We start from the raw sequence: 57,671 nt of genomic DNA, 5'->3' as shown, positions 1-57,671 counted from the left end.
TCGTATACATATTTCACAAGATTTCTAATAGCACCAATATCTTGGTTACCAGAGCTAAACTCGTTATAAATCTCATCCAATCCAACCACTTTTACATGTAATCCATATTGATCGGTATTGATTTGAGCTAAGCGTTGTGCTTGGAATAGCATATTGTTTGGTGCTACAATAAGGTAATCTATATCTTGAAATTGACCTTGATTATTGTTAAATATAGTTCCTTTTATATTTTGATTGTTTACCACCGTTTTTGAGTCTGCTTTTGGCTCAAAATAATCTTGAGGTGTTAGTGCTACATAGGTTTTTAAACTACCTAAGGTTGAAGTAAAACTTAAATTGGCATTTTGTGATTCATTAACAAAATTGGTAACGTTATAAATATCCGTAACATCCCATATTTCTGATATTCTTGTGGCATTAGAAATATTATATTGTCCAATACCAGAGACAGATTGAACTTGACTGTTTTTAAATTGAAATTGCTTATTGTTAAAATTTAAGGCTCGCTTTGCTTTTATGGATATATAATCTAAGTAACCTAGTGTGCTTGGATTTCCTAAATTATCGAAATTTAGCCCAACGGTTATTTTCGATGAATTGACATTTACACTACTATTAAAGGAAGCTCCACCAGCAAAAGTTGGCCTAGTTACACCAAAAATGGTTAATGTGGCAGTTGGCTCTTCATTTACCGTGATTCCAAATGCACTGTTGTTGGATGAGACTGCTGCTACAACAACGTTTAAATTAATTGGTTCCGATGTAATCAAATCTGGAAAATCAAATTCAAAGGTTTTTTTATTTTCAACATCAAATCTTTCACCAAACCATCGTCTTCCTAGGGACAATAAATTATACCGATCAATCTCATGGAATTTATAATCTTCAAAGGTATCGATAACCAAATCAACATTTCCTGTAGGCTGAACAAATGGTTGAATTCGTTTCCCATTACCGGAGCTAACATTAATATAATAGTAGGTTTTATCAGTATAACAATTGATATGTGTTAAACTTTCGGTACTAAAAACTTTGGGCCCTTGCGCATAAAATAAGATGTAATCTTCATTATTAAAAACTCCATCTTCTTCTCCTACAAATTTTATTGCATTTTCTGGCACATCATAAGGATATGCTACAGCATTTGAGAACGGAATCATTTCTCCTCCATGACCATACAACTTAATGGTTCTCGGATCTACATTATTAACATTAATACCTAAACGTTGCAAAAAACCTTTGGTTAATTTAAAAACACCTGTTGTATCGACGTAAAACCTATACCAATCGCCAGATCTTAAAACCGAGTTAGAGAACAACTTACTACCAAAATTTTTTCTGCTAACAGATGTTCTATTTGTATTGATTCCGTTTTTATAATTAATTTGAAAAGATGTTACCTTTTTAAAGGTACCATTAGCCTCCTTTATAATTGGTGATAGTTGAAAATTGGTGTATTGTTTATTTCTGGAAACCGAATTTTTTAAACTAAATACTAACTTGTTAGGCAAGCTATTTATATCCAAATCCTTTAAATCGGCTTTGTTAATAGTACTGTAAGAAACATTGCTTACGGTAATTGAAGATTCATCAATAAAACTTTTGGTTTCCCATTGATCCACAAATAATAATCCATCATTAAAATCATAGATGAAATATTCTTTGTTAAATGATGGTATCTCTATTGAGAAACTATCACCAGAAAGCACTTTTGAATCATTCCAAACAATAGTATATTTTTTTTGTTGGCCATATATTACTATTGAAAACAGAAACAGTAATAATAAAATTTTCTTTTTCATCACTAGATAAACGTCATTAACAACATGTTATTATCAAAAAAATAACAATTTTAAAAACTGGTACAAAAATACAATAATAAATTAGTAAAACATACGTTAATACAAGACAAAACAATGGTGTAAAACAGCAAAAACATCGTTGTATGGTTCAAAAAATAGGGTGAAATACACTTTTTTTTGGTTAAAATGCAAAAAATAGCTTGCTTTGTAATGTTTAATTCTTATATTGCAGCACCAAAAATATTATTAGCTTACTTAAAAGTATGGATATGAAAAAAGTAGTAGCAATCAAGATTTTCCTAGTTTTGGCTATAATGGTTAGTTCAACTAGTTGTAAAAAATCTTCGAGTTCAAAAAATAGCTCTAGAGCTACAGGATGGGACATCAACTCTAGAGAAGGTGGTTTTCAGTACAACACTGACTTCAAAGAACAAGAAACTTCCCCTGGTTTAGTGTTCATAGAAGGTGGTACGTTCACCAAAGGCCGTGTACAGGATGATGTGATGCATGATTGGAACAATAGTCCAAATCAACAACACGTGCAATCCTTCTATATGGATGAAACTGAAGTGACCAATGCCATGTATATGGAGTATTTAGATTGGATAAAACGTGTTTACCCACCATCTGATGAAAATTTTAGGGCCATTTATCATGGAGCTTTACCAGACACTTTAGTTTGGAGAAATCGCTTAGGTTTCAATGAAGTAATGACGGAAAACTATTTGCGTCACCCTGGTTATGGTGAGTACCCCGTTGTTGGTGTAAGTTGGATTCAAGCAGTTGAGTTTGCCAACTGGCGCTCAGACCGTGTTAATGAATACAATTTAGAAAAAGCTGGTTACTTAAAGCGCGATGCCAAAGTTATCGACGTTAATGCTGAGCAAACTTTTAGCACAGATACTTACATTAACGCTCCAACCTTAACTTATGGAGGCAATGAAGAAGTTATTAATCCCGAAAAAGGCGGGAATAAAAGATTTGTTAGAACGGATGCCGATGGTAATGAAACCAATATTTATGCAACCCGTGAAACTGGTATAATTTCCCCAAAATATAGACTCCCAACCGAAACTGAATGGGAATATGCTGCTTTAGGCTTGAGTGAAATTAGAAGTTATAACCTATACCGTGGACGTAAAAAATATCCATGGGATGGACAGTATACACGTTCAGGGAAACGTAAAACCAGAGGTGACCAAAAAGCCAACTTTAAACAAGGAAAAGGTGATTATGGTGGAATCGCTGGATGGTCTGACGATGGTGCTGATATTACAAACGCCGTAAAATCCTATGAGCCTAACGATTATGGATTATATGATATGGCTGGTAATGTGGCTGAATGGGTAGCAGATGTTTATAGACCCATTGTAGATGATGAGTTTAACGACTTTAACTATTACCGAGGCAACGTTTACACAAAAAATGCACTAAATGAAGATGGCACTGTAAAAGTTGTTACACCTGATGATATAGTTTACGACACCTTGTCTAACGGAAAAGTAATAGCTAGAAACTTACCTGGTGAAATATTACAAGTTCCTGTTGATGAGAATGAAACTTATTTAAGAACAAACTTTGATAAGAGTAATGAGATAAACTTTAGAGATGGTGACAGACGTTCTTCTAGATACTTTGAAAGCTTTGGTGATGAGGAAACTGATGGCAAAAAGGAAAGTGAAACTAGAAAGATGTATAACTCTCCTAAACACACTATAACTAGAGATTCTTTAGGAAACATTATAAGAGAATACGATAAAGGCAATAACAGAACATCCTTAATAAACGATGAAGTTAGAGTATATAAAGGTGGTTCTTGGAAAGACAGAGAGTATTGGTTAGATCCAGCTCAAAGACGTTACTTCCCACAAGACATGGCTACAGATTATATTGGATTTAGATGCGCTATGTCCCGTGTAGGTTCAAAAAGTAAAGTTAAAAACAAAACAAAAAATTAACTAGTTTTATAATAATAATTAAAAAGTCCTAGCTTTAGTTAGGACTTTTTTTATACATTTAATTTTACTTAAAGTCATATATCCTGTGAAAATAGAAGATATCCATCAACTCTTTTTAGAATGTCGTTCGGTTTGCACCGATACTAGAAAAATACAGAAAAACGATTTGTTTTTTGCGCTTAAAGGCGATCATTTTAACGGTAATTCCTATGCTGAAAAAGCTATTGAGTTAGGGGCAAAATATGCCATTGTTGATGAAGAAGAATTTGACATATCTTCCAAAACCATTCTGGTTAGTAATGCTTTGGAGACCCTTCAAAGGCTGGCTACATTCCATAGAAATTATTTAAAAACACCTATAATAGCACTTACAGGAAGTAACGGAAAAACCACTACAAAAGAATTAATCAATGCTGTGTTATTACAAAAATTTATGACTACTGCAACCATTGGCAATTTAAACAACCACATTGGCGTACCTTTAACATTGCTTTCCATGAACAAAAATACTGAAATTGGCATTGTTGAAATGGGGGCAAACCATCAAAAAGAAATTGAATTTTTATGTTCCATTGCGCAACCAGATTTTGGATTGATAACTAACTATGGAAAAGCACACCTGGAGGGTTTTGGTGGCGTTGAAGGTGTTATAAAAGGAAAAAGCGAGATGTATAATTTTCTAATCAATAATAATAAAAATATTTTCATAAACGGTAACGATGCCATACAAGTTGATAAAACTAAAAACGGAAATACTTTTAGTTTCGGAAATTCAAAAGAAGATATCGTCATTAACTTTATAGAAGCTAATCCATTTGTAAAATGTAATTATGAAGGTGAGACAATACAGAGTCAACTTATTGGAGATTACAATTTCACAAATATTGCTTATGCTATCGCTGTAGGTAGTTATTTCAAAGTTGAAACAAAAGCCATAAAAAATGCAATTGAAAATTATATACCCAATAATAACCGTTCACAAATAATTAGTAAAAATTCCAACAAAATAATACTTGACGCCTATAATGCTAACCCTTCAAGTATGCAAGCCGCTTTGTTAAACTTTGAAAAACAAACGGGATATAAAGTAGCCATTTTAGGCGATATGTTTGAATTGGGAGATGATGCCGTCGTAGAACACCAAAATATTGTTGATTTAGGAATTTCATTGAACATAGAAAAGCTTATTTTTATTGGTGAAAATTTCCATGGCTCAAAAATACATTCTAACAAAACTAGCAAATATCCTTCGTTTGAAAGCTTTAAAAAAAGTTCTGAAATTTTAGAGTTAAAAAATTCTAACATTCTGATAAAAGGATCTAGAGGTATGGCTTTGGAAAGGGTTCTAGATTTATTCGAGTGAAAAATATTTTTTTTAATTAATGAAATTTTTAAAATGCCTCAAAAGAGTATTGTGACAAATCGCAAAAAAATCAATGTTTTTAAATTATTCGTAAAAAAAAGTGCCTAAAAAGAATTCTTTCTAATTAGGCACAATTTTAATTCTCCCTAAGAACTAATTAATAGCAAATCAAAATTGGCAATAATTATAATACTTTACAATACTCAAATTGAGTATTTTTTGGTTTATTATGAAATTATTTATTACAGTATAAAATAATCATGAGTCTTCATCATACCAATAAGCTCCCCTGTTGACTTGATATTCAGTTTCTTTAAGATATTCCGCCTATGGGTATCTACCGTATTGACGCTAATATTCAACTTTTCCGCTATCTCTTTACTAGATTTATTCAAAACCAATAGTCTAACAATATCACGCTCTCTATTAGTAATGCCATCAGACAATAACTTTTGAGAAAAATTGTTGAAGTATTTAGTTTCATACTCGTTATTATCATTTAATAATTTGGCGGTTGCGGAAACTGGTAACTTAATTTTGGAATGTAAAACCGTATAGTGTGCCAATCCAATTATGGGCTTATCATTATTATCAAACTCTAGAGGTGTTGTATTCTGAATAACATTTAAATAAACTCCTTGTGCATTTTTAATCCTGTAATTCCAAGTATAACTCATTTTAGATCTTTCCTCTACCAATATATTAGACAAGGTAAATTTCATAAGTTCGTTAAGTGCCTGAAGCCATGGCTCAATATCATCAGGATGCATCCTGCTCCAAAAATAATTCATGCCTTTACTTTTCATAACGTCATAATCTAAACCTAAACATGAGGACATGTTTTTACTAATGTATTCAAAGGATAAGCTTTGAGTATTCGTGATGCAGAAAAAAGTAGAGCTATAAGGTAAATAAGCATCTAACTCAACAATTTTTTTAATATGGTCTTCTAAAGAGGAATTATAATAAGATTCGAATATTTCCTTGTAGGAAGATTTTATATTTTCTAAAATCATAACTTTTTTTAAGTATAAATATAAAGAAAATAGAACTCTGAAGAAATTTTTAATTTGTGGGTCATACTGGATTCGAACCAGTGACTTCTACCCTGTCAAGGTAACACTCTGAACCAACTGAGTTAATGACCCTTTTTTTATTAAATTTACTGCTAAACAAAGATAATAAAATGAAAAATCCTAAAGTAAAAAACCTTAGGATTTTGTGGGCGCAGAGGGATTCGAACCCCCGACCCCTTGGGTGTAAACCAAGTGCTCTGAACCAACTGAGCTATGCGCCCTCTAAATTGGATTGCAAATATAACCTAGTTTTTAATATTGCAAAAACTTTTTCAATAAAAAATTAAATTATTTCAGCCACAACAAAAGTACTACCTCCAACAAAAACAAAATCATTTGTTTTTGAATTTTCTACTGCTGTTTTATAAGCTTCATTAACTGAATTGTAAGCCTCTCCTTTTAGACCATATTCATTAAAAACACGTTTTAGCTCATTGGCATTTAAACCACGTGGAATACCTGGTTTACAAAAATAGTAAGTCGCCCTTTTTGGCAATAAATCGATTATGGTGTCTAAATCCTTATCATTTACAACACCAAAAACCATATGAAGTTTGTCGAAAACTTGCTCAGATAGCTGTTTCATTACATAAACCAATCCCTCTCTATTGTGACCCGTATCGCAAACTACCTGAGGGTTTTCCTGTAAAACTTGCCAGCGACCCAATAAACCAGTATTTTTTTTAACCTTTAACAACCCTTTTTCAAGGTGTTTTTGTGAAATTCTATATCCTCTTTTTCGAAGAATTTTTATGGCTTGTATAACAGTTCTAATATTTTTTTCTTGGTAAGTTCCTTTTAAATCTGACTTGTAAACTTCGGAAATATTTTTGTCAGCAAATACAATTTCAGAATTGTTTTTTTTAGCCAAATCATTAAAAACTGAAGAAGTTTCCTTTTGAGTTTCTCCAATGATAACGGGAATATTTGGTTTTATAATCCCACCCTTTTCGAAAGCTATGGCCTCTAAGGTATTCCCTAAAAATTGGGTGTGATCTAAACCAATATTAGTTATAACAGAAACTTCTGGGGTAATAATATTGGTGGAATCCAAACGCCCTCCCATACCAACTTCAATAACGGCAATATCCACGTTCTGTTTTGAAAAATATTCGAAAGCCATACCAACCGTCATTTCAAAAAAGGACAATTGATTGGCTTCAAAAAAAGCTTTATTACGTTTTATAAAACCCATTACAAATTGCTTACTGACTTCTTTTCCGTTAAGCTTTATTCGTTCCCTGAAATCTTTTAAATGTGGTGAGGTATATAATCCAACTTTATAACCGGATTCTTGAAGAATGGATGCCAACATGTGGCTAGTGGAGCCTTTACCATTGGTTCCTGTAACATGTATGGATTTAAAATGATTCTCTGGATAATTAAGATGTTTAGCTAACTTAATTGTATTGGTAAGGTCTTTTCTGAAAGCGGTTTTACCTTGATTTTGATACATTGGTAATTGCGAAAACATCCAATTAAAAGTATCCTGATACGTCATTTTTTACTGACCCAATTTGAAGTTAACTTTAACAAAACCTATTTGTTTTGAAGGTGCATTGAAATCTGCTGGCCATTTGTGGGATAAAGCTATTTTTTTTGCTGGCTCCAATAAACATGATGCCGTATTGGTAGTTCCTTTTACACCCGGGACTGCTTCAATAACGTTTCCATTTTGGTTTACAACGATTCTAACAATCACCATCCCAGATTCGTTACAATCCTGTTTTAAAGTTTGATAAGTAGCGCGTCCTCTGCCGTTTAAACCATAACCAACCCCTCCACTACCTGAGCCTTGACCACCAAAGTAACTTGGGGCATAGGGGTTGCCATCTAGCTGCCCTTTATCTCCTACTTTATCATCATTACCTTCGCTACCGCTAGAAGTGCCATCGGATTTGCTTACACCCCCTATTAGAGCATCCAATTTTTTCTTTTTTTCTTCTTGCTCCCTCTTTTCTTTAGCAATTCTATCAGCCTCTGCTTTGGCTTTCGCATCAGCAATAGCCTTGGCTTTTGCTTCAGCTTCTTTTTGTTTTTTGATAGCTATTTCCTCTGCATTTTCAGCGGTTAACACTTCTTCTTTAACTTCCGAGGATGTTGTGGGTTCTGCTTTTGCAGCTTCAGGCTGTGGGATTTCATTCACTTCTTGCGGAGTAGACTTTACAGGTTCTTTAGGCTGTACATTGCCTTTCCCAAAATCGGTATTTCCAAAATTTACGGCCACCCCAAATTCCTCAGGTGGATCCATATAAGTGGTACCAACTACAAACAGTAGAAGCAACAATATTACAGTAATCAAAGCTGTTAATTTTGCTGAATTTCTTTCATGTTTGGTTTGTAAGTATTTCATTAATTGGGCTTTACCGCTAAAATCACCTTAAACTTGTTTCGGTTGGCTATGTCCATAACCTTCACTACATTTTCTACCGGCACTGATTTTTCTGCTCTTAAAATGATGGTTGGTTTTTCTTGTGAAGATAATGCTGCCAATAGTTCATTTTCAAGAACACTTTCACCAACGCGTCTTTGATCAATATAATAAGTCAAATCTTTTTTGATACTTACAGCGACAGACTTTTTATTCTCGGTTTTTCCACTTGCTTTTGGCAATAATATATCAATAGCATTAGTAGTTACAAGAGTAGAAGCAATCATAAAAAATATAAGAAGTAAAAATACAATATCCGTCATAGACGACATATTGAATTCTGGCGTTACTTTATTTCTTCCTCTAAAATTCATATTATGTTGGTTCGTTTAAGTGATCTAGAAACTCCAATGAATTTGCTTCCATTTGGTAAATCACCTTATCTGTTTTTACTACTAAATGGTTATAAGCCATGTATGCTACTATACCAACTATTAAACCTGCAACTGTAGTGGTCATAGCAGTATATAAACCTCCAGCCAAAACATCCATTTGTATAGAACCACCAGCATTTGCTAGTTCAAAAATGGCTAATATCATTCCAATTACTGTACCAAGAAATCCTATCATGGGTGCTGCACCAGAAATGGTTGCCAAAATACTAACATTTTTTTCTAATCCGTAAATCTCCAAACGTCCTGCATTTTCAATAGCTGTATTAATATCGGCAAGGGGTTTCCCAATTCGTGAAATGCCTTTTCCTATCAATCTTGATACTGGAGAATTTACTTGAGCACAAAGCATTTGTGCAGAATCAATTTTACCATTACTGACATGGTCTTTAATTTGATTCATGAAATTAGCGTCTACATTGGAGGCTGCTTTTATAGCAAAAATACGCTCAAAATAAATATAAATCGCAGCAACCAACAACAAAAACAGAACCGCTATGATGACTTGTCCTGCGGCACCGCCACTACTTATTAATTCTATTATAGAGATTGTTTTTTCAACAGATTCTCCATCCGTTAAAACTTCTGCACCTTCTTGGGTGTTCTGTAATAATGTATTTAGCATATAATATTAATTTATTGCAACTGTATAACGTATCTTTTGTTTATAAAGTATATTAAAATAATGTTCTTGTTACCATAAATGCTGCGGCACCCACTAAAAAACCGATTAAAGCCAACCATGAAATCTTTTTTAAGTACCAGAAAAAGTCTATTTTTTCCATACCCATAGCCACAACTCCAGCCGCAGAACCAATGATTAACATACTACCGCCAGTACCTGCAGAATAAGCTATAAAGTGCCATAATTCGTTATCCATAGGTTCATGAAACATCCCCAAACTTGCTGCCACTAGGGGCACATTATCAATAACTGCCGAACCAACACCAAGTAACAAAATAACCAAATCTGAAACACCACCATTGGGTTCATAAGAATAATGCATTTCAGTTCCTAACATGGGCATAATTTCCTGCAAAGATTCAGCAAATCCAAATAGAATACCCAAAGATTCCAAAGCTGCAACTGCCATTAATATCCCTAAGAAAAATAAGATACTTGGCAGTTCAATTTTTGAAAGGGAATGATGCACAGGGCTATGTTGAGCATGGGCATCACTTTCTTCTGCATCATGAACCGACATACTAAATTTTGAACTACTGTAAATTTCAGCAAAAATAGCAACAACTCCTAATGATAACATCATACCAACATAAGGTGGTAAATGTGTAATCATTTTAAATATTGGCACAAAAACAATCGCTCCCAAACCAAGATACAACATGGTACCACTAAACTTGGATTTCTTTTCCTCTTTTTCTTCGTCAACATCTAATTCTCCTTTAAATATTGGCAAAAATGACGCTATAAAGGATGGTACAGCCATACACAATAAGGATGGGATAAATAAATAGCCTATCAAATGACCCGTTGAAACCTTTTTGCCAATCCATAACATGGTAGTTGTTACATCTCCAATAGGAGACCAAGCACCTCCGGCATTTGCTGCGATAATAATTAAACCTGCGTACCAAAGACGAACATCTCTGTCTTTTACTATTTTTTGGAGGATGGAAATAAGCACTATAGTTGCTGTTAGGTTGTCAATAATAGCCGATAAAATAAATGCCAATATTGAAAAAATCCATAGTATCTTGGTTTTCTTTTTGGTTTTAACAAAATCTTTTATTGTTGAAAAGCCATCGAAATAGTCAATAATCTCAACGATGGTCATAGCTCCTAAGAGAAATACTAAAATTTCAGCCGTTTTACCTAAATGATGCAACAACGTTTCCTCCATAAGATGCATTTTCTCCTCTGCTCCCATGGAACCAAAGCCTTCTAAAAGGGCGTGATTAGCTGAATCAAACCATTGAGGGAAACTTTCTAAACCTAAAGCTATTAAGGCCCAACAAATAGCCATCATAACCAATGCTGGAATAAGTTTATCTATTTTTATACTATGTTCTATGGTAATGGCTAGATAACCCATTACAAATACCAAAATAATTGCTGCTTCCATAAATTTATTTTTAAATAAGTTGGTTTAGTGCTATTTCGAATGCAGTGGCACTAATTTCAGTTTTCGATTTATTTTTATTGTAAATTTTTTCAATTGCTTTTCTAATAGTTTTTGACGTATCATTAAAAATGGCTTCATCGGTCATTTGCACTCTTCGTTCCATAAAATAAGCAAAAACACGAGCCATTCCACAATTTGATATAAAATCTGGAATTAAGCTTACTTTATAATCGGTATGCTCCATGATGGGACCAAAGAAAATTTCCTTATCTGCGAAAGGCACATTGGCCCCACAAGATATTACTTCTAAACCACTATCTATCATTTCATCTATTTGATGAATAGTAATTAAACGTGACGCAGCACAAGGTGCAAAAATTTCTGTTTGAATAGACCAAATTTTTTCATTTATCTCATCAAATGGAATTAAATTATTGGCAACTAAATTATTACCCTTTTTGGCTAAAAAGAGATTGGTTATTTCATCAAAAGTAAAACCCTCCTCATTAATCAACCCTCCGACCACATCAATAATACCAACTACTTTTGCTCCCATTTGTGACAAATAAAACGCTGCTGCTGCCCCCACATTACCAAAACCTTGTATAACAGCTCGTTTTCCTTTAACATCACCACCATAAACATTATAATATTGTTTTACAGCTTCGGCAACACCAAAACCGGTAATCATATCGGCAACGGTGTATTTTCTTTGAACATTTGGCGAATAAATGGGGTTTTCAATAACCTTAATAACACCTTGACGCAATTGCCCTATTCTGTTAATTTTATCGGCTTCTGTTGGTTTAAAATGCCCATTAAAGACACCTTCTTGTGGATGCCAAACACCACTTTCTTCAGTAATAGGAATAACTTCATGAATTTCATCAACATTTAAATCACCACCCGTACCATAGTAACTTTTTAGCAACGGTGAAACAACTTTATACCAGCGCTCAAGAACATCTTTTTTTCTTGGGTCATGCGGATCGAAATTAATACCCGATTTGGCGCCTCCTATAGCAGGACCAGAGACCGTAAATTTAATTTCCATAGTTTTTGCAAGTGATAACACTTCATTCATATCCAATCCTTTACGCATTCTCGTTCCTCCACCAGCAGCTCCCCCTCTTAGAGAATTTATAACTACCCAACCTTCGGCTTCTGTTTTGGTATCTTTCCAATTAAAAACAATTTCAGGCTCTTTATTTTCGTACTTTTTTAATAATTCCTTCATTTCTACATTGATGATTAGTTTAGCTTTAATAAATTTTTTGGGGAAGTCACTTAAGGGTAGCTAAAGCTGTGTCATAAGGAAAGTATTAAATTAGTTATGTAACAAATATAAAAAACTAAAATCCTTTAAGATTAATTTTTTGTTATTTTTAAGGTAGATAAATTTTGCCTGAGCTGTGGTTTTTAGTTGCCCCCGTAACACTTTTTAGGCAATTAACTTGTTCTCTGAGTTTTAGCACACCCAATAGTCCAAAAATTAGAGCTTCCTTATACTCTACGACTTCTTTACTTGGAATGATGATGGTTGGTTTTGAGAGAATTTTTAATCTTTGAATCAAAAACGTGTTGTAGGCCCCTCCACCTGTAATTAAAACAGAAGCGCCATTTTTTTTGTTGATTTCTGAAGCTATTTGAATGGAAATATGTTCTATAAAAGTTCTTAAAGCATCCTTAATTTCTAGTTTAAACCCATCCACTAAAGGAAAAATATTTGAGTTAACCCATTCCAAACCCAAAGACTTAGGATAGGCCTCCTTATAAAATGGTAATGTATTTAATTGATTCAATAATTTCTCATTTACAACGCCAGTAGAAGCTATCTTACCCTTATCATCAAAATCAAAACCAAGTTTATTAACATAATGGTTTAACACAATATTTACGGGACAAATATCAAAAGCTATTCTATTTCCTTCTATCTCCGTTGAAAGGTTTGCAAATCCCCCCAAATTTAAACAGTAATGATATTCAGAAAACAACAGTTCATCCCCTATCGGGACTAAGGGCGCACCTTGTCCACCCAACTCCACATCCTGAACCCTGAAATCACAAACCACTTTTTCGTTAAGCAGTTTAGCCAATATAGGCTGATTACCTATTTGATAGGTTAGTTTTTTTTCTGGTTGGTGTAACGCTGTATGTCCATGTGAACAAACCGCGTCTATATTTTTTATGTTATTACGCTTGATGAAATTTTTTATGACCCCAGCTAAATAAATCGTATAGTCTTCATCAATTTGCTTTAGTTTTTCAATAGGATAACTTACCAAATTCTTTAGGGTGTTAAACCAATCATGAGTATAGTTGACAGTTTCAGAATTTATTATCTCAAAATGCCAGACATCATTATATTGAAAATTCAAATAAACCAAATCAATACCGTCCAATGAGGTACCAGACATCACGCCTACAATATAATATTCATTTTTTTTCATTGAGAGGTAAAAATAATAATCGTAATTGAAAAATTCACATCAAAAGGCTATATTTGTAAACATTTTTTATCAAAATATCATTTTAATTACGAATTATGAATTTTAGCCTTTCTGAAGAACATATGATGATACGCGATGCCGCTCGCGATTTTGCACAAACAGAACTCCTACCGGGTGTTATTGAACGTGATGAAAAACAACATTTTCCCAAAGAACTTGTTAAAAAAATGGGAGATTTAGGGTTTATGGGTATTATGGTAGACCCAAAATATGGTGGAAGCGGCATGGATGCTATTTCCTATGTCCTTATTATGGAAGAATTATCAAAAGTTGATGCTTCGGCCTCAGTCATAGTCTCCGTCAATAATTCGCTGGTTTGTTATGGTATCGAAGCTTACGGAACTGAAGAACAAAAACAAAAATATTTGACCAAATTAGCAACTGGAGAGTATGTTGGCGCTTTCTGTTTAAGTGAACCTGAAGCAGGTAGTGATGCCACTTCCCAAAAAACAACCGCCATAGATAAAGGCGACCATTATCTTATTAATGGCACAAAAAACTGGATTACCAATGGTGGTCGTGCCGATGTATATTTAGTGATTGCTCAAACCGATAGAGACAAAGGTTCTCACGGTATTAATGCTTTTATTGTTGAAAAAGGCATGGAAGGATTTCATGTAGGACCTAAAGAAAACAAACTTGGAATCCGTGGAAGCGATACGCACACATTACAATTTAATGATGTTAGAGTTCCCAAAGAAAATAGAATTGGTACGAATGGTTCTGGTTTTAGATTTGCTATGAAAACGCTTTCTGGTGGCCGTATAGGCATAGCAGCTCAAGCTTTAGGAATAGCCTCTGGCGCCTATGAATTGGCTTTAAAATATTCTAAAGAGCGTAAAGCTTTTGGAACTGAAATTTGTAACCATCAAGCCATTGCGTTTAAACTAGCTGATATGTATACAGATATTGAAGCTGCTAGAATGCTGGTTATAAAAGCTGCTTGGGATAAAGACCAAGGCAATAATTACGACAAATCTAGTGCTATGGCAAAATTGTACGCCTCAAAAGTGGCTATGGAACACACGGTTGAAGCCGTTCAAATTCATGGTGGTAATGGTTTTGTAAAAGACTATCATGTGGAACGATTGATGCGTGATGCGAAAATTACACAAATCTATGAAGGCACTTCAGAAATACAGAAAATTGTGATTTCCAGGAGTTTGATAAAGGAATAACTTTAGCTATTTCTCTATACGTTTTACTAAATTCCCTATGGTAAGACCTTGAACTAATATAGAAAACACAACAACTATATATGTTATAACTAAAAATAGATCTCTTTGCATAGCCTCGGTTAAACCCAAGGCTAATGCAATGGAAATACCTCCGCGCAAACCACCCCAAGTCATTATCAAATTGGTTTTCGGAACAAAATCTAATTTCTTTTTAAAAAGATTTATTGGTAGTAACAAAGACAAATAGCGACATAACAACACAATTGGGATTGTTATAATACCAGCTAAAATATATTCCGTTTCAAAGGTAAGAACTAAAATTTCCATACCAATTAAGACAAATAGAATAGTATTTAAAAGGATATCTATGAGTTCCCAGAATTTATCAACATAAGCCTCCGTAATTTCACTCATTGAAACTTCTCTGACCGTATCGTTACCTACAATCAACCCTGCAGTAACCATAGCCAAAGGCGCAGATAAATGAAGCTTGTGTGCTATCACCGTTCCACCCATTACTGTGGCTAATGTTATAATCACTTCAATATCATAATCGTTTATAGACTTCATTAATCGATAGGTAATCCATCCCAAGAATCCCCCCAATAAAATACCTCCCAAAACTTCTTTTCCAAATAACTGAAATACATCAAAAGCTGTTAATTCATCCGCGCCTAATGATGCTATTTGAAAAATAGTTAAAAACACAACAACTCCAACCCCATCGTTAAACAAAGATTCTCCTACAATTTTTGTTTCTAATTTTTTTGGTACACCAGATTTCTTCAATATCCCTAAAACTGCAATAGGATCGGTTGGAGATATTAATGCTCCAAACAATAGACAATAAATAAAGCTTATCTCTAAACCAATTAATTTAAGAAGTAAAAAAACAGCTGAACCAACTAAAAAAGTTGACACCAAAACACCAAAGGTAGAAAATACTAAAACTGGCCATCGTTGTATCTTTAGCTGTTGAAAATTTGTATGTAAAGCCCCTGCAAAAAGCAAAAAACTCAACATAACATCTAGTAAAACCGTTCTAAAATTTATTTGCTTAATTATAAATTTTTCAGCATCCAACAAGGTAGAATCAAAATAACTTAATGCAAAAACAACTAATGTAAAGACAATAGTTATAAACATTAAACCTATGGTATTAGGTAATTTTAAAAAGCGCACATTTATATAGCCAAAAAGGGCTGACAGGACAACCAAAATGGTAGTAATTGTAAAATAAACGTCCATAATCTAAATATTTGAATCGCTAAAATAAGCCATCTAAAAGAAAAAAAAGGGAGATAATTAAATTTTAATTTAAAATTAAAAACAATATTTAAATAGTTTTGTTAAGAAATACTAATCTTTCCGACTTTATTCAAATAGATTTATATTTACTGAAAAATATTTCTTATGCAAAAAACATATTACGACCCTGCCGATTTAAAAAAGTTTGGAAAAATAAGTGAGTGGAACCAAGAATTAGGTGATAAATTTTTTGAGTATTACGGAAAAGTTTTTGAGGAAGGCTCACTCTCAGCCAGAGAAAAATCACTAATTGCATTAGCTGTTGCTCACACCATTCAATGCCCATATTGCATTGATGCTTACACAGGTGATGGGTTACAACGGGGTATTACCAAAGAAGAAATGATGGAAGCGCTTCATGTTGCGGCTGCTATTCGTGGTGGTGCATCTTTAGTACATGGTGTGCAAATGATGAATAAAGTGAACAAATTAGAAATGTAAAACGATTTACGATATTGTATTTACGATTTTAAACTTCACTACTCGTAATTCATTATTCGTAATTTTTAAACTGAAATATGTCAAAAAAATCTCTACACAAACGCGAAAGTGATTTGGCAAATAGCAAAAGACAATTAGAAATTTTATCAAATGGTATTTTTCAAAATGGTGATTTACCAACCTTCAAAAATAAAATTGCTGAAACAGGTCAATTTCCACTTAAAGCGAGAAAACTGGAAATTTTACAAATAAATGTTGGCTATATGTGCAATCAGGTGTGTTCGCATTGCCATGTAGATGCTGGCCCAGACAGAAAAGAGATTATGAAGCTGGAGACTATGAAACAATGTTTGGAGGTCATAAAAAAAACAGGTGCCCATACTTTGGATTTAACAGGTGGTGCTCCAGAAATGAACCCAAACTTTAGATGGTTTGTTGAAGAAGCTTCAAAAGCTGGGGTTAAAGATTTTATAGTTCGATCTAACTTAACCATCATAACAGCCAATAAAAAATATCACGATTTGCCAGAATTTTTCAAAAAACACAATGTACATGTAGTAAGTTCTATGCCACATTGGACACGTGGAAAAACGGACAAACAACGTGGTGACGGTGTTTTTGATGCTTCTATCAAAGCTTTAAAAATGTTAAATGAAGTTGGTTATGGCATGCCAGATAACCATTTACGGCTCGACTTGGTTTACAATCCTTCGGGAGCATTTCTACCAAGTAATCAAGCCTCCATGGAAAAGGATTTTAAAAAGGCCTTAAAAGAAGATTTTGATATTTATTTTAACAACCTTTTTGCTATAACAAACTTACCTATTTCTAGGTTTTTGGACTACTTGATTGCATCTGAAAACTATGAAGATTACATGTATTCTTTAGTTGAAGCTTATAATCCGGCAGCAGTACAAAATGTGATGTGTACTAATACGCTCTCCATTGGTTGGGATGGTTTTTTGTATGATTGTGATTTTAACCAAATGTTGGAATTACCCGTAAATAGTAAAGCAAAACACATCTCTGATTACAACGAAAATTTACTGGAAGGCAGAGATATTGTTATTTCACAACACTGTTATGGTTGTACTGCAGGTGCAGGCAGCAGTTGCCAAGGAAGTGTTGCTTAAATATCGACAAAACTAGCAGTATCAAATTATGAAAACATCTTTTTTTTTCTGTTTCATTATATTTTCAATGATAGGATTTTCTCAAAATGATATTTCAAAACTTTTACAAAAGTATAATTCAGAGAGCATCCCTTATATTTCAGTTGAAACATTACAAGAAGACAAATCAAATATTATTTTTTTGGATGCCAGAGAGAAAAAGGAGTTTCAAGTAAGCCATTTAAAAAATGCTATTTATGTAGGTTATGATTCTTTTAATTTGGATTCGGTTGCTAAAAAACTCACTAATAAAAATTCAAAAATTGTGGTTTATTGTTCTCTAGGAATCCGATCTGAAGACATTGGTGAAAAGCTTAAAAAAGCTGGATATAAAAATGTTTTTAATTTATATGGTGGTATTTTTGAATACAAAAACCAAAACCTATCAATTTATAATTCCAAAGGAAAAACCACCGATAGCATTCATGCCTATTCCAAAACATGGGGAAAATGGTTGAAAAATGGCATTAAAATATATGACTAAAGACCTCCTTATTGTTTTTGTAAAGAACATAAAACTTGGCAAAGTAAAAACCAGGTTAGCAAAAACCATCGGTAATGAAGCCGCTTTTGAAGTTTATAAAGAATTGGTAAAAGTGACTGAAAATGCTACCAAAAACTTAAAAATTGATATTCATATATATTTTTCTGATGCTGTAATTGAAACCAAATGGAAAGACTTTCACAAAGCCATCCAAGTGGGTGAAGATTTGGGCGAACGCATGCAAAATGCTTTTAAAAATGGCTTTACAAGTGGTTATGAGCGTATTTCTTTAATAGGGTCTGATTTACCAGATATTAATGAATCGCATATTAATGAAGGATTTAAAAAATTAAACAACTTTGAAGTGGTTATAGGACCTGCGGAAGACGGAGGCTATTATTTTTTGGGAATGACTAAAATGCATCCCTTCATTTTTGAAAAAAAACCATGGAGTCAACAAAATTTATTGGAGGAAACCTTAAATGAATTAACTCAAAGGAATATTAAATTTTCTAAATTAGTCACGTTGAATGACATTGATACTTATGAAGATTTAATAGCTTCCAGTTTTTACAAATCCAATTTAAAATTACAAGAAAAAATAAATCAACTAAATGATCAAAATAATTGAAGAAACCGTTGAATACTTGCATAATAAAGGTTTTGAGAAACCAGAAATTGGAATTATTCTCGGAACTGGCTTAGGACAACTTATAAACGAAATAGACATTATTAAAGAAGTTAGTTATAACCACATTCCCAATTTTCCAACAGCTACTGTTGAGTTTCACAAAGGCAAACTCATTTACGGTAACATTGAAGGCAAAAAAGTGGTGGTTATGCAAGGGCGTTTTCATATTTATGAAGGTTACACCTTGCAAGATGTTACCTACCCTGTTCGGATTATGGAAAAACTGGGCATCAAAACCTTACTTGTTTCCAACGCAGCGGGTGCAATCAATTTAAATTTCAAGAAAGGTGAACTCATGCTTATAGAAGATCATATCAATCTTCAAGGAAGCTCTCCATTGGCTTTTAAAGGCGTAGAGCTGTTAGGTGAACGTTTCACAGACATGAGCGCTCCTTACGACGCTAAAATCAATTCAAAATTCAAAAGCATTGCTAAAGTAAATAACATCACACTCCATGAAGGTGTTTATGCAAGTGTTGTAGGTCCTCAATTGGAAACCCGAGCCGAATATCGCATGCTAAAAACTATAGGCGCCGATGCCGTTGGCATGAGTACCGTTCCAGAGGTTATAGTTGCCAATCATTTAAAATTAAAAGTAGCAGCCGTGTCAGTTTTAACTGATGAATGCGACCCAGATCATCTAGAACCAGTAAACATTCAAGATATTATGGCGCATGCTGCAAAAGCAGAACCTAATATGATAACGCTATTTAAAGACTTAATAAAAAATATTTAAAATTAGGATTTCAAGAATCAAGAACTAAGAAATTTTTAAGCATTGACTCTCTTCATCCACTTTCTCTTATTAAATAAATAACATGAGCTATTTAGAAACCACACACAACTTATACAAAGAAGCAGCCTTAACTCCTGATGTAGGACTGTGCTGTACCACTAACCCTATTTGGGAATTACCTGGACTTAAAATCCCAAAAATCATGCAAGAAATGAATTATGGCTGCGGTAGCACCGTTCATGCACGTGATTTAACTAATAACCCGAAAATGCTATATGTTGGTGTTGGTGGTGGTATGGAATTGTTGCAATTCGCCTATTTCAATCGCCAAAAAGGTGGCGTCGTTGGTATTGATGTAGTAGATGAAATGCTTGAAGCTTCAAGAAAAAACTTTAAAGAAGCCGAAGCCTTAAACCCATGGTTTAAAAGTGAGTTTGTTGAGCTTAAAAAGGGAGATGCTATGAATCTTCCTGTTGAGGAAAACAGTATTGACGTGGCAGCTCAAAACTGCTTATTCAATATTTTCAAAGCTGATGATCTAAAAAAAGCCATTGCTGAAATGTACCGAGTTTTAAAACCTCATGGTCGTTTGGTGATGAGCGATCCCACTTGCGAGCAACCCATGAACGCCATTTTAAGAAACGACGAACGTATGCGTGCTTTATGTTTAAGTGGTAGTTTGCCAATTCATGACTATGTGAAAGCACTAACGGATGCTGGTTTTGGGACTATAGAAATAAGAGCCAGAAAACCATACCGAATTCTCGACCCTAAACATTACCCAACCGATGAGTTGATTTATATTGAATCGATTGAAGTAGCTGCCATAAAAGACCCAATGCCTGCTGATGGTCCATGTGTTTTTACTGGTAAAGCAGCTATTTATTATGGCTCAGCACCTTATTTTGATGATAAAAAAGGGCACGTTTTATTAAAAAACCAACCATTAGCCGTTTGTGATAAAACTGCAGGAGCATTGGCAAGTTTAGGTAGAGAAGATATTTTTATTAGCGAGTCCACATTCCATTATGATGGAGGAGGCTGTTGTTAGGCCATAAATAGTTTCAAATTGTTTTTGTGAAATACTTCAATTCTTTTCTTTTGATTATTTTTCTAGCTTCATGTTCTGGTACAAAGCGTATTGTTGAAAATGATACACGAAAAACAATTGAACCAATTAAAACAGAAAAAGATAATATTTTTATACAAACTCAACCAATTACTCCAGATACTGTTGAAATAAAAAATGATAAAATTGTGGATGAAAAGTCACAGGAATTTGGCCAAATTTTATCAAAACGATTTATGCCCATTCACCAATTATGGGACGAGTTATTACAAAAACATGTTTCGGATAATGGACATGTAAATTATAAAACATTTAAAACCGAACACAAAAAATTACTCGATTACATTTACGTTTTAAGCTTAATGCATAAAAGTGATAAGTTTGAATCATTCCCAAAGGATGAAAAATTAGCTTTCTGGATAAACGCTTACAACGCCATGACCATCGATTTGATACTTCGACATTATCCTTTAAAAAGTATTAAAGACATAAAAAACCCATGGGAACAACGGTATTGGAAACTGGGGGAGAAATGGTATAATTTAAGTGAGATTGAACATCAAATATTAAGAAAAATGAATGAACCACGCATTCATTTTGCCATTGTATGTGCTTCTTTTTCCTGCCCGAAATTACAAAATGAAGCCTTTACTTCAGAACGTTTGGAATCTCAACTTACCGATGTTACAAAAGAATTTTTAAATGACCCTAAAAGGAATTCCATTTCAGAAAACAGTTTAGAGCTTTCAAAAATATTTCAATGGTTTAGTAAAGATTTCAAGCAAAATGGTTCTGTCATTGATTTTATAAATCAGTATTCAAGAATTAAAATTTCAGAAAACGCAAAAATTAAATATAAAGATTATAATTGGGCAATAAATGAATAAGATTTCCATTATCATTCCCATATTAAATGAAGAAACCTTTATTGGAAAACTAATAGCTCATTTACTTGAAAATTCATCAAAAAAAAATATTGCAGAAATTATTGTTGTTGATGGTGGTAGCAACGATAACTCTAAAGACATTGTAACAAAATTTGTAACTTCGAGTGATTCTGAAACTTCAGAATTGTATCGAGAAGTCAACAAACGAGTTCTCGATATGTTTTCTCAAAGCGAAAACACTCGAACAGACATTAAGTTAATACATTCAGAAAAAGGTCGTGCTAAACAAATGAATTTTGGCGCTAAAAATGCCTGTGGAAATATCTTGTATTTTTTACATGCTGATTCGTTGCCACCTAAGCATTTTGATGATTTCATAATTAACGAAGTACAGAAAGGTCATGAAGCAGGATGTTTTAAAATGCAATTTGACAGTAACCATTGGTGGTTAAAATTGGTTAGTTGGTTCACACAATTTAAATGGCGAGCATGCCGAGGTGGGGATCAAAGTCAGTTTATTACCAAAACGTTATTTGATGATATTGGTGGTTTTGACGAACAGTATATTATTTATGAAGATAATATTTTGATAAATGAACTTTATAAACGAAAGCAATTTGTTGTAATCAACAAAACGATTACAACCTCGGCAAGATTGTATAAAAAGCACGGTATTTTTAAATTACAATTTTATTACCTTAATATCTATTTAAAGCGCTGGTTGGGTGCCGATGCTAATGAAATATACGGATTTTACAAAAAGAAAGTTTGCTAGCTAGATACTATTTATTTCGTCCCTTTTCATTGGGGTATAAATCAGGTAAATTATCACTTTGAAAAAATACTTTAGTATCGATATTCATGCCAGTGAGTTTTCCTGTAAAAGCAGCACCGGTATCGATGTTCCAAACATTGGCAGCTTGCATAGGAACCTCTACATTAAAATTGATGGTTGGGGTATGCCCGATAAAAATTTCATCATAATGCTTTAATCGATTTGGATAGATAGCAGAATCTTTCTCAATCTGTTTATCCATAGTTAATGCCATTTCCCAAAGGGTTCGATCATAATAAAAAGTGTCTTCATTAACTTCTCTCCTTACGCCATGCATCGAGGTAAAACCGGCATGAAGAAAGAGGCGATTTTTATCATCTAAATAATACAATGGCATGCTTTCAAAAAATTGTAAATGCTTCTTTTTCTCCTCTTTTGAAAAACCTATATAACTGTTCATGGTTTCCTTACCACCATGCATATACCAAGTTGGATTAACGTATTCGGATTTTAACCATTCTTCACACCAAACATCATGATTTCCTTTAATGAAAAGACATTTTATAGTTTCAGAAAGTTCTTTTAAAAACTGAACAACCTGAGCTGATTCGCTCCAACCATCTACATAATCACCCATAAAAATAAGGGTGTCTTCATCCTTAACTTCCAATTTATTTAAAACCTGTATTAAGGCCTTTAGCCCACCATGTATGTCACCAATGGCAAAAGTTCGCATGACTTAAATTTTTAACAAATCTAGGGTATTTTGATTTTAGAATAAAACTGGATTAGTTCAAACTGTAATGCCGACGAATGATTGCCTCAGTTGGTTTGTTTTGTGGTGTGAACATAAAGTTTTCTTCACCACCAACTTCATCATGATTGATAAACCATTTCCAGACAAACCCTCCAGCAAACCAATCTTCATCCCAAAATGTTTCAAACAAAGCTTGGGTGGTATTATTCTGTGCTTCAAGATTTACTTGATCCATATCTCTATCGCTTATCCAAGGTCGTTTTCCAGAATAGTCCACACTTCGATATCCAAATTCAGTGAATAAAATAGGTTTTTTATAGGTTTTTTGAGTTTCTGTTATACCCTTTTTGTGTGATTTCCAACCCTCAAGACATTCTTCCATAGTTGGCGTTTTACTTTGACTAACAGGGAAATAAGCATCAATACCGACATAATCCAATTCGCCCCAAAAAGGTGTTCTATCAAACTCGTTCCAGTTAGCAGCATAGGTTAACTTACCTTGATAAACAGATTTTACCTTATTAATCAAATCAAACCAGTATTCTGGCCTATTGTCCACAAATGTCTCTAATTCGGTTCCAATGCAAAAAATATCTGCTTTGGTTTCATTTGCCATTTGAGCATATTCCAAAATAAAACTAGTGTAAGAGTCTTCTAAAAGTTTCCAATTGTCTTCATTTTGCATTTTTATATTACCCGTAAACTCACCGCGCCAAACCCAAATTTGCGGTTTTACCATAATTTTGATATGTTTTTTTTTAGAGTTTCAATGTATTGTTTAGCCCCTTTTCTGGTTTCGCCAAACCATTGTCTGTCTGTATTATAAATAATATCAGGATGCTTCAAATCTCTAATAAAGCCAAAAGGCATAATGGCCGCATAATTAGCATTCAAATTAAGTACAGGATTGATATGCACATCATTTATGGAATCACGTGCAGCCACAAAACTAACGCCATTGATTTTTTCCTTTTTTGCAGGTGCCATGGCACATGAGCAAAACAAAATCAGGAAAGAAAACTTTAAAATAACCCGCATAAGTGAAAATATTATCTCTAAATTTAAACAATTTGAAATGATTGTGTTAAGGTTTTAACATAAGGTTCGACAAATTCTAAAACCAAACCAAAAACATGGAACATATTGTTATTATTGGCAATGGTATTTCTGGCGTAACTGCTGCTAGACATATCAGAAAGCTTTCCGATAAAAAAATTACCATTATTTCTGCTGAAACCGAATATTTCTTCTCTAGAACAGCACTCATGTACATATATATGGGACATATGAAGTTTGAACATACACAACCTTACGAAAATTGGTTCTGGGAGAAAAACCGAATCAATCTTAAAAAAGGATATGTTAAGAATATTGATGTCGATGCTAAAACACTTCATTTTGCAGAGGGAGACACTTTAAAATATGACAAACTTATTATTGCAACTGGCAGTAAACCCAATAAGTTTGGATGGCCAGGGCAAGATTTAGATGGTGTTATGGGCATGTACCATAAGCAAGATTTAGATAATCTTGAAAAATACGCTACTAATAACAAGGTATGTAAAAGAGCTGTCATTGTTGGTGGTGGACTCATTGGGATTGAACTTGCTGAAATGCTCAACTCAAGAAACATCCCTGTGACTTTTTTAGTAAGAGAAGATAGCTTTTGGAATGGCGTTTTACCCTCAGGCGAGAGCGAAATGATTAATCGTCATATAAAAAACCATCATATAGATTTACGATTAGGAAATAACTTAAAAGAAATTATTTCTGATGAAAATGGTAAAGTAAAATCTATCATCATTCAAGAAACGGGTGAAGAAATTGCATGCAATGTTGTTGGTTTAACCGCAGGGGTTTCCCCAAACATAGATTTTATAAAAGGCTCTAAGATTGAGATAGCTAGAGGCGTCAAAGTAAATCGATATCTAGAAACCAATATTCCAGATATTTACGCTATTGGTGATTGTGCTGAACAACATGAAGGTATAGACCAACGAAGACCTATTGAAGCGGTTTGGTATACAGGACGAATGATGGGAGAAACTTTAGCACAAACCATTTGTGGAAACAAAATTCAATATAAACCGGGCCATTGGTTTAACTCCGCTAAATTTTTAGATATAGAATATCAAACTTACGGTTGGGTGTTTGCAAAACCAAGAGATAACGAAGCACATTTCCATTGGAAACATGAGGACGATACGAAATGCATCACCGTTTGTTATGATACTACCACAAATGCATTTTTAGGCATTAACACCTTTGGAATAAGAATGCGACATGAAACATTTGATAATTGGTTAACCGAAAAACGAGATGTTGATTATGTCATGAATCATCTTTCAGAAGCTAATTTCGACCCTGAATTTTACAGTCATTATGAAGCTGATATTCTTTCTGCTTATAACAAAGAACTACAAACCGTATAAACATGAGTAATAAAATAAATCATAGCATGTCTTTAGCAAAACCAGATGCTGTAGATATTTCAAACAAACAGAAAGTAGCGCTTGCCATAGGAATTATTGGGCTATTCATTTTAACATTATCCCTTTTCAATACTGATTTTCCAAACAAAGGACTATTTCTAAGTCTTTCCTTAGGGTTAATTTCTATCGGAATTATAGTCTATTCAAGAGACGCCTATTTAAATAGGTTAGAAGGCATAAAAAATGATGGTGTTTGGTTTAAATCTATTTCATCAAGAGGTATTTGGGGTTGGATTGCTGGCATTATCCTAACTAGTTTTTACATTGTTTTGTACTTCTTTCCAAAATACTTAGGATTAGGTACAAATGGTGCAGTAAACACAGGATTAATAGGGTTATTCGATCCTTTGAGTAAATTATTAAGCGGAAGACCAGCTAGTCAATGGTTTGTTTATGGTACACTTTACACGGTTGCTATTTTAGCATTTGGTTATAAATTTATTTTAAAATACAGGCACAATCGTTACCAACAAATACGTACCGTTTCAGTCATGTTTTTTCAATTAGGTTTTGCGTTTTTGATTCCAGAATTTATGTATGTTATGAATAATGACTTACCATATTACGATTTAAAAAGCATATGGCCACTTAACTATTATATTTTTGATGAATGGTCTGTAAAAGGATTTCTTTCTAACGCTAACATTGGTTTAGCTTTAATTTTATTTGGTATCATTTCTATATTTGTAATCACGCCCATTTTAACATATAAATTTGGCAAACGTTGGTACTGCTCTTGGGTTTGTGGTTGTGGTGGTTTAGCCGAAACTGCGGGCGACTCTTTTAGGCAGTTATCATCAAAAAAAATGTCTACTTGGAAATTAGAACGTTGGTTAATCCATACAGTATTAGTCTTTTCTGTGGTAATGACGACCGCTATGGTATACACTTATCTAGGTTATGATAAAAATGATTTCTGGCTAACAAAAGGTGTTTTCATCGCTTTAGTTATTAGTTTTTTAACAATAGTTTTTGCTAGTGTTATGTTATTCCAAAGACAAGAATTAGGCCTAGATGCTAAATATGGTGCCATTGTTTTTTTTGCGACCATAGGATTATTGCTAATTATGCATTTTACAGGAACTACAGAGCATATTTTCCTTGTAAAAGGTAGCACTTTAAGATCTGCTTATGGCTTATATATTGGCTCTATATTTTCGGGTGTTATTGGTACTGGTTTCTATCCCATTTTGGGTAGTCGTGCATGGTGCCGTTTTGGTTGTCCTATGGCTGCCATTCTAGGCTTCCAGCAACGGTTGTTCTCAAAATTTAGAATTACTACTAATGGAGGCCAATGTATTTCTTGTGGCAATTGTTCTACTTATTGCGAGATGGGAATTGATGTTAGAGCCTATGCACAAAAGGGTGAGAACATAGTGCGGTCAAGCTGCGTTGGCTGCGGTATTTGTAGTGCAGTTTGCCCAAGAGGCGTATTAAAATTGGAGAATGACTCTATGAAAGGACGCATCAACCCAAACGAAATCCTTTTAGGTAATGATGTTGACTTGATGGACTTTGTAAATAAAAAATAAAATGCGACTTCTCATAACAACTTACGCTTTCCTGAATATTATTTTAAATTTTACCGGCAAAAAATCTTATGAGAAAATATATTACGATAATGGTACCATAAAATCTGAAGGTTGGTTAGTAAACGGGGCCAAGGAAGATTACTGGAAATTTTACTACTCCAACGGTATTGTTCAAAAAGAAGGACACTTTCATCAAAACAAACCTGCTAAATATTGGTATTTTTATTATCAAAATGGCAGTTTAGAATCTGAAGGCCACTATGCTAACGGTAAAAAAAATAACTGGTGGCTGTTTTACGATATCATGGAAAAAATAAACCATAAATGTCAATTAAAAAACAATCAGAAAAACGGATATTGCCTCATGTACAAAAACGAAAAATTAATTGCTGCTTCTAAATATATTGCAGGTAAAAAAATAAAAGAATGGACTAACTTTGTATTATTTAAAAAAGAAAACAAACTAAGCGACCTTAAATGACGAAAATTAAAGTCATCATTCCTGCCTATAATGAAGCAGGTTCTATTGCTCATGTAATTAATGATATTCCTAAAAATGTAGATGAAGTTATCGTGGTAAGCAATAATTCAACTGACGACACTGAAAAAAATGCCAAAAATGCAGGTGCTACCGTTTTAACAGAAACCAACAAAGGTTATGGGTATGCCTGTTTAAAAGGTTTAAATTATATCGCCCAGCAAAAAAATAAACCAGATATTATTGTATTTTTGGATGGTGATTATAGTGATTACCCAGAAGAATTAACTAAAATTGTAGCACCAATAATTCAAAATAATATTGACTTTGTAATAGGTGCCCGTGTTAAGGAACTCAGGGAAAAAGGCTCCATGACGTTTCCACAAATATTTGGTAATTGGCTAGCAACCAGTTTAATGCAGTTATTTTTTGGTGCAAAATTTACTGATCTTGGTCCGTTCAGAGCCATCAAATACGAAAAACTATTAGCACTTAATATGGAAGACAAAACCTATGGTTGGACTGTAGAAATGCAGCTAAAAGCCATAAAGCAAAAACTTACATATATGGAAGTTCCAGTAAATTATAGAAATAGAATTGGCGTTTCAAAAGTGTCTGGTACAATAAAAGGTGCTATATTTGCAGGCGTAAAAATATTAGGCTGGATTTTTAAATACAGCATTAAAAAATGATTTTAGAAACCACTATCATAGTAATATATTCCGTTGCACTTTTGCTCATATTCATGTATGCACTAGCGCAACTCAACCTTTTGTTTAATTACCTATCATCAAAAAAAGTAAAAGACGATTGTGAAAAGTTCGATTTTTCGAACCCAAACGAAATACCATATGTTACCATACAACTTCCAGTTTATAATGAAATGTATGTTATGGACAGGTTACTTGATAACATTGCAGAGATTGATTACCCAAAAGATAAACTTGAAATTCAAGTATTGGACGATTCCACGGATGAAACTGTTGAAACAACTCGCGAGCACATCAAAAAACTACAAGCTACTGGTTTAGACATTAAACATATTACTCGAGAAGACCGAACAGGTTTTAAAGCTGGTGCCTTGAAAGAAGGCTTAAAAATTGCCAAAGGAGAGTTTATAGCTATATTTGATTCTGATTTTTTACCTAAAAAAGACTGGTTAAAACGCACAATCCCTTACTTTAAAGATGAACATATTGGCGTCGTACAAACCCGTTGGGGACATATCAATCGAAATTTTTCCATACTTACCAGAATACAAGCCTTTGCTCTCGATGCTCACTTTACCTTAGAACAAGTAGGAAGAAATAGCAAAGGGCATTTCATCAATTTTAATGGTACGGCAGGTGTTTGGAGAAAGTCATGCATTATTGATGCTGGGAATTGGGAAGGCGACACCCTCACTGAAGATTTAGATTTGAGCTATCGTGCCCAACTCAAAAACTGGAAATTCAAATATTTGGAAAACGTTGAGACTCCAGCAGAACTGCCCGTAGTTATAAGTGCTGCACGTTCACAACAATTTAGATGGAACAAAGGTGGTGCCGAAAATTTTAGAAAAATGCTTTGGCGCGTTTTAAAATCCAAGAATATTTCATCTAAAACCAAAGTACATGGTTTATTGCATTTGCTTAACAGCACCATGTTCTTAAATGTGTTAATTGTAGGCGTATTGAGTATTCCCATGTTGTATATAAAAAATGAATATGCTCATTTAAAACCCTATTTTTATGTTATGAGTTTTTTTGTATTAAGTACTATTATATTTTTTGTGTGCTATTGGCATATGTATAAAAATATTTATGGTAGTGGTTTTAAAAACTTCATTCGCTATGTTGGTATGTTTTTCGTTTTTTTCTCCATAGCTATGGGTTTTTCTCTTCACAATTCCATTGCGGTTTTAGAAGGTCATTGGGGTAAAAAAAGTGAATTTGTACGCACACCAAAATTTAATATCAGTACGTTTAAAGACAACTGGAAAAATAACAAATACCTTAAAAAAACGATTTCTGCTCACGTTATTTTCGAAGGGTTACTAATGCTCTATTTCGGTTTTGGTATGTATAGTGCTTTTATAGTGGGTAATCAAGGTGGCGATTTCGGGTTGTTTCCTTTTCACCTCATGTTATTTATAGGTTTTGGCTATGTGTTTTTTAAATCCTTGGCTTCCAAGGTTTAAATTTTAAGTTTTTAAAAAATAGTTGACCAGAAAAGAAGTTATAGTGTAGAATTACTAACACCTCCGAATACTTTAAGCCCAAATATAAATTTTCAAAAAGTCAAGTATATCTTTCTTGTATATTTCCGCCAACAAATAGTCCTATATTTGGTATATGGCTTTAAACTCAAACTTTTTAAAACGTCACAAAATAGCGCTGTTGTTAGTGCTTACCAGCATGATTTTCTATGGGGTATTTGCCTATAATTTGCTTCGTACCGATTATGTAAAGCTCCTTACTTTATACGGTGCACTGTTTTATCTATTTTATAAAATTGTTGGTTTACTTAAGCACCAAACCAAAGTTTTAACCTATGTGGCATTTGGGTTTAGAGCTGTATTTATAATCGCCATACCCAATTTATCCCAAGATTTCTATCGCTTTATTTGGGATGGCAGGATGTTGGTAGAAGGCTTTAATCCTTACTTGTATAATGTGGAAAATTTTATAAAAAGTGGCGTATTTCCAGTGGCACAAGCCCAAGAACTATACAATGGTATGGGTGTTTTAAACGCAAGCCATTATACCAATTATCCGCCCATAAGCCAGGTGTGTTATGCGATTTCGGGTTTGTTTGCTGGCAAAAGTATTCTGGGTTCTGCCGTTGTTATGCGATTGATAATTATTGCTGCCGATTTTGGTACCTTACATTTTGGCAAAAAGTTAATGGAGAAGTTAGAAATACCTTCCTATCATATCTTTTGGTATATTTTAAATCCTTTTATAATTATTGAGCTCACAGGAAACTTACATTTTGAAGGGGTTATGATTTTCTTTTTGGTGTGGAGTTTGTATTTGTTACATATTGGGAAATGGCATTGGGCTGCGTTGGTTTTTGCGTTGTCTGTTTCGGTTAAATTAATGCCATTAATTATTCTACCCTTGTTTTTTCAATGGTTTACAAAACAAAACGTCGTTGCGAACAACGTGAAGCAATCTGTTAAAAATGATGAAATTGCCACGTCGTTACCTCCTCGCAATGACGAAAATAAAGAGGTTTCGACTGCGCTCAACCTGACAAAATTGATTTTGTTTTATACTATTGTAGGCGTTACGACACTCTTGCTTTTTGCTCCCTTTTACTCATCAGAGTTTATAAACAACTATACGAACACGGTGGCGTTATGGTTTAATAACTTTGAATTTAACGGGAGTTTATACTACCTCGCTAGAGAGATTGGATATGTGTTTAGAAACCGAAATGAGATTGCCATTATTGGGGCGTACATCCCTAAACTGGTGGTGCTTTTTGTTTTAATTATCACCTTTCTTAGGAACAACAAAACTACCTTGCAACTTATTTCGGCCATGTTATTAGTGCTATCGTTTTACTATTTTATAGCTACCACAGTGCATCCTTGGTATATTGCAACACTTTTGATTCTCTCTGTTTTTACTAAATACAAATTCCCATTGGTTTGGAGTTTTGTAATCATATTTAGTTATTTGGCATATTTGAATGTAAATAAGGAAGATAAAAGTGAAAATCTTTGGGTAATAGCTTTGGAATATATAATTGTTTATGGCGTGTTTATTTGGGAGGTATTTATAAAAAAGGCCTCCAAAAAGGAGGCCTAATAAGGTTTGTTTCTAGATACAAATTTTACTCATTTTATTTGTAAAATTCACTCCAAAAACAGAATGAATTAAAGTTTTTCTAATTTTTTGATGGTATTTATTTCGGTTTCATCTTCATAACCGTCATCATCTTTAGTAACCTCAATTTTTGTTGTGTAAGTAATTTTAAATTTGGTTCCTACTAGCGTTTTTTCTTCTAAATTGAACGCTTTTAGAACCTCCTCATCCACTTTTTGAAAAGTTATGGTATGTTCTTCATCTGCGCTGGTTACAATAAAATTATATCCGTAATCTTCGTGACCGTCATAAACCCCATCAATTACTTGTTCATCCTGTAAATTTGTATTATTGCTGATTTTAAAACTTGTTAATGAAAAAAACAACATAACAATGCCAGCAAACAAAAAAAATATTTTCATTTTATATAAATTAAAATTTAATTGAAATTATGTTATCGGAAATGGCTCTACCAAAAGTCCGAATTGCTTATAATAATTTTAACCTAAAACTATTGGTAGTACTTTATTAGGATGTTTTTATTCTTATATAAAGAGTGGTAGATATCTATCTTAAGCATTAAACATATCAGCAGAATTTTTAAAACTCTTGAATTCTAACAAATAATCGTTGGGATCCTTGACAAAAAAAGAAGTGTGCTCGCCTACTTTATCTTTTAAAAAAGTGGCTTCTGTTACTAAATCCAAACCTTGGGCTTTTAGTTTTTCATAAATGGTTTCCCAAGTTTTAAAGTCTAAAATAATTCCAAAATGAAAAGAGGGTAATATTTTACCTTCGAATACATAGTTGGGGTTGTTAAAGTTGAATTTTTCAGCTTTTATAAATGTTATTTGGTGTCCAAATAAATTTACATCCATCCAGTTTTGGCTTTTTCTTCCAAGGGAAGCGCCAATATTAGCATAAAAACCTTTTGTCTCCTTGATATTCAAACAAGGTAAAGACATGTGAAACGATGTTTGCATAATGCATATATTATATGGGTTTTAAACTCTCTACTCTGTAAATAACATCATCACCATCTTCGTCTTCCACAAATGTAATTCTGAAGTCTTTATCTATTAAACTTTTGTCATTTCTTAAATCGAATTGTTTTAAAACGCGAGGGTGAACTTCTTCAAAAGACAATTCCTCACCATTTTCAAACCAAAATTTGTATAAACCGTTTTTGTAGGACTTAAAAACAGCTGTTCTCATAATAATATAATTTATAAATCGTTATCGTCGTCTTCGTCTGGATCTTCATCTAAAATTTCAGGGTCTTGTACTGCTTCTGGATCATCACCATCAAAATCTTCGTAATCATCTTCATCATAATTTTCCATTGTTACTGCCAGTTTCTTGCTTACTTTTACTAAATATTTAGTATCATCTGTGGTTACTTCAACGGCTTCAATAATTTCGTTGTGTTGATTTCTAAACGATATAATTTGATCTTCATCATAACCATCAGGGTATTTTTCAACCAATAAAGCCAGTATTTCGGGTGTTAGCTTTTTAAAGTCTACTATAACACGTTTTAGATTATCGTTTCTATTGTTTTTCATTTTTATGGGGTAAAGTTTTTAGCTTATAGGTTAAATATACTTATTTATGATTATTTTACACGAATAACATCATAAAAATCTTTTCTTCGATCTTTTAAATTTTTTACAGCTCCAAATGAATGAAGTTCTCTTAATAGACTAATATCCACATCGGCCACCAAAATCATTTCGGTATTTGGTGTGGCTTCGGCTTTTATGCCATTACTAGGAAATGAAAAATCGCATGGTGTAAATACGGCAGATTGCGCATATTGGATGTCCATATTATTAACATTGGGTAAATTTCCAACACTTCCCGAAATAGCAACATAACACTCATTTTCTATGGCTCTTGCTTGAGCACATAAACGCACTCTCGAATAACCATTTTGGGTATCTGTTAGAAATGGTACAAATAAAATATCCATGCCTTCATCGGCTAATAAACGGGATAGTTCTGGGAACTCAGAATCGTAACAAATTAAAATGCCTATTTTACCACAATCGGTATCAAAGGTTTGTAATTTATTCCCACGTTGCATGCCCCAAACCTTGGCTTCATCAGGGGTTACATGGATTTTTTCGTAGCGTTCCACACTACCATCCCTTCTGCATAAATATCCCACATTATAAAGTTTATCATCAACTACTTCAGGCATACTACCAGAAATGATGTTAATGTTATATGAAATAGAAAGTTCCTTTAATTTGTTGATAATGGTTTCGGTGAATTTAGCCAATTCCCTAATGGCTTCAGGTTCGTGTAAATGGTTATATTCTGCCATCAAAGGGGCATTGAAAAATTCCGGAAAAACAGCAAAATCTGAACGGTACGCCGAAACACTGTCTATAAAGTATTCGACTTGTTGCATCAGCTCATCCAAACTTTTATAAGTTCTCATTTGCCACTGAATTAGACCTAAACGCACTATAGTTTTAACAGTACTAGCTTTTTTGTTAGGTTTAGTATAATAAATATTGTCCCACTCCATTAAAACGGCATATTCACTAGAGGCAGTATCACCTTCCAAATACCCTTTTAAAACCCTTACCGGATGGAAATCGTTTGAAATCTGAAAGTTTAAAACAGGGTCATGTATTTCCTTTCGCTTAACCTTCTCAATATATTCTTTTGGGGAAAATTGCTTATGCTTGTGGTAATTAGGCATTCTACCCCCAAAAACGATACTTTTTAAATTTAGGTTTTCGCAAATCTCCTTGCGGTAATCATAAAGTCGCCTACCTAACCGTAACCCCCGATATTTTGGTCTAATAAACACATCGATACCATATAAAATATCACCATCAGGATTGTGATTTTTGAAGGATTCACCTGCAATAATATCGGCGTAAGTATGGTCATCATCAATACTATCATAATCCACAATAAGTGATAATGCGCATCCAGCTATATCACCATTTATTTTTATAACCACCTGACCTTCTGGGAATATGGTGGTTAATTTTTCAATATGATGCTTTTTCCAATAAGAATTGAGCACACCACCATATGATTCCAACGTGGCTTGCTTCAACTCTTCATAGTCATCAGCACTTAAATACTTTAGCTCTATATTTTCAATTTGAGTGGTTTCCATATTTATTGGTCTAACAAATAAGCAAAAATTAATGGTGCTACAATGGTAGCATCGCTTTCAATAATAAACTTTGGTGTATCGATATCTAATTTACCCCAAGTAATTTTCTCATTTGGAACGGCTCCGGAGTAAGATCCATAACTTGTTGTGGAATCGCTAATCTGACAAAAATAACTCCAAAAGGGTGTGTCGGTACGTTCCATATCTTGGTATAACATGGGCACCACACATATTGGGAAATCCCCTGCAATACCTCCTCCTATTTGGAAGAAACCAATACCTTTTTTGGAATTATCAGTGTACCAATCAGCCAAAAAGGTCATATACTCTATACCTGATTTCATAGTGCTGGCTTTCAATTCGCCTTTCAAAACATAACTAGCAAAAATGTTACCCATAGTACTATCTTCCCAACCAGGACAGACAATTGGCAGGTTTTTTTCAGCTGCTGCATACATCCAAGAGTCTTTCAAATCAATTTCATAATACTGTTCCAAAACGCCTGAAAGCAACATTTTGTACATGTATTCATGTGGTAAGTAGCGTTCTCCTTTAGCATCGGCGTCTTTCCAAATCTGATAAATGTGTTTTTGCAAACGACGGAAAGCTTCATGCTCTGGAATACATGTATCGGTAACTCGGTTTAAACCTTTTTCAAGTAAATCCCATTCTTCCTGTGGCGTTAAATCGCGGTAGTTTGGCACGCGCTTGTAATGCGAATGCGCCACCAAATTCATGATATCCTCTTCTAAATTGGCACCTGTACAAGAAATGATATGCACTTTGTCTTGACGTATCATTTCCGCAAAACTTTTACCCAATTCCGCAGTACTCATGGCACCTGCAAGAGATACCAACATTTTTGCACCAGAATGTAATTGGGCTTCGTAGCCTTTTGCTGCATCAACCAATGCTGCAGCATTAAAGTGCAAATAATGTTTTTCTATAAATTGTGAAATGGGTCCTTTATTATTCATTTTTTAGCAATTTTTAATTTTGTATTATTTAAGAATATTTTTGATGCGTTATAAATTTAAAACTTAACTTGTTAGAATACAATATTTTGAAATTTATTTTTTTAAAAAATCCCGTAATCTAGTTGTTATCATAACCCAAAATCTTCAACAGTTCTTCACTTTTTTGTTGTTCACTAAATAGTTTGGTAGTTACCTCACCATTTTCATTCCTGTCGATTAAAATATGTTTGGGTGATGGTATTAAACAGTGTTGCAACCCACCAAATCCACCTATGGTTTCTTGGTAAGCACCTGTATTAAAAAACCCGATATAAAGTGGTTTTTCTTTATTGTACTTGGGTAAGTAGATAGCATTCATGTGCTGTTCACTATTATAATAATCATCACTATCACAAGTTAATCCTCCTAATAAAACTCGCTCATAACTATCGTACCATCTATTTATTGGCAGCAAAATAAAACGTTTGTTTATGGCCCAGGTGTCTGGCAAAGTAGTAATGAACGATGAGTTTATCATGTTCCACTTTTCACGATCGTTCTGTTGTTTTTGGTAAAGAACTTCGTATATAGCGCCACCGCTTTCACCAACAGTAAAACTTCCAAACTCTGTAAAAATATTGGGCACTTTTACTTCTTCTTCTTCACAAACCATCTTAATTTGGTTGATTATTTCATCGACCATATACTGATAATCAAAATCAAATGCCAAAGAATTTTTTATTGGAAAACCGCCTCCTATATTCAAGCTATCTAGTGATGGGCATATCCTTTTTAAACTCGTATATACTTTTAAACATTTTTGTAACTCGTTCCAATAATAAGCATTGTCTCGAATACCGGTATTGATAAAAAAGTGAAGCATTTTCAACTTTACTCTTTTGTTATTTTGAATTTGATTTCTGTAAAAGGGCACAATATTTTTGTAACCAATACCCAAACGTGAGGTATAAAACTCAAATTTTGGTTCTTCCTCTGAAGCTATTCGAATCCCAACATTAAACTTTCCTTCGATTTCTTGAGACAGTAGATCTATTTCCTCGTAATTATCAATAATAGGAATGGCATTTTTATGTCCATTATTTATTAACCTAGCTATGTTTGTGACATATTGAGCACGTTTAAAACCATTGCTAATCACATAAGTGTCATCAGTAATTTTGCCCTCTGCCTTTAATTTTTCAACAATATCTATATCAAATGCCGAAGAGGTTTCAATATGAATATCATTTTTAAGCGCTTCATTTAAAACGTGCTTAAAATGTGAACTTTTTGTGCAATAACAATAATGGTACTTACCTTTATATTTGTGTTTTTTCATTGCACCAGCAAACCACTGTTTTGCTTTGTTAATGTTGTTGGATATTTGTGGTAAATAGGTAAATTTTAAAGGAACCCCATAATTTTCAACCAATTCCATAAGGTTAATTCCATGAAACTCAAGTGTTCTATTTTCTAAGGTGAATTCTTCTTGGGGGAAATCGAAGGTTTGATCAATTAAATCAATGTATTTTGTATTCATTTATTTCTTTTAAAAAGTTAAAGATAAAGCCCTTAAATTAATTAGGCGAAAAACTAATGAAAAAAATGAATATCAAACTTGTATTTGATTTTGAGTAGTAGGCATAAAGGCATATTTATGCTGACTAGCATATATGTTAAAAACGGAAGTTAGCTTTAAAATTCGGTTACTTAAACGGTAAGCAGCTTTTGAGTATGACTTCCTAATTTTCAAAAGCCCGAACATATAAACAGATTTCAATTTGTTCAGCTAAAAAACAGTGCAAATGAAATATAAAATTTTGAATTAGCATGTTTTTTAGGTAAATTTTTGATAAAAATTTATAGCATCTTAAGAGTATTCAATTCCTGCTCAGTTAAATGTTTCCAATGCCCACGAGGAATATCTTTTTTTGTTAAATGTCCAATAGCCACACAATCCAAACTTACCACTTCGTACTTTAAATATTCAAAAATAGTCCTGATGATAGTATTGCCTGTATTTTTTATTTTTAAACCTATTTCACGTTTTGTAGCACCGTCAATGTAGCTAATCTCCTCAACAGACACTAGTTTTCCATCTATTTTAAAACCTGCTTGAACCTTTTTTAAATCTTCTAATTTTAGGTTTTTATCCAATTCGATGTGAAACAAACGCGCCACCCCATGTTTAGAGTTGGTAAATTTATCGTGAATTTGCTCATCGTTTGTAAACAACAAAAGGCCTTTGGAGTTTCTGCCTAAACGTCCAATAGGTTTAATTCTTGAAGTGGTAGCGTTTGCAACCAAATCCATAACGGTTCTACCTTTACCCTCACTAGTTGTAGTAGCAAATCCTTTGGGTTTATTCAATAGTACGTATGCCTTTTTTTCTGGGTTTACGCGGGCTCCATCGTAACGAACCTCATCATCTAACTTAACTTTATACCCCATTTCGGTAACTACCTTGCCATTAACGGTTACGAGTCCGGTAGCGATATGCACATCTGCTTCTTTACGAGAGCAAACCCCCGAATTGGCGATGTATTTGTTTAGCCTAATTTCATTTGGATTACTCGGCTTTTTTGGTGAGGTACTTATTTTTTTTATTGGTGCATTACCTCTAGCAAAACTCTTACTTTTGTTACTACTGCCCCCTCTGTTAGTATTTTTACCAACATCTGCTTGTTGTCCTCTTCCAGATTTCCCACTTCTATTACTGCCTTGATGCCTACTCATTTTATATTATTTTTTGCAAAGATATACTTAAAAATTTCGATTTACACTTTTGATTTTCAATTTGTTCTACTGCGTTAGCGATTTAGTAATCCCTGGAGCTTTAATGATAAAAATTGTTGCGCGATTTAAGAAAGCACGACCAAAAAAATAACGCTCTAATTACCGTTTATATACGATTTAAAACCAACCCAACATTTATTAGTAAAATACAAAATACCCCAGATACAATAATAAATTTTAAAATATTATGAAGAATTAAATAATGGATTTTGGCTTTTGATTTCCAAAGGACAAGAAGAAAAACCAAGAGTAAAACCGTACTAGAATAAAAGTATAAATACATATAGCCTATTTCGAAACGATATAGCAATAGATAAGTAGGTATTAAAGTTAAAAGCGTTAATAAGGTTAACATGTTTTTTGAAACCTTTTCACCATACACAATAGGGATGGTTTGATAATTTTGGAGTAAATCCCCTTTCATGTTTTCCAAATCTTTAGTGAGTTCACGCATGGATATCATTAAAAATAAAAATATGGCATGAACAAAAATGACGGTTTCAAAATTTTTGTAATATAGGAAAATGGCAAAAAAAGGCGTAATAGTTAATATTGCTGATGTCAAGTTACCTACAAAGGGTAACTTCTTTAATTTATGGGAATAAAACCATATGGCAAAAATATATATTGAAAAGAAAACCACGGCATTGAACGACACATAACTGGCCATTATAACCGCCGAAAAATTAAGCACAAAATAAAAAGACAGTTTGGTGTTTTGGCTTACCAATCTATCCAACCTTGATTTGATGGGTTTATTGATTAAATCTTTTTCTGAATCGTAAAAGTTATTAATGATATACCCCCCAGCTATAGTGGCCGCTGATGCCAATACTAACATAAATAAGTTGGCATCAAATAGCACTTGCTTTAGTGGCCTATCGTGAGCCATAATATATATAGAAACTAAATATTGAGCAATAACTATAATCAGAATATTGTAACCTCTAACGACCGAAAACATACTAAAAAACTTAATAAAAATATGTTTCTGTCTTCTGGAAAGCATAATGAAATTATTTAATGGGAATATCCCAAAACCACTTGAGGATAAAAGCAGTATTTAGAAATTATAAACAACTTCTAGTTTATAATCTGAAAGCGATTTTTTAGCTTTTTCAATATCTTTTGTAAAACCTAAAATATACCCACCACCACCAGAGCCACAAAGTTTTAGATAATAATCATTGGTTTCAATACCTTTTTTCCACAGTTCATGGAATTGTGGTGGTATCATGGGTTTAAAATGATTTAAAACCACTTTTGAAAGTTGCTTGGTATTTTTAAATAAGGACTTAATATTACCAGATAAAAAATCTTCAACACAAGCATCCGTGTGTTTAATGAATTGGTTTTTAAGCATATTGCGGAAACCTTCTTGTTTCATGTTTTCCATAAAAATACTCACCATAGGTGCGGTTTCTCCAACAATTCCGCTATCCAATAAAAACACGGCACCTTTACTGTTTTGTTGGGCAGGAATACCAGTAGCTTCAATGTTGTCTTTGGAATTAATAAGAATGGGTATGCTTAAATAACTATTTAGGGGATCTAAACCGGAAGATTTTCCGTGAAAAAAAGATTCCATTTCAGAGAATATCGCCTTAAGTTTTAAAAGTTTATCACGAGTTAAATTCTCTAAAACCGTAATTTTATCTTGGGCATATTTATCGTAAATAGCAGCTACCAAAGCACCACTACTTCCTACGCCATAACCTTGCGGAATAGATGAATCGAAATACATACCCTCATTAACATCTTCTTTTAAAGCATCAAAATCGAAAGTAACTAACTTTGCATCAATATTTTGTAGATAGCTAACAAAACGCTTTAAGCTTTCGTTTGACTTTTTTGCGTTTTCAGAAGGCTCTTCAGCTTTCTTTAAAGCACCATTATAAAAATTATAGGGTATGGATAAACCTTTGGAATCTTTAATAATTCCATACTCACCAAAGAGTAATATTTTTGAATAAAAAAGTGGTCCTTTCATTTACTTGAATTGATTTGGAATCATAAAGTTACAATTGTTTTGCTCCAAAACCAATTTTGTCGCAAATATAATGTCCATTTTGACAATATGCAACTAATTCATTTTTAATGAATTTCAAAACAGATTCCGTTTCGTTTTCTGGATAAAGTACATGCACATTAGCACCAGCATCAAGGGTAAAACAAACTTTTGAATTTGTCTTTTCTCTAAATACCCATATTTTATTAATGATTTCTAACGTATTGGGCTTCATCAAAATGAAGTATGGCATACTTGTCATCATCATGGCATGTAAAGTAAGTGCTTCAATTTCTACGATTTTGATAAAGGCATCTAAATCCCCTTTTTTGAAAACAGGAATTACACCTGATAAATTTTTGGAAGCTTGTTTAAAACGTTCCTTCGCAAAAGGATGTCCATGCATTAAATTATGCCCAATCGTACTGCTGACTTGCTTTTCGCCCTTATCAACCAATAAAATAGTATCTTGATAGTTTTTGAAATTGTTATGAACGTCAAATGGATACTTCGTTCCATATAAATCTGAGCTACCATCAATTTCATCATGATATCCCCAAACTACCAAATCCCCCTCAAGACTTCTACAAGCACTCCCTGAACCCAAACGAGCTAAAAAAGAAGCTTTTTGCATAAAAAATGCTTCCGATATTTCTGGGTTTAATGCTTTCTCGACACTCATTAAACAACAAGCTAAGGCGCTCATACCACTTGCTGATGATGCAATACCCGAACTATGTGGAAAAGTGTTTGATGTTTCAATTTTAAAATGATACGTTTTTAAAAATGGTAAATACACCTCAACACGCTTAAAAAACGTTTCGATTTTTGGTTTAAAATCGTCTTTCTTTTCCGCATCTAAATATATCTCAAATGAAAACTCTTCTTGTTTTTCTTTCTTTGAAAAACAAATTGTAGTTATGGTTTTACAATCAGAAAGCGTGAAACTTATGGATGGATTCTCTGGTATTTGGTCTTTCTTTTTTCCCCAATATTTAACAAGTGCAATGTTACTTGGTGATGACCATGAAACACTGCCTTTATCTATTAATTTTGTGTATCGTTTTGGAATAAAATCGCTTTCAGTCATGATTTAATTTTCTAATGACAAAGATAATAACTTTACCAAGGTATTATAGTTTCTAGCTGTCGCAAATGTATTAAGTTTTCGCTCGAAAAAATTTACATTGAATTTTGCTTGTCCTAACCCTTTTTCATAAAAATAATAGATGCAGTCGTTAATTATTTCATATGTTTCACCTTCGTATACTTTTTCTGAAACCTTATCTATCAATACTTGTTCAGGCTTATGATGCAACATCATAAAATAACTAGCTTTCTTTTGTTCCTCAGGAAAAGGCGAAGCTTCAAAAATGCGCTTTAAATCCTCTCTTGTCTTCACCAGAACTAAAACTTCAAAACCAAAATGCTTTTTTACCGAAGTTGAAATCGTATCTTCAATTTTTTGAATATTTCTCTCTTCAGTTTTAAAAATTACATTACCGCTTTGAATATAGGTTTGTATATCGTGGTACCCAAGTTCTTTAAGAAGTTCTCTTAACGCTATCATGGGCACTTTTTTATGGCCTCCAACATTAATTCCTTTTAATAATGCTATGTATGTATTCATTTAACTGGAAATATTTTGAGCCGCTATGTAGGCACCTGTCCATGCATTTTGAAAATTAAACCCTCCAGTTATAGCATCAATATTCAATACTTCACCCGCAAAATACATGTTTTTGTTAATTTTACTCTCAAAAGTTTTAAAATTTACCTCTTTTAGATGAACGCCTCCAGCAGTCACAAATTCTTCCTTAAAAGTACTTTTGCCTTCTACATTAAAAACGGCTGAAGTAAGTTGATTTGCTAAATTTTCTAATTGCTCTTTGTTTAAATCAGCCCACCTAGTATCCTCATTCATTCCTGAAGCCAAAACTAACTTTTGCCATAGGCGTTTTGGCAAATCAAATTGAGCCAATTTATACACTATTTTTTTTGCCAAATGTTGTTTCAAACCTTTTAATATATCTAAACAGTCATCAAAAGGTATTCTGATAAAATTAACCTCAATTTGAAATTTATAATCACGCTTTGCAAGCTCTAAAGCACCAAACGCTGAAAGTTTTAAAATTGCAGGTGCACTCATGCCCCAATGGGTAATCAATAATGGGCCTTCACTCCATAAATCGGTATCTAGAACTTTCACTTCCACATTTGAGGCCACTACCCCAGGAATATCATTAATGCGTTCGTCTTTTATATTAAAGGTAAAAAGTGATGGCACGGGTTGCGAAATAGTATGCCCAAAATTTTCTAAAAGTTTCCAGATTTTAGGATTACTTCCTGTGGCAATCAATATTTTTTTAGTTGAGAAAGAACCTTGATTAGTTTCGATTTTATAACATGAATCGTCCTTTTCAATGGCTTTAACGGCTTGATTTAACAATACCTCCACGCCATTTTTCTTTGCTGCGGATAAAAAACAATCGATAATAGTTTGTGAAGAATCCGTTACAGGGAAAATCCTACCATCTTCTTCTATTTTAAGTTCTACGCCTCGTTTTTCAAACCAATCTATGGTATCCCCTGTCATAAATTGATGAAAAGGCCCTAACAATTCTTTGTCTCCGCGTGGATAATTATTTACTAATTCCTGTGGAATAAATTCAGCATGGGTAACATTACAGCGTCCTCCTCCAGATACCCTCACTTTGGTAAGCACTTCTTTACCACGTTCTAAAATGACAATATTCAATTTAGGGTTTAATTCTGCAATATTAATTGCTGCAAAAAAACCTGCTGCACCTCCACCAATAATAATGACGTCTTTATCTATCATAATCTGTTTGGAAAATCAGAAATAATACCATCCACTCCGTAATCCTTCATTCTTTCTATGGTTTTAACATCATTTACCGTCCAAGTATTCACACTAAACCCTTCACTTTTTGCAAACCTCATATTTTCTGTGGTTAACAAAGCAAAATTTGGATGGATGATTTTAGCATCAATGGATTGAGCAAATTCAATAGCTTCGCTCATACTGGCTTTGGTTAATACTGCCAAGGGTATATTTTTATCTGTTTTAAAAACATGCTCTAATTCATGCGTTTGAAAACTGGACACAATAAAATTTTTGTAGGTCCAGTTTTTATTCGCAATATACCATTCAATTAATCTACAAGCCTCTTTAGCGGTGTTTTTTCCTTTTAATTCAATGTTTAACAAGCATTTTTTATCAATAAAATCAAGTACTTCCACCAAAGTTGGAATACTAAATTTGCCATCAACTTTAAGTTCTTTCAATTCCAATAGGGAATACTTGGAAACCTCACCAACCCCGTTGGTCATTCTATCTAAAGTAAAGTCATGAAAAACCACCAACTCACCCGAAGCACAGGTATGCACATCTATTTCAATACCATCAACACCAAATTCCAAAGCTTTTTTTATGGACTCCATGGTGTTTTCTGAAACATGCCCCAAAGCACCTCTATGACCGATTTTTAGTGATGAATGCATAATTTTATAAATCTTTTAAGAGTAATGGTTTTTATTTTTTTATAGATATCGTTAACTTGTTTCGATGACTTAATACACACACAATTTATGATTTTTCGATTTAAAACCTTTTTATTTTATGTTTTTCTTTTCTTGTCTTGTAACACAGGTCGTTTGAACAATATTGCAGATATGAATTCTGATTTGGAAGAAGCCTCGGCTATTGAAATTGTTAAAGGATCCAACTTACTTTGGGTCATTGAGGATGCAGGCAACAAGAACCATATTTATGGTCTGGATTTAAAAGGGAGAATTATTAAAGACATTGATATTTTGAATGCTGAAAATGATGATTGGGAAGATCTGACTTCAGATAAATTTGGTAATCTGTACATTGGCGATTTTGGAAACAATAATAAAAAACGAGATGAGTTTACCATCTATAAGGTAAGTAATCTTAATCCTACCAATGATAAAACCACTGCTAAAACCATTCATTTTAAGCTTCCAAAAGAGGTAAAATCTGAAGATTTTGAAGCATTTTTTCTGCTTGATGGTTTCTTTTATATTTTCAGCAAAGAAAATAAATCGAGCATACTTTTAAAAGTACCCAACAGTATTGGTGAACATACTGCTGAATTGGTTACCGATTTTAATTTGGATGGTAAACATCATAAAATCACTTCGGCCGCTCTCAGCCCTAATGAAGAAACCGTGGTATTACTCAACCATGATAAGCTTTGGAAATTGACAAATTTTAAACCCGATAACTTTTTTAAAGGTAATATTGAAGAATTAAAGTTTGGTCATACTTCTCAAAAAGAGGGTGTTTGCTTTAAAAACGACTCCATGGTTTATATAAACGATGAGAGAAATAAAAGTGAAGGCGGTAATATTTATACGTTTAATATAAACTAAAAATTCAAGCCAAAACCAAACGAAAAACGCAAGCCTTCAACACTATTAAAGAAGTTAAAAGTTCCCGATAAACTTTCGGCTGCAGTTACCCAAAAACCGCCACCATAATCATTATGCCATTTATCTGAAAAATCGCCTTTCAACCAAACTCTGCCGACATCAAAACCACTAAAAATACCTATTTGCAATGGCAATATATTGGTTTTAAACGAAGGAAAACTATAGCGTAAATCGGCACTTCCTACCAAAGAGTTTTTACCTGTAAAACGTTCAGTTCGGTACCCTCTTAAACCATTTCTTCCGCCTATATTTGCTGCTTGGTAAAAGATTAAATCGTCACCCACTCTAATTTGGGTTCTCACATCGGTTTTTAAAACCAGTTTTTTATTTTTTGAGAGTGCATTGTAAAATCCTAAATCTGAATTTAAATACCCATAAGTGTTTTTAGTTTCTTTAAATTCTGTTTTTCCACCAATATTTAACATAAAAGTCATGCCTCTTGACGGATTGATTTTGTTGTTAAAACTCGCATAATTAAACGCTGCTTCAAGACCACCAAAATAACGCCTTTTATAAAAATCTTCATTGCTTGAGGGCACAAAACTCGTTATAAACCTATCTGTTGTATTTTCAATTTCAACACCTTCAAAAAGCGTTCTAAAACCAAAATCACTTCCAAAATTTCCTTTTTTAAGAATCCCAATCTTAGCGGCATAAATGCCTGTTTTAACGCGGTTGTAATCTAAATCTAGGACGTCGTCATTATTAACGGTTTCGTTACCATAACCAAAAAAGTTGTTGGTAAAGTTTTCACTAGTAAATTTGCCGCCAACATGTAAATTCCAATCCCCAAAAATATTGGCAAACTCACTATTATAATCCAAAGAAAACCCTTGAGTTGCAAAATAATAACCTCCTTTAAAACGGTGTTGTGTAGAGAAGGGATTGCGTTGAAACCCTTTTTTGGTTTTTACATATTGAAGTCCTAACAAAAATCCATCATCTGGATTAAACCCTATGGCTGGGGTTATAACACTTGTTTTTACGATGTTTTTATTAAAATCGAATAGGTTAAGATTATACGTGTCGGAAAAATTGATATCGGCACCTCTATTTTTCTCAACCGTATTGGGTTTCGATTTATGGTCATATACTTTTATACGTCTTCCGTTTTCAATCCTGTAAGTATCGTTTTCCTGACCACCTATAAGTCTTGTAAAAATTAAATTATTAGCTTTTCCAGTAACTTCAAAAACATCTTTATCATCTAAACCATAAATCCAAATTTCTTTAGTTATGGCTCTATTAAAAACTCTGTCAACAATCACTTCTCCCTTTTCGCCACCAATAATTCTGGAAATAATCACTCGCGTTTCTTCATCGCCAGTGCGAATAACTTCAATTAAATCATCCTTATCGGTTCCAGTAAGTATGACTAATTCATTTAAATAATTATAATATCTGTTAGCTATATCCAAAAGATTAGCTCGCCTTCCTTTTAATTTTGATTTGATGTCTTTTAAGGTTTCGTCTTGAACCTCTTCAGGTACTTTTGTAAAAGCCACCTCTATAACAGAATCTGTAATTTTTTCTTGAAGGAATTTTGCTTGTTCTAGCCATAAATCTTTATTGGCATCTTGAATGAGCACGCGGTCTAATTTAATACCTGCGCTATTCATCCATTTGATATCCTCAAGATTTTCATCGTAAACTTGAAGCTGTTTTGTTGATCCAGAAATAAGCTTCATTACATCTAATAAAGCACCATCAAAATTTGAGAATACCTGGTCACGATCTCGGGGAATGGGGTGATAGTATTTATCACCATTTTCTTGATCGAACTGTGCCCAACGCCATTGGTCTTGGTGTCTATCCCAATCTCCAATAAGCATATCAAAAAGGCGTGCTCTTATAAAGGCATCTTCGGCTATTTTATACTTTTCATCTTTACGAACCTTTTCAATAATGTCATGGGTGCTTTCTATATCATCAGCATAACCAAAATTTTTTTCGTCTTCATAATTATCCTCAGGGCGTTCTTCAATCAGATATAATTCTCCGCCATATTCTTCATTAAATTCACCTAAATGTTTATGCTTTGGGATGTAATATAGCCTAGGGTTGGTATGAAATATTTTTGCTGCATTAGATAAATCGGGAACTACAGTAAACGCATACGGATGAGCCGCCGTGTAAAAATCAAAAATCAAACTTTCTATAGCGGTTTTTTCAAATTCATCTTCTACATAGGTGTCTTTAAAAAGCACCGTTTGCAAGTATTGGGTTGCACTCTTTTTTAATGCTCGCATGTTTAACTCTCTACCATCTTTGGTTTTTAAACGAAGTGAACGTGTTTGGTGCCCACCACCTTTTCTAACCACTTCTAACCCACCATAAAGCGTATCAAGCGTTACCACTTTAACCTTTATTTTAGTACTGTAAACATCACGATAATGATTACCCCAAACCGACTCAAAAAACCCTGTTTTATCGGTTTCATCTTTTGAATAAATGGAAACCTCTATTTCTTGAGGAAAAGAATCGGGTAAATAGGAAATATCATGTTTTTTAGCTGGAGGAAACACTTCTTTAGTAAACAACAATTGAGGCTCGGCGTTTTCGGCACCAAAATATCTAACCCAACTACTACCATCTTTAAAAATAGTGAGTTCAGCAAACCCTTGTTTTCCATAAGAGAATAAACCTGTATCACTCAATTCGACGGGAGATTGTTTAGCACCAGAACCTGAAACAATTTGTTTTATACCCTGTTTTTCAACATATTGTAACGTGTGTTCGTGTCCAGATACAAACACCACATTATCGGCGTCTAAAGTCATCGTTTCCAAACGACTCATAAGTTCGTGATAACGTTCGTTGTACCGATCTTGAATAGACACTCCACCTTGGGTTCTAAGTTGCGTAATGAATGACCCTAATGTGGGTAGCGGTATTTTTTGCTGAAAAGGAAATATATGTTTTGATAAAGCATATTTACCACCATGTAACCCATTAGTAAGCATAGGATGATGCATGGCGAAAACCGTCGTTTTATTTTGCGCTTTTTTTAACTCGCCCTCTAGCTCAATAAAAAAGCGTTCCCTAGTTTTTATTTCACATTCGTCGTTAATGGTTGGATGGTCATTCCAATCTTCTAAATACCATTCTGTATCAATAACAATCAATTGAATAGTTTCGCTCACATCAATACTCTCCATAGGGCAGCCATTTTCTGGCTGAAAGGTATTTTTACCTAATAAGTCTTCAATAAATTTTTCTTCTCTTTTTACGCCTTTTAATCCACCGGCATACCATTCATGATTTCCAGGAATAAAAATGGTTTTTCCTCTAAAGTTTTCAACAGCTTTTGCTTGTGCCAACAATGCGTTTTCTGCACTTTCCCTGTTTTTATGATCTTTAATAGGTAAGCCAGCAGGATAGATATTATCTCCTAAAAAAATAATGTAATCGCCTTTGGTATCTTTACCTCCTAGGTATTTATGAAATGCTATAAGTGCTTCAGACATGCCTCCCATAGGCGACAAACCCGCATCGCCTACCAAATAGAATGTTTTATCTATCTCTTTATTTGGAAACTTTTCTTGCTTGTTTATAACATCAGCATACTGAGGTTTATAAGTGGCGCAAGCACTCAGAAAAAGAGTAATAAAAAGTAAATAAAAAGATTTAAAATTCATGTATTACAGAATTCTTTTAGCTAAATTAAGTATTTTGTTTTTACCTATGGTTTAAAATGGATTAGTTCTTTAACTTATCGGAGTGCAGCTTCCTTAATTTGGCAAGCTTTGGCGTAATAACAAAACTGCAATATCCTTGAGATTGATTATTCCGGTAATAATTCTGATGGTAATCTTCGGCTTTGTAAAAAATATCTAATGGACTGATTTCCGTAACTATTGGATTATCGTAATAGGGAGAAACTTTCTTGATTACTTTTTGAGCGATTTCCTTTTGGGAATCGTCATGATAAAAAATTACCGAACGATATTGCGTACCCACATCGGCACCTTGCCTGTTGAGTGTGGTTGGATCGTGAGTGGTCATAAAAATAACTAAAATATCTTCATATGAAATGATATTGGCATCAAACGTAATTTGAACAACCTCTGCATGACCTGTTAAACCAGAACAAATTTCTCTATATGTGGGATGCCCAGGTGCATTACCACCTGAATAACCAGACACTACTTTTTCAACACCAGAAACTTCCTGAAATACGGCCTCAGTACACCAAAAACAACCACCGCCAAAGGTGGCCAACTGTATATTTTTATTCATTTATAGCTTTCTCTTTATTTAATTGGATAGACTCTGAATTGATACAATATCGTAAACCGCTTGGCGCAGGACCATCGGGAAATACATGTCCTAAATGGGCATCACAGGTGTTGCACATCACCTCAACACGCACCATACCAAATGCCGTATCCTTTTCATACTTAATGGCATTTTCCTTGATGGGTTGCGTAAAACTTGGCCAACCCGTACCCGATTCAAACTTGATTGTAGAATCAAATAATGGTGCATCACAACACACACAACTGTATTTTCCTGCTTCATGAATACTACAAAGGGCGCCACTATGAGGGCGCTCGGTTCCTTTTTGTCTCGTTATTCTGAATTGTTCTGGAGTTAATAATTTTTTCCATTCCTCTTCCGTTTTCTCAACACGTTTATCTGGTGTTGGGTTTCCGTTAACGGTAAATTTTATAACATCTTTCCAAGTTAGCATATTTTTTTTCTAATTTATTAAATTAAACAATCTTCAAGTCTAAATAAGTCGAAATGAAGCTTTAATACTTACACCAAAAATCTTTCCATGTAAAGCGCAGATAATATATTTAAATTTTAGTAATTTGTGGGTATAAATCAACTTGTTTTATGTCAAAATTAATTGAAAACACCGAGAAGTTTGTATTCGATTTGTTTAAAAATGAATTGGATCAAAGTTTTCTATATCATAATTATACCCACACAGAACGGGTTTTGCGAAGTGTTCGAGAAATTATTGAAAACACCAACATTGATGAAAAAGATGCCGAAATATTGGAGCTAGCTGCACTATTACATGATACAGGTTATATTAAAACCCGTGAAGGCCATGAAGAAGAAAGTGTAAAAATCGCCACTGCATTTTTAAAAGAACAAGCTGCTGACGAAAAAACTATTGAAGGCGTAATTGAGTGCATTATAGCCACTAAGTTTAAAGATTCTCCAAAAACAACACTTGGGAAAATAATCAGGGATGCTGACGCTTCCCATTTTGGAAAAAAATACTTTAATGAGGCCAGTGAGTTTTTGAGGAAAGAACTTGAAATACAAGGTATTGCTACCTACTCTCCAACAGAATGGCTGAATGAAAATATTAAAGTTTTAACAAAAAAACATGAGTTTTACACGGATTATGCTTTAAAAAATTGGCAACCTAGAAAGGAAAAAAATCTTGCTAAACTGATGAAAAGCAAGAAAAAACGTAAAAAGAAACTAAATACCGAAGAGCTTAAAGCTAAGTACAAAGCACAATATAAAAATGAAAGTCCAGAACGCGGTATTCAAACATTTTACAGGGTTGCTTTGAGAAACCACATTAAATTAAGTGATATTGCCGATACTAAAGCCAATATCCTGTTATCGGTAAACGCCATTATCATCTCATTAGTATTAGCAAATTTAATTTCAAAATTAGATAATAATGCGTATTTGGTGTATCCCACAGCTATTTTCACCATATCCTGTGTAGTATCTATGATTTTATCAATTATTGCTACAAGACCAAATATTACTAGCGGAGAATTCACTAAAGAAGATGTTGTTAATAAGAAGGTGAATCTAACCTTTTTTGGCAATTTCCATAAAATGAGTCTCGAGGAATATGATTGGGCCGTTAATGAACTTTTAAAAGACAAAGATTATGTATACAGTTCTCTAACCAAAGATCTTTATTTTTTAGGAAAGGTATTGGAACGAAAATATAGGATTTTAAGAATAACCTACACCATTTTTATGATAGGCATGATTGTTTCAGTGCTTGCCTTTGGTTATGCCCTCAAAACCAATGGTGCAAAACTGGAGGATGTCCTTCCTGAGGAAACCCAAAGTGTTTCCCAAGTTAGTAATTCTAATCAAAATGATTTTTTTTTAAATGAATAATCATTCAGGTAATTTGGATAATTATTTAGATATCCACTATATCCACAGAAGCAACTGGTTACGGGCTGCTGTTTTGGGGGCTAATGACGGTATTTTGTCAACGGCAAGTATAGCCATTGGTGTCGCTGCTGCCAGTGACATTAGAGAACCTATAGTTTTAGCAACCTTGGCTGGTTTAGTAGCAGGAGCTTTATCTATGGCTGCTGGCGAATATGTTTCAGTGAGTTCACAAACGGATGTCGAAAAATCAGATATTGAGCGTGAAAAACAAGAATTAATGGAAATGCCAGAAATTGAGTTAGAACGTTTGGCAGAAATTTACGAGCAAAGAGGTTTGAAAAAAGAAACCGCACTAAAGGTTGCTGAAGAACTAACCGAACATGATGCTTTGGGGGCGCATGTTAGAGACGAATTGGGTATTAATGAAATTAGTCAAGCAAAACCTACGCAAGCTGCTTTGGCTTCTGGAGCCGCTTTTACTCTAGGTGGTTTATTACCTTTTTTAGTAACCCTATTTCTACCATTGAGACATATAGAATATTACCTTTATGGATTTGCTATTTTTTTCTTGATACTTTTAGGAGGATTGGCTGCCAAAACAGGTGGCTCAAGTATTAGAAAAGCTATTATTAGAATTACATTTTGGGGAACGGTTGCTATGGGTCTAACCGCTTTGGTAGGTTATTTCTTTGGCGTAAATCTATAACTCTAAGCTTTGATTTCTTTCATTAAATCATCATATGTGTAAAAGGTTTTTTGATCCCCTTCATTTTTTTGGTATATCATACTTACCCTAATGGCTTTTAGACCAGTAACACCCTGCAAATCCTGTAATTCTAATATTTCAACGTCATCATCAAACATGTTTTTAGATTGCATAAAGTGCACATATTTTAGGTATTCTACCTCGTCTTCTTTTTGAGAATAGATAATGCTCATTTTACCTTTTTGGGTAACACGTTCTTCTGTGCCTTTTATAAAGGCTTTATCAACTCGTTTTTTAACAACCTCATACCGGGCATTGTAAGTGCCATCAACATCAAATTGTTTTTCGTCCATTCTAAAACGAATGGAAAGCGGCTGGTTGAAAACCAAAATCATGGAAGCAACATCTAACCCAATAGGGTATTCATGCTGGTTTTGATAAAAATAATTCTCCATTTCATACATAACCTGTAATTGCCATAATCTTAAATTATAAAGGTATATGGCGTTAAAACTTTCCTCTTTGGTAATGGATTCCCCTATGTACATGTTATGTTCCACACCATCGGTTTTGAAACGCTCAAAAAAATGAGGATACATAGCTTGTGCCCTTACCTGCTTTTCGTCTAAAAGTGCAGACATATTTTTATTGATGAGCGCAATGGTTTCGTCGTAATTTTTTCTGTAATAATAAATGACACCTAAATTATTGTCAACTTTACTAAAGTAATCTTCAATAGCAGCTTTGGCAAAATTCTTCTTATCTGAAAAAAAGATGAACAAAGGCTCAACTTCATGTTTAAAAAACGTTGTTATTTGATGCTCAGTATCTACTTTAAAATCGTTCTTGATTTCAGAATTAAATACTTCTATTTGAAACTTTAGCTGCTCGTATATGGGCAATTTCTCATCTTGTGGTATGTTATTTAAAACTTTATCAACCAATGATAATTGTAATGCCAAATCCTTTTTTGTTGCCTGGTTTCTGGCGTTTGAAGAGCCTTTTACGTCAATCTGCCCAAATAAAGGATAGACGTTTTCAAAAGCAATTTTACTAAATGCAGGTTTGTTTTCTTTATTTCTTTGGCTCTCAATTAAAAATTTTCTAGCCGCTTGTTTGAATTTCCAAGACACGCTTGGGTGTATAGAGGTACATTCTTGTTGAATAATGGCTTCAATTAAATTTTCTTCTTCATTGTTGGAACGCTCAACTGCCGAAACTATAAATGGCATGACATCTACTAACTTATTAGCATTAATACTGTTAAGTACCTGAGGTTTGTATGAAATAATCTCCAATATACCCATCAAGCCCGAATCGTTTGCAATAGGTGCAAAAATGGCGCTTTTTATTCCTTGCTGGTGTAAGGTTGCTATATGAGGTGCTTTCCCTTTTGAAAGTTCATATATTTTGTCTACATCTGAAACCGAAAAATTTTTGTTTTCTTTCAAAAGCCTATTGTAAGACCACTTACAAAGAGAATCAGCACATTTTTTTGTGTCTTCATTATTGATTAAAAAACTATTAGCACCGATGCCATAAACGCGTTCAAATGCATTTTCTTCTTTGTTAAAAATTGAAAAACCTACTTTCAAATCCTGTATTCCCAATAGGGAACTGAAAATATCGTGGAAGCTTTCTGAAAAATTTTCATCCATACAGGTGTCATCAACAATCAGGCTAGATTTTATGTTGGATATAGACTGGTCATCAGTAACGTCAAAAATATTGGAAATTACGAACCCTTTGAAAGTATAACTGTTTTGCGGGAATTTTTCTTTCCAAAGGGATACATTATCAAAATTGTCGAGTAACTCCTCATAATCTTCCTTGGTTATTTTTTTGGCTTTATCTGTTGGGATAATTTCACAAAAATCGGCATTGTACAATATTTTATAGTAATGCAAAACACCTTGAGCATTTGGAATTTCGTAATAAAAAGGCCTTCTAAGGTTTAGGTTGTAACCATAACAAAAATTCAAAATGATAGTACAAGCTATTATGTACATATCGTCTTGGGGCATGTTTTTTATTTCTAGTCTAAAATGGTCACCTGCAGTTTTAATGATATTTTTAAAACGTTCTGAAGCATTAAAAATTAAGTTGTGAAAGGGAACAGAGGCTGTTTTTATTTCGTTTTTTGTTAAAAGGGGGCTAAATGTATCGTGTAGAATAGCACTTATTTCCTTTTCTCTTTTTTTGAGTATGGAAACATCGCTAAAACCATTTTTCAACTCAGGGAAATCGGTTCCGATTTTTAATACCTGTTTTGCTTTGGTGGCAACAAACACATCATCACTTTTGGATAAACTTTCGTATTGTTCCAAAAGTTTATTAAAGCTAATCTTTAGCTTTAAAGGCGATTCGATATGGTCATTAATATCCATAATATGGTAGTGCGTATAGTACAAAGTTACAAATTATTGACTTAGTCGATATATACTAGACTTGCTAACACAAAAATTGTTACAAACCAACTGTTTAAAACTAAAAAGCTTGATATTATGCTACCCTGTTCTTGTTTGTTGAATTTCGGACCACCAAAAATGATTTTAAAATCCGTTTTTCATAGGGCGCTTTAGGGTTCCTTATTTGTTTTATCAATAATTGCGCAGCTTCTTCACCCATTCTAAACCCCGGTTGATCTATACTCGTCAAAGAAGGCTCTAAAAGTTCATCAACAGGTTCGTTATTAAAACCTATAAGTGATAACTCTTCAGGTATTGAAAGACCGCGTTCTTTTGCTGCTAGCATAACACTAATTGCAATTTGGTCGCTAAATGTTAAAATACCATCGGGGTGAACTGGTGCATAAAGTAACTTTCTTGCCGCTGAAAGTGTACTTTCTCTATCAAAATTACTATATACGACATAGCCTTCAGGGATTTCAAGATTGTACTTTCGCATGGCGGCTTTATAGCCTTCAACTCTATTTGCATTAATTTGCAAAATCTCTGGACCCCCTATATATGCGATATTTTTACATCCAATTTCAACAAGATGCTCAACGGCTTCAAAAGCCGCTATTGAATTATCAATAGTTACTTTATGAGTAATGATATCATTACAATCTCTGTTGAAGAAAACTAATGGTATTCCCATTTTTTTCAACCTGCTAAAATGTGAAAAGTTTTTTGTTTCACTTGCTAAAGATACAATTACACCATTTACACCAGCATTTATTAATTCTTGTAGTAAGCTTTTTTCTCTTTCATAGGATTCATTAGACTGACAAACAATAATGTGCATACCGTGTTCTTCAGCAATTCGCTCAATCCCACTTATAGCCATAGCATATAAGTGATAACTTATTTTTGGAACAATGACCCCAATTAAATTTGAAAGTTTTTGCTTTTCCACTTCCAACATATCTAAAGAAAGATACCCCATACGCTCTGCAACTTGTTTAACTTTTTTTTGTGTAGTTAAACTAATTCTTGGATGACCCTTAAGCGCTCTAGAAACCGTTGAAATAGAAATATTTAATACCGCGGCAATATCTTTTAGCGTTATACCCCTGCTATGCGTTAAGTTAGTTTGGTCTTCCAAAATTCAAGTTTATTAGTTTGCGCAAATTATTGCGCAAAAAATTCAATATTTTAAAAATAACTTTTCAAAGTTACATATATTTGTCAATATTAAAGTAAATTTTAATAAATATACAGTTATAATATGTGCAAATTTGTGCAAATTATAATTATATCTAATAATACAATCTAATTTATAATGAGTAAAACGTACAAAATAGCTGTAGTAAACGGCGATGGAATTGGTGCAGAAATTGTACCTGCTGGTGTTTCGGTTTTAGATGCCATAGCAAAAAAACATGGTTTTAATATTGAAAAGCAATCTTTCCCTTTTGGAGCAGGTTATTATAGAGACCATGGAAAATTTATGTCTGATGACGCCATAGAAACCTTAAAAAAATTCGATGCCATTTATTTTGGTGCTGTTGGTTTACCAGAAATTGATGATACCCTTCCTGCAAGAGATTACACTTTTAAAGTAAGAACAGAATTAAAACAATATGTGAATTACCGCCCGGTAAAATTGTTTTCTGGTCTAAAAAGCCCGTTAAGAACTAAAACCGAAAAAGATATCGATTTTGTGGTAGTAAGAGAAAACAACGAAGGTGAGTTTGTACAAAGTGGTAAAACATTTTACGCAGATGATGCGCATGGCTTTGCAACAGATACAAGTGTTTTTACACGTTTTGGTATTGAACGTATTGCCCACTACTCATTTCAACTGGCTAGAAAACGCAGAAAAAAAGTTACTAATGTAACAAAATCTAATACTTTAATTAACAGTTTAGCTTATTGGGATAGAGTGATAGCTGAAGTTGCAGAACAATATCCTGATGTTGAGTTTAGTAAAATGTATATTGATAATGCATCTGCGAGTTTTGTGCTCCGCCCTGAAGTATTTGATGTTATATTAACTACAAACCTTTTTGGTGATATTTTATCAGATTTAGGCGGCGCCATTATGGGAAGCTTAGGTCTTGGAGGAAGCGGAAATATTAATCCTGAAAAAGATTTCCCATCCATGTTTGAACCTATTCATGGATCTGCTCCAGATATAGCAGGTAAAAATATAGCGAATCCAATTGGTCAAATTTGGTCAGCGGCCATTATGCTAGATCATTTAGGAGAAACCGAGGCAGCGAATGATATTGTTGCTGGTATAGAAGCTACAACTGCTGAAGGAAATCTAACGGTTGATTTAGGTGGAAATGCATCTACATCAGACATTGCTAACCGTATTATAAAACATATAGAAGCTAAAAAACTTGTGACCGCCTAAAATACATGCACAACAAAAAAATAATAGATTTAACGCTGCCCATCAATAATAAGATGGGTGGTGTTTCTATTGAACCTGCCAAAATATTGTCGGTTGATGGATGGAATGCTACAACACTTCATTTATACTCACATAGCGGCACCCATATGGATGCCCCTTTGCATTTTGAAGTTAATGAACAAACTATTGATGAGTTACCACTAAACCGGCTTATATCTAAAGCATGGATTATAGATTTACAACATTTAAAACCTAAGGACGAAATTAAAATTTCACATTTAGATGGCATCGCCAAAAAATTTAAAGCTGGTGAAAGTATTATATTGCACACCGGATGGAGTAAAAAAATAGGAACACCAGCATATCGTGATGATTTACCAAGAATAGGCAGAGATCTAGCAAACTGGCTGGGAAAAAATAAAGTGAATATTCTAGGTGTTGAACCTCCCTCAGTAGCCGATGTAAATAATATTGAAGAGGTAACCGAGATTCACAATATCTTGATGAAGAATGATATTATTATTGTTGAGGGCCTTTGTAATTTAGAGCTTATATCACTGCCAAAAGTAACCTTAATTGCCCTTCCTTTAAAGATTGAAGGTGGTGATGGTGCACCATCAAGAGTTATTGCCCTTGAAGACTAAAACTTTATGTTGAAAGACGTTATAATAAAATCTATAATTGAAGGCAACCAGCTAGAAGGTCACCTAGACACCATACGCCAAGAACTTAAAGAACATCCCAAAACCATTGTTATTTTAGACGACGACCCAACCGGAACCCAAACGGTTTATAATGTGCCTGTGGTTACAAATTGGGAGACATCAATACTTGAAAATGAGATTATAAACAGCCCTATTTTCTTTATTTTAACTAATTCGAGGAGTTTACAAATCGAGGAAGCAAATGCTTTAGGGGAGCTCATTGGCAAACGGTTAGTGAGGCTTTCAAAAAAACACAACAAACACCTTTTGGTAGTAAGCAGAGGAGATTCTACATTACGTGGTCATTACCCTAATGAGGTTGAAGCTTTGGCAAAAGGATTAAACATTAAAACCGCTAAACATATTGTAGCTCCTGCTTTTTTTGAAGGAGGTCGATACACTTACAACGATACTCATTTTGTTAAGGAAGGTGATGATTTTATTCCCGCCGGAGAAACACCTTTTGCAAAAGACCTTACTTTTGGATATAAAAATTCAAATTTAAAAGACTGGATTATTGAGAAATATGATGGTAAAATAAACTCAAAAA

General features: G+C 33.7%; 55 protein-coding genes and 2 tRNA genes (2 of these 57 cut by a window edge). 23 read left to right on the top strand and 34 right to left on the bottom strand.

From position 1 onward, the window contains the following. Positions 1 to 1,802, bottom strand: partial view of a type IX secretion system sortase PorU gene (gene porU / locus ABD963_RS04950; protein ID WP_345275830.1) — the 5' portion only. 2,083 nt of this gene lie to the left of the window's left edge; only the first 1,802 of its 3,885 coding nucleotides appear in the window; its start codon is at positions 1,800 to 1,802; the stop codon falls past the left edge of the window. A 263-nt stretch (positions 1,803 to 2,065) separates the two neighbouring features. Between porU and gldJ the strand changes: the two genes are divergently transcribed. Beyond that, a complete protein-coding gene (gene gldJ / locus ABD963_RS04945) occupies positions 2,066 to 3,760 on the top strand; it encodes a gliding motility lipoprotein GldJ (RefSeq protein WP_345275829.1) in 1,695 nt (564 codons plus the stop codon). Between the two features lie 85 nt (positions 3,761 to 3,845). Further along, positions 3,846 to 5,123 (top strand): UDP-N-acetylmuramoyl-tripeptide--D-alanyl-D-alanine ligase, encoded by a 1,278-nt coding sequence (locus tag ABD963_RS04940; protein ID WP_345275828.1) that lies wholly within the window; start codon positions 3,846 to 3,848, stop codon positions 5,121 to 5,123. Positions 5,124 to 5,365: 242 nt separating this feature from the next. Here ABD963_RS04940 and ABD963_RS04935 read toward each other — a convergent pair whose 3' ends face one another. The 10 genes from ABD963_RS04935 to ABD963_RS04890 all read right to left on the bottom strand — a co-directional run bounded on the left by ABD963_RS04935 (position 5,366) and on the right by ABD963_RS04890 (position 13,556). Beyond that, on the bottom strand, positions 5,366 to 6,139 hold the full coding sequence (locus ABD963_RS04935; protein ID WP_345275827.1) for a LuxR C-terminal-related transcriptional regulator: 774 nt from the start codon (positions 6,137 to 6,139) through the stop codon (positions 5,366 to 5,368). A 57-nt stretch (positions 6,140 to 6,196) separates the two neighbouring features. After that, positions 6,197 to 6,271 (bottom strand) — tRNA-Val (locus tag ABD963_RS04930). A gap of 74 nt (positions 6,272 to 6,345) precedes the next feature. Continuing rightward, positions 6,346 to 6,420, bottom strand: a tRNA-Val gene (locus ABD963_RS04925). A gap of 62 nt (positions 6,421 to 6,482) precedes the next feature. After that, positions 6,483 to 7,700 carry a bifunctional folylpolyglutamate synthase/dihydrofolate synthase gene (locus ABD963_RS04920; protein ID WP_345275826.1) on the bottom strand — a complete coding sequence of 406 codons (1,218 nt, stop codon included), beginning with the start codon at positions 7,698 to 7,700 and terminating at the stop codon, positions 6,483 to 6,485. A gap of 3 nt (positions 7,701 to 7,703) precedes the next feature. After that, the gene (locus ABD963_RS04915) at positions 7,704 to 8,552 is read right to left on the bottom strand and encodes an energy transducer TonB (RefSeq protein WP_345275825.1); all 849 of its coding nucleotides are present in this window, start codon (positions 8,550 to 8,552) and stop codon (positions 7,704 to 7,706) included. Further along, complete coding sequence (locus ABD963_RS04910; RefSeq protein WP_345275824.1) at positions 8,552 to 8,944, bottom strand: ExbD/TolR family protein; 393 nt, start codon at positions 8,942 to 8,944, stop codon at positions 8,552 to 8,554. Before ABD963_RS04910 ends, ABD963_RS04915 begins: the two co-directional genes overlap by 1 nt. Before the next feature lies 1 nt (position 8,945). Then, on the bottom strand, positions 8,946 to 9,647 hold the full coding sequence (locus ABD963_RS04905) for a MotA/TolQ/ExbB proton channel family protein (RefSeq protein ID WP_345275823.1): 702 nt from the start codon (positions 9,645 to 9,647) through the stop codon (positions 8,946 to 8,948). A 52-nt stretch (positions 9,648 to 9,699) separates the two neighbouring features. Further along, positions 9,700 to 11,106, bottom strand: a complete 1,407-nt coding sequence (nhaD, locus tag ABD963_RS04900; RefSeq protein ID WP_345275822.1) for a sodium:proton antiporter NhaD — start codon at positions 11,104 to 11,106, stop codon at positions 9,700 to 9,702. 10 nt (positions 11,107 to 11,116) lie between these two features. Continuing rightward, a complete protein-coding gene (locus ABD963_RS04895; protein ID WP_345275821.1) occupies positions 11,117 to 12,343 on the bottom strand; it encodes a Glu/Leu/Phe/Val dehydrogenase dimerization domain-containing protein in 1,227 nt (408 codons plus the stop codon). A 148-nt stretch (positions 12,344 to 12,491) separates the two neighbouring features. Then, complete coding sequence (locus ABD963_RS04890) at positions 12,492 to 13,556, bottom strand: anhydro-N-acetylmuramic acid kinase (RefSeq protein WP_345275820.1); 1,065 nt, start codon at positions 13,554 to 13,556, stop codon at positions 12,492 to 12,494. A 95-nt stretch (positions 13,557 to 13,651) separates the two neighbouring features. On the opposite strand from ABD963_RS04890, the gene ABD963_RS04885 reads away from it, so the two are divergent. Next, entirely contained in the window at positions 13,652 to 14,794 is a 1,143-nt protein-coding gene (locus tag ABD963_RS04885; protein ID WP_345275819.1) for an acyl-CoA dehydrogenase, read from the top strand. Positions 14,795 to 14,800: 6 nt separating this feature from the next. On the opposite strand, the gene ABD963_RS04880 is transcribed toward ABD963_RS04885, so the two are convergent. Beyond that, complete coding sequence (locus ABD963_RS04880; RefSeq protein WP_345275818.1) at positions 14,801 to 16,042, bottom strand: cation:proton antiporter; 1,242 nt, start codon at positions 16,040 to 16,042, stop codon at positions 14,801 to 14,803. Positions 16,043 to 16,207: 165 nt separating this feature from the next. Here ABD963_RS04880 and ABD963_RS04875 point away from each other — a divergent pair, with 165 nt between their 5' ends. The 8 genes from ABD963_RS04875 (at position 16,208) to ABD963_RS04840 (ending at position 22,357) form a co-directional block, all read left to right on the top strand. Then, on the top strand, positions 16,208 to 16,543 hold the full coding sequence (locus tag ABD963_RS04875; protein ID WP_237231887.1) for an arsenosugar biosynthesis-associated peroxidase-like protein: 336 nt from the start codon (positions 16,208 to 16,210) through the stop codon (positions 16,541 to 16,543). 77 nt (positions 16,544 to 16,620) lie between these two features. Beyond that, complete coding sequence (arsS, locus tag ABD963_RS04870) at positions 16,621 to 17,676, top strand: arsenosugar biosynthesis radical SAM (seleno)protein ArsS (RefSeq protein WP_345275817.1); 1,056 nt, start codon at positions 16,621 to 16,623, stop codon at positions 17,674 to 17,676. A 28-nt stretch (positions 17,677 to 17,704) separates the two neighbouring features. Next, positions 17,705 to 18,199, top strand: a complete 495-nt coding sequence (locus ABD963_RS04865; RefSeq protein ID WP_345275816.1) for a rhodanese-like domain-containing protein — start codon at positions 17,705 to 17,707, stop codon at positions 18,197 to 18,199. Then, entirely contained in the window at positions 18,177 to 18,830 is a 654-nt protein-coding gene (locus ABD963_RS04860; RefSeq protein WP_345275815.1) for a TIGR04282 family arsenosugar biosynthesis glycosyltransferase, read from the top strand. The genes ABD963_RS04865 and ABD963_RS04860 overlap by 23 nt, the downstream gene beginning before the upstream one ends. Further along, positions 18,814 to 19,626, top strand: a complete 813-nt coding sequence (locus tag ABD963_RS04855; protein WP_345275814.1) for a purine-nucleoside phosphorylase — start codon at positions 18,814 to 18,816, stop codon at positions 19,624 to 19,626. The genes ABD963_RS04860 and ABD963_RS04855 overlap by 17 nt, the downstream gene beginning before the upstream one ends. Before the next feature lie 82 nt (positions 19,627 to 19,708). Then, entirely contained in the window at positions 19,709 to 20,677 is a 969-nt protein-coding gene (gene arsM / locus ABD963_RS04850) for an arsenosugar biosynthesis arsenite methyltransferase ArsM (protein WP_345275813.1), read from the top strand. A 26-nt stretch (positions 20,678 to 20,703) separates the two neighbouring features. Then, positions 20,704 to 21,582, top strand: a complete 879-nt coding sequence (locus ABD963_RS04845) for a DUF547 domain-containing protein (RefSeq protein ID WP_345275812.1) — start codon at positions 20,704 to 20,706, stop codon at positions 21,580 to 21,582. Further along, entirely contained in the window at positions 21,575 to 22,357 is a 783-nt protein-coding gene (locus ABD963_RS04840; RefSeq protein ID WP_345275811.1) for a TIGR04283 family arsenosugar biosynthesis glycosyltransferase, read from the top strand. The genes ABD963_RS04845 and ABD963_RS04840 overlap by 8 nt, the downstream gene beginning before the upstream one ends. Before the next feature lie 7 nt (positions 22,358 to 22,364). Here ABD963_RS04840 and ABD963_RS04835 read toward each other — a convergent pair whose 3' ends face one another. The 3 genes from ABD963_RS04835 to ABD963_RS04825 are packed head-to-tail and all read right to left on the bottom strand — an operon-like array spanning position 22,365 to position 24,101. After that, positions 22,365 to 23,093, bottom strand: coding sequence for a metallophosphoesterase family protein (locus ABD963_RS04835; protein ID WP_345275810.1), 729 nt, complete (start codon positions 23,091 to 23,093; stop codon positions 22,365 to 22,367). A 52-nt stretch (positions 23,094 to 23,145) separates the two neighbouring features. Next, positions 23,146 to 23,853 carry a glycoside hydrolase family 113 gene (locus ABD963_RS04830; protein ID WP_345275809.1) on the bottom strand — a complete coding sequence of 236 codons (708 nt, stop codon included), beginning with the start codon at positions 23,851 to 23,853 and terminating at the stop codon, positions 23,146 to 23,148. Further along, positions 23,847 to 24,101, bottom strand: coding sequence for a hypothetical protein (locus ABD963_RS04825; protein WP_345275808.1), 255 nt, complete (start codon positions 24,099 to 24,101; stop codon positions 23,847 to 23,849). Before ABD963_RS04825 ends, ABD963_RS04830 begins: the two co-directional genes overlap by 7 nt. A 146-nt stretch (positions 24,102 to 24,247) precedes the next feature. Between ABD963_RS04825 and ABD963_RS04820 the strand changes: the two genes are divergently transcribed. The 6 genes from ABD963_RS04820 (at position 24,248) to ABD963_RS04795 (ending at position 31,413) form a co-directional block, all read left to right on the top strand. After that, on the top strand, positions 24,248 to 25,546 hold the full coding sequence (locus tag ABD963_RS04820) for an NAD(P)/FAD-dependent oxidoreductase (RefSeq protein ID WP_345275807.1): 1,299 nt from the start codon (positions 24,248 to 24,250) through the stop codon (positions 25,544 to 25,546). Between the two features lie 2 nt (positions 25,547 to 25,548). Beyond that, positions 25,549 to 27,138 carry a 4Fe-4S binding protein gene (locus ABD963_RS04815; protein WP_345275806.1) on the top strand — a complete coding sequence of 530 codons (1,590 nt, stop codon included), beginning with the start codon at positions 25,549 to 25,551 and terminating at the stop codon, positions 27,136 to 27,138. Position 27,139: 1 nt separating this feature from the next. Then, the gene (locus tag ABD963_RS04810; protein WP_345275805.1) at positions 27,140 to 27,619 is read left to right on the top strand and encodes a toxin-antitoxin system YwqK family antitoxin; all 480 of its coding nucleotides are present in this window, start codon (positions 27,140 to 27,142) and stop codon (positions 27,617 to 27,619) included. After that, positions 27,616 to 28,308, top strand: coding sequence for a glycosyltransferase family 2 protein (locus ABD963_RS04805; protein ID WP_345275804.1), 693 nt, complete (start codon positions 27,616 to 27,618; stop codon positions 28,306 to 28,308). Before ABD963_RS04810 ends, ABD963_RS04805 begins: the two co-directional genes overlap by 4 nt. Beyond that, positions 28,305 to 29,795, top strand: a complete 1,491-nt coding sequence (locus ABD963_RS04800) for a cellulose synthase family protein (RefSeq protein WP_345275803.1) — start codon at positions 28,305 to 28,307, stop codon at positions 29,793 to 29,795. Before ABD963_RS04805 ends, ABD963_RS04800 begins: the two co-directional genes overlap by 4 nt. A 154-nt stretch (positions 29,796 to 29,949) precedes the next feature. Continuing rightward, positions 29,950 to 31,413: an MptA/MptB family glycosyltransferase gene (locus ABD963_RS04795; protein ID WP_345275802.1), complete on the top strand. Its 1,464-nt coding sequence runs from the start codon at positions 29,950 to 29,952 to the stop codon at positions 31,411 to 31,413. 68 nt (positions 31,414 to 31,481) lie between these two features. On the opposite strand, the gene ABD963_RS04790 is transcribed toward ABD963_RS04795, so the two are convergent. From ABD963_RS04790 to ABD963_RS04725, 14 genes are all read right to left on the bottom strand, one after another. Beyond that, the gene (locus ABD963_RS04790) at positions 31,482 to 31,832 is read right to left on the bottom strand and encodes a hypothetical protein (RefSeq protein ID WP_345275801.1); all 351 of its coding nucleotides are present in this window, start codon (positions 31,830 to 31,832) and stop codon (positions 31,482 to 31,484) included. Between the two features lie 150 nt (positions 31,833 to 31,982). Continuing rightward, positions 31,983 to 32,393, bottom strand: coding sequence for a VOC family protein (locus tag ABD963_RS04785; RefSeq protein WP_345275800.1), 411 nt, complete (start codon positions 32,391 to 32,393; stop codon positions 31,983 to 31,985). A 10-nt stretch (positions 32,394 to 32,403) separates the two neighbouring features. After that, a complete protein-coding gene (locus tag ABD963_RS04780) occupies positions 32,404 to 32,625 on the bottom strand; it encodes a hypothetical protein (RefSeq protein WP_345275799.1) in 222 nt (73 codons plus the stop codon). A gap of 11 nt (positions 32,626 to 32,636) precedes the next feature. Continuing rightward, positions 32,637 to 32,975, bottom strand: a complete 339-nt coding sequence (locus ABD963_RS04775; RefSeq protein ID WP_345275798.1) for a hypothetical protein — start codon at positions 32,973 to 32,975, stop codon at positions 32,637 to 32,639. Between the two features lie 50 nt (positions 32,976 to 33,025). Next, positions 33,026 to 34,552: a bifunctional GNAT family N-acetyltransferase/carbon-nitrogen hydrolase family protein gene (locus tag ABD963_RS04770; RefSeq protein ID WP_345275797.1), complete on the bottom strand. Its 1,527-nt coding sequence runs from the start codon at positions 34,550 to 34,552 to the stop codon at positions 33,026 to 33,028. Positions 34,553 to 34,554: 2 nt separating this feature from the next. Then, positions 34,555 to 35,529 (bottom strand): deoxyhypusine synthase family protein, encoded by a 975-nt coding sequence (locus ABD963_RS04765; protein WP_345275796.1) that lies wholly within the window; start codon positions 35,527 to 35,529, stop codon positions 34,555 to 34,557. 118 nt (positions 35,530 to 35,647) lie between these two features. Next, the gene (locus ABD963_RS04760; RefSeq protein WP_345275795.1) at positions 35,648 to 37,048 is read right to left on the bottom strand and encodes a type III PLP-dependent enzyme domain-containing protein; all 1,401 of its coding nucleotides are present in this window, start codon (positions 37,046 to 37,048) and stop codon (positions 35,648 to 35,650) included. A 320-nt stretch (positions 37,049 to 37,368) separates the two neighbouring features. After that, positions 37,369 to 38,244 (bottom strand): pseudouridine synthase, encoded by an 876-nt coding sequence (locus tag ABD963_RS04755; protein WP_345275794.1) that lies wholly within the window; start codon positions 38,242 to 38,244, stop codon positions 37,369 to 37,371. A gap of 166 nt (positions 38,245 to 38,410) precedes the next feature. Next, positions 38,411 to 39,313, bottom strand: coding sequence for a geranylgeranylglycerol-phosphate geranylgeranyltransferase (locus ABD963_RS04750; protein ID WP_345275793.1), 903 nt, complete (start codon positions 39,311 to 39,313; stop codon positions 38,411 to 38,413). Between the two features lie 54 nt (positions 39,314 to 39,367). After that, positions 39,368 to 40,294 (bottom strand): mevalonate kinase family protein, encoded by a 927-nt coding sequence (locus ABD963_RS04745; RefSeq protein WP_345275792.1) that lies wholly within the window; start codon positions 40,292 to 40,294, stop codon positions 39,368 to 39,370. A 28-nt stretch (positions 40,295 to 40,322) separates the two neighbouring features. Beyond that, the gene (locus tag ABD963_RS04740) at positions 40,323 to 41,402 is read right to left on the bottom strand and encodes a diphosphomevalonate decarboxylase (protein WP_345275791.1); all 1,080 of its coding nucleotides are present in this window, start codon (positions 41,400 to 41,402) and stop codon (positions 40,323 to 40,325) included. 3 nt (positions 41,403 to 41,405) lie between these two features. Further along, positions 41,406 to 41,942 carry a DUF1697 domain-containing protein gene (locus ABD963_RS04735; RefSeq protein WP_345275790.1) on the bottom strand — a complete coding sequence of 179 codons (537 nt, stop codon included), beginning with the start codon at positions 41,940 to 41,942 and terminating at the stop codon, positions 41,406 to 41,408. Continuing rightward, positions 41,943 to 43,154, bottom strand: a complete 1,212-nt coding sequence (locus ABD963_RS04730) for a BaiN/RdsA family NAD(P)/FAD-dependent oxidoreductase (protein ID WP_345275789.1) — start codon at positions 43,152 to 43,154, stop codon at positions 41,943 to 41,945. Beyond that, complete coding sequence (locus ABD963_RS04725) at positions 43,151 to 43,837, bottom strand: glycerophosphodiester phosphodiesterase (RefSeq protein WP_345275788.1); 687 nt, start codon at positions 43,835 to 43,837, stop codon at positions 43,151 to 43,153. Before ABD963_RS04725 ends, ABD963_RS04730 begins: the two co-directional genes overlap by 4 nt. Positions 43,838 to 43,924: 87 nt before the next feature. Here ABD963_RS04725 and ABD963_RS04720 point away from each other — a divergent pair, with 87 nt between their 5' ends. Continuing rightward, complete coding sequence (locus ABD963_RS04720) at positions 43,925 to 44,734, top strand: hypothetical protein (RefSeq protein WP_345275787.1); 810 nt, start codon at positions 43,925 to 43,927, stop codon at positions 44,732 to 44,734. Here ABD963_RS04720 and ABD963_RS04715 read toward each other — a convergent pair. The 3 genes from ABD963_RS04715 to msrB form a co-directional block, all read right to left on the bottom strand. After that, positions 44,731 to 48,432, bottom strand: coding sequence for a metallophosphoesterase (locus tag ABD963_RS04715; RefSeq protein ID WP_345275786.1), 3,702 nt, complete (start codon positions 48,430 to 48,432; stop codon positions 44,731 to 44,733). The two genes, ABD963_RS04720 and ABD963_RS04715, sit on opposite strands and share 4 nt — an antisense overlap. A 61-nt stretch (positions 48,433 to 48,493) precedes the next feature. Further along, the gene (gene msrA / locus ABD963_RS04710; RefSeq protein ID WP_345275785.1) at positions 48,494 to 49,033 is read right to left on the bottom strand and encodes a peptide-methionine (S)-S-oxide reductase MsrA; all 540 of its coding nucleotides are present in this window, start codon (positions 49,031 to 49,033) and stop codon (positions 48,494 to 48,496) included. After that, a complete protein-coding gene (gene msrB / locus ABD963_RS04705) occupies positions 49,026 to 49,487 on the bottom strand; it encodes a peptide-methionine (R)-S-oxide reductase MsrB (protein ID WP_345275784.1) in 462 nt (153 codons plus the stop codon). The genes msrA and msrB overlap by 8 nt, the downstream gene beginning before the upstream one ends. A gap of 149 nt (positions 49,488 to 49,636) precedes the next feature. Between msrB and ABD963_RS04700 the strand changes: the two genes are divergently transcribed. Both ABD963_RS04700 and ABD963_RS04695 read left to right on the top strand, forming a co-directional pair. Further along, positions 49,637 to 50,905 (top strand): Pycsar system effector family protein, encoded by a 1,269-nt coding sequence (locus ABD963_RS04700; protein WP_345275783.1) that lies wholly within the window; start codon positions 49,637 to 49,639, stop codon positions 50,903 to 50,905. Continuing rightward, on the top strand, positions 50,898 to 51,611 hold the full coding sequence (locus ABD963_RS04695; protein ID WP_345275782.1) for a VIT1/CCC1 transporter family protein: 714 nt from the start codon (positions 50,898 to 50,900) through the stop codon (positions 51,609 to 51,611). Before ABD963_RS04700 ends, ABD963_RS04695 begins: the two co-directional genes overlap by 8 nt. 2 nt (positions 51,612 to 51,613) lie before the next feature. Here the strand turns inward: ABD963_RS04695 and ABD963_RS04690 are convergent, their stop codons facing one another. After that, positions 51,614 to 53,998, bottom strand: a complete 2,385-nt coding sequence (locus tag ABD963_RS04690; RefSeq protein WP_345275781.1) for a GAF domain-containing protein — start codon at positions 53,996 to 53,998, stop codon at positions 51,614 to 51,616. A gap of 115 nt (positions 53,999 to 54,113) precedes the next feature. Beyond that, positions 54,114 to 55,160: a LacI family DNA-binding transcriptional regulator gene (locus ABD963_RS04685; protein WP_345275780.1), complete on the bottom strand. Its 1,047-nt coding sequence runs from the start codon at positions 55,158 to 55,160 to the stop codon at positions 54,114 to 54,116. A gap of 177 nt (positions 55,161 to 55,337) precedes the next feature. Here ABD963_RS04685 and ABD963_RS04680 point away from each other — a divergent pair, with 177 nt between their 5' ends. The 3 genes in view from ABD963_RS04680 to ABD963_RS04670 are tightly spaced (at most 6 nt apart) and all read left to right on the top strand, a layout consistent with a single transcriptional unit that may run on beyond the window. Beyond that, positions 55,338 to 56,417: a tartrate dehydrogenase gene (locus ABD963_RS04680; protein WP_345275779.1), complete on the top strand. Its 1,080-nt coding sequence runs from the start codon at positions 55,338 to 55,340 to the stop codon at positions 56,415 to 56,417. A gap of 5 nt (positions 56,418 to 56,422) precedes the next feature. Next, on the top strand, positions 56,423 to 57,061 hold the full coding sequence (locus ABD963_RS04675) for a cyclase family protein (RefSeq protein WP_345275778.1): 639 nt from the start codon (positions 56,423 to 56,425) through the stop codon (positions 57,059 to 57,061). A gap of 6 nt (positions 57,062 to 57,067) precedes the next feature. Next, on the top strand, positions 57,068 to 57,671 hold the 5' portion of the coding sequence (locus tag ABD963_RS04670) for a four-carbon acid sugar kinase family protein (protein WP_345275777.1). Its footprint extends 785 nt past the window's final position; the window shows 604 of its 1,389 coding nt (coding positions 1-604); it begins with the start codon at positions 57,068 to 57,070; its stop codon lies beyond the right edge, outside the window.

The sequence above is a fragment of the Litoribaculum gwangyangense genome (assembly GCF_039543505.1).
GTDB lineage: Bacteria > Bacteroidota > Bacteroidia > Flavobacteriales > Flavobacteriaceae > Litoribaculum > Litoribaculum gwangyangense.
This window is presented reverse-complemented; position numbering and strand designations above follow the sequence as displayed.

Bases quoted from the DNA above. Each gene is read 5' to 3' on its own strand.
- gldJ (WP_345275829.1), top strand. From the start codon at position 2,066: ATGGATATGAAAAAAGTAGTAGCAATCAAGATTTTCCTAGTTTTGGCT.
- ABD963_RS04935 (WP_345275827.1), bottom strand. From the start codon at position 6,139: ATGATTTTAGAAAATATAAAATCTTCCTACAAGGAAATATTCGAATCT.
- ABD963_RS04920 (WP_345275826.1), bottom strand. From the start codon at position 7,700: ATGACGTATCAGGATACTTTTAATTGGATGTTTTCGCAATTACCAATG.
- ABD963_RS04915 (WP_345275825.1), bottom strand. From the start codon at position 8,552: ATGAAATACTTACAAACCAAACATGAAAGAAATTCAGCAAAATTAACA.
- ABD963_RS04910 (WP_345275824.1), bottom strand. From the start codon at position 8,944: ATGAATTTTAGAGGAAGAAATAAAGTAACGCCAGAATTCAATATGTCG.
- ABD963_RS04905 (WP_345275823.1), bottom strand. From the start codon at position 9,647: ATGCTAAATACATTATTACAGAACACCCAAGAAGGTGCAGAAGTTTTA.
- nhaD (WP_345275822.1), bottom strand. From the start codon at position 11,106: ATGGAAGCAGCAATTATTTTGGTATTTGTAATGGGTTATCTAGCCATT.
- ABD963_RS04895 (WP_345275821.1), bottom strand. From the start codon at position 12,343: ATGAAGGAATTATTAAAAAAGTACGAAAATAAAGAGCCTGAAATTGTT.
- ABD963_RS04890 (WP_345275820.1), bottom strand. From the start codon at position 13,556: ATGAAAAAAAATGAATATTATATTGTAGGCGTGATGTCTGGTACCTCA.
- ABD963_RS04885 (WP_345275819.1), top strand. From the start codon at position 13,652: ATGAATTTTAGCCTTTCTGAAGAACATATGATGATACGCGATGCCGCT.
- ABD963_RS04880 (WP_345275818.1), bottom strand. From the start codon at position 16,042: ATGGACGTTTATTTTACAATTACTACCATTTTGGTTGTCCTGTCAGCC.
- ABD963_RS04875 (WP_237231887.1), top strand. From the start codon at position 16,208: ATGCAAAAAACATATTACGACCCTGCCGATTTAAAAAAGTTTGGAAAA.
- arsS (WP_345275817.1), top strand. From the start codon at position 16,621: ATGTCAAAAAAATCTCTACACAAACGCGAAAGTGATTTGGCAAATAGC.
- ABD963_RS04865 (WP_345275816.1), top strand. From the start codon at position 17,705: ATGAAAACATCTTTTTTTTTCTGTTTCATTATATTTTCAATGATAGGA.
- ABD963_RS04860 (WP_345275815.1), top strand. From the start codon at position 18,177: ATGGCATTAAAATATATGACTAAAGACCTCCTTATTGTTTTTGTAAAG.
- ABD963_RS04855 (WP_345275814.1), top strand. From the start codon at position 18,814: ATGATCAAAATAATTGAAGAAACCGTTGAATACTTGCATAATAAAGGT.
- arsM (WP_345275813.1), top strand. From the start codon at position 19,709: ATGAGCTATTTAGAAACCACACACAACTTATACAAAGAAGCAGCCTTA.
- ABD963_RS04840 (WP_345275811.1), top strand. From the start codon at position 21,575: ATGAATAAGATTTCCATTATCATTCCCATATTAAATGAAGAAACCTTT.
- ABD963_RS04835 (WP_345275810.1), bottom strand. From the start codon at position 23,093: ATGCGAACTTTTGCCATTGGTGACATACATGGTGGGCTAAAGGCCTTA.
- ABD963_RS04830 (WP_345275809.1), bottom strand. From the start codon at position 23,853: ATGGTAAAACCGCAAATTTGGGTTTGGCGCGGTGAGTTTACGGGTAAT.
- ABD963_RS04825 (WP_345275808.1), bottom strand. From the start codon at position 24,101: ATGGCACCTGCAAAAAAGGAAAAAATCAATGGCGTTAGTTTTGTGGCT.
- ABD963_RS04820 (WP_345275807.1), top strand. From the start codon at position 24,248: ATGGAACATATTGTTATTATTGGCAATGGTATTTCTGGCGTAACTGCT.
- ABD963_RS04815 (WP_345275806.1), top strand. From the start codon at position 25,549: ATGAGTAATAAAATAAATCATAGCATGTCTTTAGCAAAACCAGATGCT.
- ABD963_RS04810 (WP_345275805.1), top strand. From the start codon at position 27,140: ATGCGACTTCTCATAACAACTTACGCTTTCCTGAATATTATTTTAAAT.
- ABD963_RS04805 (WP_345275804.1), top strand. From the start codon at position 27,616: ATGACGAAAATTAAAGTCATCATTCCTGCCTATAATGAAGCAGGTTCT.
- ABD963_RS04800 (WP_345275803.1), top strand. From the start codon at position 28,305: ATGATTTTAGAAACCACTATCATAGTAATATATTCCGTTGCACTTTTG.
- ABD963_RS04795 (WP_345275802.1), top strand. From the start codon at position 29,950: ATGGCTTTAAACTCAAACTTTTTAAAACGTCACAAAATAGCGCTGTTG.
- ABD963_RS04790 (WP_345275801.1), bottom strand. From the start codon at position 31,832: ATGAAAATATTTTTTTTGTTTGCTGGCATTGTTATGTTGTTTTTTTCA.
- ABD963_RS04785 (WP_345275800.1), bottom strand. From the start codon at position 32,393: ATGCAAACATCGTTTCACATGTCTTTACCTTGTTTGAATATCAAGGAG.
- ABD963_RS04780 (WP_345275799.1), bottom strand. From the start codon at position 32,625: ATGAGAACAGCTGTTTTTAAGTCCTACAAAAACGGTTTATACAAATTT.
- ABD963_RS04775 (WP_345275798.1), bottom strand. From the start codon at position 32,975: ATGAAAAACAATAGAAACGATAATCTAAAACGTGTTATAGTAGACTTT.
- ABD963_RS04770 (WP_345275797.1), bottom strand. From the start codon at position 34,552: ATGGAAACCACTCAAATTGAAAATATAGAGCTAAAGTATTTAAGTGCT.
- ABD963_RS04765 (WP_345275796.1), bottom strand. From the start codon at position 35,529: ATGAATAATAAAGGACCCATTTCACAATTTATAGAAAAACATTATTTG.
- ABD963_RS04760 (WP_345275795.1), bottom strand. From the start codon at position 37,048: ATGAATACAAAATACATTGATTTAATTGATCAAACCTTCGATTTCCCC.
- ABD963_RS04755 (WP_345275794.1), bottom strand. From the start codon at position 38,244: ATGAGTAGGCATCAAGGCAGTAATAGAAGTGGGAAATCTGGAAGAGGA.
- ABD963_RS04750 (WP_345275793.1), bottom strand. From the start codon at position 39,313: ATGCTTTCCAGAAGACAGAAACATATTTTTATTAAGTTTTTTAGTATG.
- ABD963_RS04745 (WP_345275792.1), bottom strand. From the start codon at position 40,294: ATGAAAGGACCACTTTTTTATTCAAAAATATTACTCTTTGGTGAGTAT.
- ABD963_RS04740 (WP_345275791.1), bottom strand. From the start codon at position 41,402: ATGACTGAAAGCGATTTTATTCCAAAACGATACACAAAATTAATAGAT.
- ABD963_RS04735 (WP_345275790.1), bottom strand. From the start codon at position 41,942: ATGAATACATACATAGCATTATTAAAAGGAATTAATGTTGGAGGCCAT.
- ABD963_RS04730 (WP_345275789.1), bottom strand. From the start codon at position 43,154: ATGATAGATAAAGACGTCATTATTATTGGTGGAGGTGCAGCAGGTTTT.
- ABD963_RS04725 (WP_345275788.1), bottom strand. From the start codon at position 43,837: ATGCATTCATCACTAAAAATCGGTCATAGAGGTGCTTTGGGGCATGTT.
- ABD963_RS04720 (WP_345275787.1), top strand. From the start codon at position 43,925: ATGATTTTTCGATTTAAAACCTTTTTATTTTATGTTTTTCTTTTCTTG.
- ABD963_RS04715 (WP_345275786.1), bottom strand. From the start codon at position 48,432: ATGAATTTTAAATCTTTTTATTTACTTTTTATTACTCTTTTTCTGAGT.
- msrA (WP_345275785.1), bottom strand. From the start codon at position 49,033: ATGAATAAAAATATACAGTTGGCCACCTTTGGCGGTGGTTGTTTTTGG.
- msrB (WP_345275784.1), bottom strand. From the start codon at position 49,487: ATGCTAACTTGGAAAGATGTTATAAAATTTACCGTTAACGGAAACCCA.
- ABD963_RS04700 (WP_345275783.1), top strand. From the start codon at position 49,637: ATGTCAAAATTAATTGAAAACACCGAGAAGTTTGTATTCGATTTGTTT.
- ABD963_RS04695 (WP_345275782.1), top strand. From the start codon at position 50,898: ATGAATAATCATTCAGGTAATTTGGATAATTATTTAGATATCCACTAT.
- ABD963_RS04690 (WP_345275781.1), bottom strand. From the start codon at position 53,998: ATGGATATTAATGACCATATCGAATCGCCTTTAAAGCTAAAGATTAGC.
- ABD963_RS04680 (WP_345275779.1), top strand. From the start codon at position 55,338: ATGAGTAAAACGTACAAAATAGCTGTAGTAAACGGCGATGGAATTGGT.
- ABD963_RS04675 (WP_345275778.1), top strand. From the start codon at position 56,423: ATGCACAACAAAAAAATAATAGATTTAACGCTGCCCATCAATAATAAG.